General features: G+C 41.2%; 42 protein-coding genes, 1 tRNA gene, 1 other RNA gene, 1 pseudogene and 1 riboswitch. Of the genes and pseudogenes, 32 read left to right on the top strand and 13 right to left on the bottom strand.

Annotation, left to right across the window (positions count from 1 at the left end):
- Positions 1-786, top strand: a 786-nt coding sequence (locus tag Q0K03_RS02175; protein WP_297237244.1) for a Cna B-type domain-containing protein, incomplete at its 5' end; no start/stop codon positions are given.
- 192 nt (positions 787-978) lie between these two features.
- Here the strand turns inward: Q0K03_RS02175 and Q0K03_RS02170 are convergent.
- Positions 979-2,673: a putative glycoside hydrolase gene (locus tag Q0K03_RS02170; RefSeq protein WP_297237242.1), complete on the bottom strand. Its 1,695-nt coding sequence runs from the start codon at positions 2,671-2,673 to the stop codon at positions 979-981.
- Between the two features lie 81 nt (positions 2,674-2,754).
- Positions 2,755-3,279: an HAD domain-containing protein gene (locus Q0K03_RS02165; protein WP_297237241.1), complete on the bottom strand. Its 525-nt coding sequence runs from the start codon at positions 3,277-3,279 to the stop codon at positions 2,755-2,757.
- A gap of 72 nt (positions 3,280-3,351) precedes the next feature.
- Here Q0K03_RS02165 and rapZ point away from each other — a divergent pair, with 72 nt between their 5' ends.
- The 13 genes from rapZ to Q0K03_RS02100 all read left to right on the top strand — a co-directional run bounded on the left by rapZ (position 3,352) and on the right by Q0K03_RS02100 (position 15,595).
- A complete protein-coding gene (gene rapZ, locus Q0K03_RS02160) occupies positions 3,352-4,209 on the top strand; it encodes an RNase adapter RapZ (RefSeq protein ID WP_297237239.1) in 858 nt (285 codons plus the stop codon).
- On the top strand, positions 4,206-5,153 hold the full coding sequence (locus Q0K03_RS02155) for a gluconeogenesis factor YvcK family protein (protein WP_297237238.1): 948 nt from the start codon (positions 4,206-4,208) through the stop codon (positions 5,151-5,153). Before rapZ ends, Q0K03_RS02155 begins: the two co-directional genes overlap by 4 nt.
- 50 nt (positions 5,154-5,203) lie before the next feature.
- Positions 5,204-6,151: a DNA-binding protein WhiA gene (gene whiA / locus Q0K03_RS02150; RefSeq protein WP_297237236.1), complete on the top strand. Its 948-nt coding sequence runs from the start codon at positions 5,204-5,206 to the stop codon at positions 6,149-6,151.
- Complete coding sequence (locus Q0K03_RS02145; RefSeq protein WP_297237234.1) at positions 6,144-6,677, top strand: hypothetical protein; 534 nt, start codon at positions 6,144-6,146, stop codon at positions 6,675-6,677. The genes whiA and Q0K03_RS02145 overlap by 8 nt, the downstream gene beginning before the upstream one ends.
- A complete protein-coding gene (locus Q0K03_RS02140; RefSeq protein ID WP_297237233.1) occupies positions 6,674-7,036 on the top strand; it encodes a NusG domain II-containing protein in 363 nt (120 codons plus the stop codon). Before Q0K03_RS02145 ends, Q0K03_RS02140 begins: the two co-directional genes overlap by 4 nt.
- On the top strand, positions 7,033-7,533 hold the full coding sequence (locus Q0K03_RS02135) for a Gx transporter family protein (RefSeq protein WP_297237230.1): 501 nt from the start codon (positions 7,033-7,035) through the stop codon (positions 7,531-7,533). Before Q0K03_RS02140 ends, Q0K03_RS02135 begins: the two co-directional genes overlap by 4 nt.
- Positions 7,530-7,784, top strand: coding sequence for a TIGR03905 family TSCPD domain-containing protein (locus Q0K03_RS02130; protein ID WP_297237228.1), 255 nt, complete (start codon positions 7,530-7,532; stop codon positions 7,782-7,784). Before Q0K03_RS02135 ends, Q0K03_RS02130 begins: the two co-directional genes overlap by 4 nt.
- Complete coding sequence (locus Q0K03_RS02125; protein WP_297237226.1) at positions 7,777-8,400, top strand: hypothetical protein; 624 nt, start codon at positions 7,777-7,779, stop codon at positions 8,398-8,400. The genes Q0K03_RS02130 and Q0K03_RS02125 overlap by 8 nt, the downstream gene beginning before the upstream one ends.
- 54 nt (positions 8,401-8,454) lie before the next feature.
- Entirely contained in the window at positions 8,455-9,093 is a 639-nt protein-coding gene (locus tag Q0K03_RS02120; RefSeq protein ID WP_297237224.1) for a redox-sensing transcriptional repressor Rex, read from the top strand.
- Positions 9,094-9,310: 217 nt separating this feature from the next.
- Positions 9,311-10,669 (top strand): asparagine--tRNA ligase, encoded by a 1,359-nt coding sequence (gene asnS / locus Q0K03_RS02115; protein ID WP_297237223.1) that lies wholly within the window; start codon positions 9,311-9,313, stop codon positions 10,667-10,669.
- 40 nt (positions 10,670-10,709) lie between these two features.
- Positions 10,710-12,020 carry an N-acetylmuramoyl-L-alanine amidase gene (locus Q0K03_RS02110; protein ID WP_297237221.1) on the top strand — a complete coding sequence of 437 codons (1,311 nt, stop codon included), beginning with the start codon at positions 10,710-10,712 and terminating at the stop codon, positions 12,018-12,020.
- Positions 12,001-13,869 carry an ABC-F family ATP-binding cassette domain-containing protein gene (locus Q0K03_RS02105; RefSeq protein ID WP_297237246.1) on the top strand — a complete coding sequence of 623 codons (1,869 nt, stop codon included), beginning with the start codon at positions 12,001-12,003 and terminating at the stop codon, positions 13,867-13,869. Before Q0K03_RS02110 ends, Q0K03_RS02105 begins: the two co-directional genes overlap by 20 nt.
- Before the next feature lie 67 nt (positions 13,870-13,936).
- Complete coding sequence (locus Q0K03_RS02100) at positions 13,937-15,595, top strand: diphosphate--fructose-6-phosphate 1-phosphotransferase (protein ID WP_297237219.1); 1,659 nt, start codon at positions 13,937-13,939, stop codon at positions 15,593-15,595.
- Positions 15,596-15,629: 34 nt separating this feature from the next.
- Here Q0K03_RS02100 and Q0K03_RS02095 read toward each other — a convergent pair whose 3' ends face one another.
- Positions 15,630-16,220, bottom strand: coding sequence for a LexA family transcriptional regulator (locus Q0K03_RS02095; RefSeq protein WP_297237217.1), 591 nt, complete (start codon positions 16,218-16,220; stop codon positions 15,630-15,632).
- Positions 16,221-16,291: 71 nt separating this feature from the next.
- Here Q0K03_RS02095 and Q0K03_RS02090 point away from each other — a divergent pair, with 71 nt between their 5' ends.
- The 7 genes from Q0K03_RS02090 to Q0K03_RS02060 are packed head-to-tail and all read left to right on the top strand — an operon-like array spanning position 16,292 to position 19,749.
- Positions 16,292-17,347: an ATPase, T2SS/T4P/T4SS family gene (locus tag Q0K03_RS02090; protein WP_297237215.1), complete on the top strand. Its 1,056-nt coding sequence runs from the start codon at positions 16,292-16,294 to the stop codon at positions 17,345-17,347.
- Positions 17,292-18,209, top strand: coding sequence for a type II secretion system F family protein (locus Q0K03_RS02085; RefSeq protein ID WP_297237213.1), 918 nt, complete (start codon positions 17,292-17,294; stop codon positions 18,207-18,209). Before Q0K03_RS02090 ends, Q0K03_RS02085 begins: the two co-directional genes overlap by 56 nt.
- 15 nt (positions 18,210-18,224) lie before the next feature.
- A complete protein-coding gene (gene comGC, locus Q0K03_RS02080; RefSeq protein WP_297237211.1) occupies positions 18,225-18,521 on the top strand; it encodes a competence type IV pilus major pilin ComGC in 297 nt (98 codons plus the stop codon).
- Positions 18,499-18,885: a competence type IV pilus minor pilin ComGD gene (gene comGD / locus Q0K03_RS02075; protein ID WP_297237209.1), complete on the top strand. Its 387-nt coding sequence runs from the start codon at positions 18,499-18,501 to the stop codon at positions 18,883-18,885. The genes comGC and comGD overlap by 23 nt, the downstream gene beginning before the upstream one ends.
- Positions 18,869-19,048 carry a hypothetical protein gene (locus tag Q0K03_RS02070; RefSeq protein WP_297237207.1) on the top strand — a complete coding sequence of 60 codons (180 nt, stop codon included), beginning with the start codon at positions 18,869-18,871 and terminating at the stop codon, positions 19,046-19,048. Before comGD ends, Q0K03_RS02070 begins: the two co-directional genes overlap by 17 nt.
- 4 nt (positions 19,049-19,052) lie before the next feature.
- Positions 19,053-19,391 carry a hypothetical protein gene (locus Q0K03_RS02065; RefSeq protein WP_297237205.1) on the top strand — a complete coding sequence of 113 codons (339 nt, stop codon included), beginning with the start codon at positions 19,053-19,055 and terminating at the stop codon, positions 19,389-19,391.
- Positions 19,333-19,749, top strand: a complete 417-nt coding sequence (locus Q0K03_RS02060) for a hypothetical protein (RefSeq protein ID WP_297237203.1) — start codon at positions 19,333-19,335, stop codon at positions 19,747-19,749. The genes Q0K03_RS02065 and Q0K03_RS02060 overlap by 59 nt, the downstream gene beginning before the upstream one ends.
- On the opposite strand, the gene Q0K03_RS02055 is transcribed toward Q0K03_RS02060, so the two are convergent.
- Positions 19,746-20,357, bottom strand: coding sequence for an MBL fold metallo-hydrolase (locus Q0K03_RS02055; protein ID WP_297237201.1), 612 nt, complete (start codon positions 20,355-20,357; stop codon positions 19,746-19,748). The genes Q0K03_RS02060 and Q0K03_RS02055 overlap by 4 nt on opposite strands.
- Positions 20,358-20,396: 39 nt before the next feature.
- Positions 20,397-20,546 carry a 50S ribosomal protein L33 gene (gene rpmG / locus Q0K03_RS02050; protein WP_022355275.1) on the bottom strand — a complete coding sequence of 50 codons (150 nt, stop codon included), beginning with the start codon at positions 20,544-20,546 and terminating at the stop codon, positions 20,397-20,399.
- Positions 20,547-20,687: 141 nt separating this feature from the next.
- On the opposite strand from rpmG, the gene Q0K03_RS02045 reads away from it, so the two are divergent.
- Positions 20,688-21,947: a DNA repair protein gene (locus tag Q0K03_RS02045; RefSeq protein WP_297237198.1), complete on the top strand. Its 1,260-nt coding sequence runs from the start codon at positions 20,688-20,690 to the stop codon at positions 21,945-21,947.
- Positions 21,944-22,270, top strand: coding sequence for a hypothetical protein (locus tag Q0K03_RS02040; protein WP_297237196.1), 327 nt, complete (start codon positions 21,944-21,946; stop codon positions 22,268-22,270). The genes Q0K03_RS02045 and Q0K03_RS02040 overlap by 4 nt, the downstream gene beginning before the upstream one ends.
- A gap of 29 nt (positions 22,271-22,299) precedes the next feature.
- Here the strand turns inward: Q0K03_RS02040 and Q0K03_RS02035 are convergent, their stop codons facing one another.
- Together Q0K03_RS02035 and Q0K03_RS02030 are read right to left on the bottom strand one after the other, a co-directional pair.
- On the bottom strand, positions 22,300-22,614 hold the full coding sequence (locus Q0K03_RS02035; protein WP_297237194.1) for a hypothetical protein: 315 nt from the start codon (positions 22,612-22,614) through the stop codon (positions 22,300-22,302).
- Positions 22,615-23,017: 403 nt separating this feature from the next.
- On the bottom strand, positions 23,018-23,398 hold the full coding sequence (locus Q0K03_RS02030; protein ID WP_156352251.1) for a mannose-1-phosphate guanylyltransferase: 381 nt from the start codon (positions 23,396-23,398) through the stop codon (positions 23,018-23,020).
- A 267-nt stretch (positions 23,399-23,665) separates the two neighbouring features.
- Between Q0K03_RS02030 and Q0K03_RS02025 the strand changes: the two genes are divergently transcribed.
- Positions 23,666-26,122, top strand: coding sequence for a bifunctional UDP-sugar hydrolase/5'-nucleotidase (locus Q0K03_RS02025; RefSeq protein WP_297237193.1), 2,457 nt, complete (start codon positions 23,666-23,668; stop codon positions 26,120-26,122).
- Positions 26,123-26,169: 47 nt separating this feature from the next.
- Entirely contained in the window at positions 26,170-26,781 is a 612-nt protein-coding gene (locus tag Q0K03_RS02020; RefSeq protein WP_297237192.1) for a hypothetical protein, read from the top strand.
- 296 nt (positions 26,782-27,077) lie between these two features.
- On the opposite strand, the gene Q0K03_RS02015 is transcribed toward Q0K03_RS02020, so the two are convergent.
- From Q0K03_RS02015 to Q0K03_RS02000, 4 genes are all read right to left on the bottom strand, one after another.
- Positions 27,078-27,650: a hypothetical protein gene (locus tag Q0K03_RS02015; protein WP_297237191.1), complete on the bottom strand. Its 573-nt coding sequence runs from the start codon at positions 27,648-27,650 to the stop codon at positions 27,078-27,080.
- Positions 27,619-27,789: a hypothetical protein gene (locus tag Q0K03_RS02010; RefSeq protein ID WP_297237190.1), complete on the bottom strand. Its 171-nt coding sequence runs from the start codon at positions 27,787-27,789 to the stop codon at positions 27,619-27,621. Before Q0K03_RS02010 ends, Q0K03_RS02015 begins: the two co-directional genes overlap by 32 nt.
- A gap of 401 nt (positions 27,790-28,190) precedes the next feature.
- Positions 28,191-29,495, bottom strand: a complete 1,305-nt coding sequence (locus Q0K03_RS02005; RefSeq protein WP_297237189.1) for an RNA-binding domain-containing protein — start codon at positions 29,493-29,495, stop codon at positions 28,191-28,193.
- A 263-nt stretch (positions 29,496-29,758) separates the two neighbouring features.
- Positions 29,759-29,834: transfer RNA gene (locus Q0K03_RS02000), tRNA-Asn, on the bottom strand.
- 103 nt (positions 29,835-29,937) lie between these two features.
- Between Q0K03_RS02000 and Q0K03_RS01995 the strand changes: the two genes are divergently transcribed.
- The 4 genes from Q0K03_RS01995 to pflA all read left to right on the top strand — a co-directional run bounded on the left by Q0K03_RS01995 (position 29,938) and on the right by pflA (position 35,467).
- Positions 29,938-30,816, top strand: a complete 879-nt coding sequence (locus Q0K03_RS01995) for a Cof-type HAD-IIB family hydrolase (protein ID WP_297237188.1) — start codon at positions 29,938-29,940, stop codon at positions 30,814-30,816.
- 53 nt (positions 30,817-30,869) lie between these two features.
- Positions 30,870-32,279: an LTA synthase family protein gene (locus Q0K03_RS01990; protein WP_297237187.1), complete on the top strand. Its 1,410-nt coding sequence runs from the start codon at positions 30,870-30,872 to the stop codon at positions 32,277-32,279.
- Between the two features lie 61 nt (positions 32,280-32,340).
- A riboswitch (ZMP/ZTP riboswitch) is annotated at positions 32,341-32,424 on the top strand.
- 46 nt (positions 32,425-32,470) lie between these two features.
- The gene (gene pflB, locus Q0K03_RS01985; RefSeq protein ID WP_297237186.1) at positions 32,471-34,717 is read left to right on the top strand and encodes a formate C-acetyltransferase; all 2,247 of its coding nucleotides are present in this window, start codon (positions 32,471-32,473) and stop codon (positions 34,715-34,717) included.
- 3 nt (positions 34,718-34,720) lie between these two features.
- Positions 34,721-35,467 (top strand): pyruvate formate-lyase-activating protein, encoded by a 747-nt coding sequence (gene pflA, locus Q0K03_RS01980; protein ID WP_297237184.1) that lies wholly within the window; start codon positions 34,721-34,723, stop codon positions 35,465-35,467.
- Positions 35,468-35,953: 486 nt separating this feature from the next.
- Here the strand turns inward: pflA and Q0K03_RS01975 are convergent, their stop codons facing one another.
- Positions 35,954-38,404, bottom strand: coding sequence for a transglycosylase domain-containing protein (locus tag Q0K03_RS01975; protein WP_297237182.1), 2,451 nt, complete (start codon positions 38,402-38,404; stop codon positions 35,954-35,956).
- On the bottom strand, positions 38,401-38,991 hold the full coding sequence (recU, locus tag Q0K03_RS01970; protein WP_297237179.1) for a Holliday junction resolvase RecU: 591 nt from the start codon (positions 38,989-38,991) through the stop codon (positions 38,401-38,403). The genes Q0K03_RS01975 and recU overlap by 4 nt, the downstream gene beginning before the upstream one ends.
- A 98-nt stretch (positions 38,992-39,089) precedes the next feature.
- On the opposite strand from recU, the gene Q0K03_RS01965 reads away from it, so the two are divergent.
- The 3 genes and pseudogenes from Q0K03_RS01965 to Q0K03_RS01955 form a co-directional block, all read left to right on the top strand.
- Positions 39,090-39,452, top strand: coding sequence for a DivIVA domain-containing protein (locus Q0K03_RS01965; RefSeq protein ID WP_297237178.1), 363 nt, complete (start codon positions 39,090-39,092; stop codon positions 39,450-39,452).
- Positions 39,453-39,463: 11 nt separating this feature from the next.
- Positions 39,464-39,794: RNase P RNA component class B (gene rnpB / locus Q0K03_RS01960), an RNA gene on the top strand.
- Between the two features lie 216 nt (positions 39,795-40,010).
- Positions 40,011-40,393: pseudogene (locus Q0K03_RS01955) on the top strand (magnesium transporter CorA family protein); the annotation flags it as partial.

Below are 40,393 nucleotides of genomic sequence, written 5' to 3'. Positions count from 1 at the left end.
GGATTCTCTACGGCCGTTAACGATGCCATTGATTATGCTTATACTTCCTATACGATCACCGATGTGATCGATCCTGGATTTGTTCTGGATGAAGCTTCCATCACCGCATCGGAAGGAACAACATATACAGTAGGTACCAATGGCGAAGGAAATCAGGTCATTACCTGGACCATCAGTAACCAACCGTTTAAACTGGTAAACTTACAATACCAGCTGAATCTGATTCCGAATCAGAATGGAACGTATCCGATTGGACAATTTGATACCAATGAAGGATATGCGACGATGACAACAGGTTCAACGCAGGTTAACCAGGTTCAGACTCCGGTTCTTCCTAGGGATGGTGTAAACGTAACCGTTGATAAAAAATGGGAGAAGGATAATGAATCGGTTCGTCCGGATAGTATTGAAGTCAATCTGTTAAAAGATGGTGAAGTATTTGATACTGTGACAATTGCTGAAGAAGACAACTGGACATATACTTGGAGCGATCTAGACTTCATCAATAACTGGACGGTTGAGGAAGTTGCGGTAGCTGATTACAACGGCAAGGTTGATGACAAGTCTCAGGATGCCTTGAACAAGGAATATGTGATTACCAATACATACACAAAGGAAATCACTCCGGAAAAGGATCCAGGGCAGGAAGATAAACCAAAAGAAGATGAGAAATCAGAAGGTACAAAGACGGCAACGCAAACCTATATTGGATTGTTCAGTGCCCTTGCTTCGATTTCCTTGATCTTAGTTCTTTTAATGGCTGTGTTAAAGAAAAAAATGGCATAACCATTTCAAGCGTGTAGCGTAAGCTGCACGCTTTTTTAAAGAATAAGAAATTTCAAAGAATTCTTTGGATCTATGGTTTTAAGGGGAAATAAAAAGAGAAGAGAATAGTTTCTCCGTTTCAAATTGGAAAGGGATGAAATTGATCAAAAAAAAGAAGGTGTGCATGGTTTGTTGCACACCCTTGTAATGAGTCTATTGAATGGCGCTGTCTATGTAACCTTCTTTGTTCTGATCCAGATCATCCGGAACACCGAATCCAAACCAAACCATATAACCTTCAAAACCAGATTCATTGAGTCCTTTGATTTGTTCTTTGATTTCTTCGGGGCTCAAATTTCCGTATCCCTGGATCCAGGAACGATAAATTGGCGGTTCTTTTAGACTTTGCAGTTCCTTGTAAGCCAGCTTACTGTATTCTTCGATTACTTTCCCTGGTTCGCTGGAAGGATTATCGATTCCCATGGCCCCGTTGGAAAAATGATCTGAGTAAGGCATTGGTGAAATGATATCCACCGTGCTTGCCATGGCTAAGAAAAACTGTCCGATATCCTGATCGTCTTCTGCGACCATAGGCCAGGCAAATACATCGGCTGCGACATAGACCTTATAGGGATCCAGTTCTTCTTTCGCGTATTGCAGGAAACCTTGAAGAGCGGAAGCCTTGCTTTCATCGTAAGTGTTTTTTAAATCGATGGAATCCATTTTGGAGCTGAGTCCATCTGGGAAACGCACATAGTCAAACTGAATTTCATTGATGCCTAAAGCGGCAATCTCTTTGGCAACATCGACATTGTACATCCAGGCTTTGCGGGAATACGGGCTGGGCCAGTATTCATCGTTATGCATGATCAGATTGTCTTCTTTATCAGTAATCGATTCTTCCGGGTTCTGTAGGGCAAAGAGCTGATCCTTGAACGTAACGATACGTCCTATCATATAGTATCCGGCATCCTGGAACTCTTTGATCAAGTCTTCAAGCTCGTCTACGCTCGCGACCGAGTTCACAAACGCTTGGGAAGGATCGTCAAGATAATTCTCGACCACTTCGCTTTCATACCATAGATAGCCGATGTCTCCCTTCAATTCAACAACCAGGGCATTGATGTCGGTTTCTTTAGAAAGGCTTAAGAAATAGTCTTTGTACTTGACCAGGTTTTCTAACGAAACATGAACGGCGTTGCAATTTTCTAATATTGGATTGTCCTTGTAATTTTGGGTCACTGTCGGTTTATAATCTACCTGGTCAATGTAGGCATCTTCCGAGTAACCTTCTCCAAAATATTCATCCCAGTATGTAGAATAAGTGATGTCGTCATTCCAGTTTTTCGTGGCCAGTTTTTTCGTGGTCTCAATGTAGTATCCGCTGATCCAGTATTTTTTGTTTCCTTTTTCTACCTGATACCAGTTGATTTCGCCAGTTTTGGAATCAAGATCCTCTTCATCGATTCGAGTGACTTTCAGCTTTTCTCCTTTTTTGACTACGGTATCGGTTAAAGCGCCGCCTTTGGAATCTCTTAGATTGAGAAGGCGCCGGGGATAGATGGCTTCAATGTCCAGACAGTCGGCCAAAGAATCCTTGAGGTATCGGTTTTCCAAAGTGATTTCCATGCCTTCGTATACGAAAGTGGACTCCTGGGTTCCCTGGTCTTCCAAACGGATTCGGGTGCCGCGGGGAATCTCCATTTGTTTTTCGGCCGCTTCTCCATCAACGATATACGGAATGCTGACAGATAAGGTATTTTCCTGGGTATAAATGTATTTTTGCGGATGAATAGAATCGTAGATAAAATATCCGCCGGCTGCCAGAATGGTTAAGCCCAATACACCGCCTGCCAGGAAGACTCCCTTTTGAATAGGGCGAATTGTTTTCATTTTTTTCTTTTTCATCAATGAAACCATACCATAGTATACAAAAAAAAGTCAATTTTAGCTCAAAACTGACTTTAAATCCCCACTTTTACCCAAAAATCAAGATTCGGCTGTTTTTTCTTTTTGGAGCTTCAAAAGATTTTGAGCTCGGATGAAATCCTCGAGGGTAAAGGAATTGACGGTTTTTATTTGATGGAATCCGAAATGCTGACCAAGATCGGCATCGTCGATTACGATATAATCTGTGACCTTATGTTTTTGAATATAGTCTTCAATGGCTTTGTAGCGGGGGATGATATCTTCTGTAATATCCATAAAAGCACTTTCCATATGGAGGATCTTAAAGAGATAGTATAGATCCTTTTTGGAATAGAGAAGACGCCATGAGCTGGTCAATACGATCTTCGCATCGAACTCTTCAATCAGTTTCTTAATCAGAATACAGGCCGTTTTGTCAAAACCGTAATAGATTTGATTGGTAAAATAGATATTTAATTTTAAAAAACCGGGATCGTTTTTTTGATTAGCCAGCTTTTTATTGAGTTCGTAATCAACAGGTGCCGTATGTATCGGGCGATGAGGGTTTATGACCCCGTCAATATCGAGAAAAATAATTGGTTTCATGTTTATATTTTAAGGGAATGGAAAATAGAGGGCAATCAATTTATGATACAATATACAAAAGGGGGGATCTTTATGAATCAAAAGATTGTACTTGTGACCGGGATGTCTGGGGCTGGAAAATCCAGTGCCATGAATGCCCTTGAAGATATGGGATATTACTGTATCGACAATTTCCCAAAAGAGTTATTGCCTGAATTAGAAAAACTGCTGGAAAAAGAAACAAACTATCAGTACGTTGCTTTATCGGTCAGTGCTTTAGATTATTTAAACTTTGTCACTTATTTTAAAAATATGGCGGTACCGATTTCTATCGTGTTTTTAGATTGCAATGATGATGCACTTCTTTTACGTTATCGCTTTACACGCCGGCATCATCCTATGATCACGAGTCAGAAAGCTACGACCTTGGAAGAAGCCATTGAGATGGAACGGGATCTGTTTAATCAGCTCCAGGAAGGCGCACCGGATATGATCCATATCGATACGACCAAACTGACGCCTTCTGCCCTGGCTTCCAGAATCCGTCATCGTTTCAAAACACAGGAAGAAAGTCAGTTTACGATCACTTTTCAGTCTTTTGGCTTCAAACATGGGGTTCCTATGGATGCCGACATGGTCATTGATGTACGCTTTTTGCCCAATCCTTTTTATGAACCGGATCTAAGGGATAAAACCGGGAATCAGGAAGAGGTTTATTCCTATGTGATGGACAAAAAAGAAACTCAGGATTTTATCGCGCGATTAAAAAGTTACTTGGATTTTGTCTTTTTAAATTACGATGCCCAGAACAAGAACCATATGATCGTTGCCATCGGATGCACCGGCGGTCAGCACCGGTCGGTATCGATCTGCAACTGGGCTTATGATACATACAAGAAACAGTATCACTGTTTTAAATCGCATAGAGATATTGGGGTGGATGAAGTATGAAAAATATCGTTGTGATTGGCGGCGGGACGGGTTTGTCCAGCATGCTCATGGGGATGAAAAAGATTTCAGATGCCAATATTACCGCAATTGTGACCGTGGCCGACGATGGCGGAAGTACAGGACGTATCCGCGACATATATAATGTACCGGCGGTTGGAGATATTCGCCACGTGCTGTGTGCCATGGCTCAAGACGATGAGGATCATCTTTTCAGCGATCTGATGAATTATCGTTTTGAAGGAAAAAAAGATATTGGCGGCCACAATCTGGGAAACCTCATTTTCCTGGCTTTGATGAATATCACAGGATCTTTTATTGGCGCCATACAGGCAATCAGTAAGGTCTTGAATGTCAATGGAACGATCTTGCCAAGTACCTTGGACATTGTGACGCTTTATGCCATGATGAAAGATGGAACGCTGGTGCGGGGAGAAAAAAACATTCCGACTCTTTCAAACAGTATCGATCATGTTTTCTATCAAAAAGAGGTTACACCGTATCTGCCGGCGATTCAGGCCATCGAAAATGCCGATCTTCTGATTTATGGGATCGGGTCGCTATATACTTCGATCCTGCCCAATTTGATCATTGAAGAAATCTCCAGGGCGATAAAGCATACAACATGTCCGCATATCTATTTCTGCAATGCGATGTCACAGCCCGGGGAAACCGATGGATACAGTATGGAAGATCATATTCGGGCCCTGGAAAAACATTCTTTTTCTCATCCGGTCGATCTGGTGATCGTCGATCAGAGCTATATTCCTCAATCGATCCTGGACAACTATGCCAAGATGAATTCGTTCCCGACCAAAGTGCAGGAAAAGGAGCACGATTATCAGATTTGGGAAAGAAATATGATCTATTTTGATGAAAAAGGCCGAATTCGTCATAATGGAGATGCGGTAAAAGATGCGGTTGAAGAAATATTGAATACACTCTAAGATTTTTGAAGCAGTCATGATATAATATCAGACATTGAAGGAGGCGCGGCATGTCATTTACAAGTGAAGTCAAAAAACAGATCTGTGATGATGCTTTGGATGATTACAGTGCCAAGGCGCAGCTTTGTGCCTTGTTGCAGATGCGAGCCTCCTTGCATATGAACTGGCAGGGGATGTATCTTTCCTTTCAAGTGGAAAACGCAACCATTGCCAAACACGTTTTTCAGTTGATGAAGCAGCTATATCAAGTGGATCCACGACTTTCGGTCTTAAAAAAGATGCAGTTGAAAAAGAATAATGTATACCGGCTGCAGATCTATGAAAAAGCTTCGTTTATCCTTGAAGATCTGATGATCCTGACTGACAGCGGCCTGCATTTTGGCCCGCCGGCCAAATATACGCGCTCTGAAAAAAATGCCCGCAGTTATCTGCAGGGGTGTTTTCTGGCAGGAGGAAGCATCAACGATCCCAAAACGACGAATTATCATTGTGAGATCAGCACCCATGAACCGGAAATGGCCCAAAGCATTCAAAAGATGATGCAGCGGTTTTATCTGCCCGCAAAAGTCATTCAGCGAAAGAATGCCTATGTCGTATATTTGAAGGCCGGAGATAAGATTGCCGATTTTCTTAAGCTGTGCAATGCATCGCAGGCGCTTTTTGATTTTGAGGATTCCCGGATCCAGCGTGATTTCTATAACAATTTGAAGCGTCTGGATAATTGTGAACTGGCCAATGAAATGAAGGCGCTCAAGGCGGGCCATGAACAGCTGCGCTTTATTGAAATATTGGAAGAAAATGAAAAAAAACTACAGATTTCTCCCAAGATTCGCCACGTGATGGAGGTTCGAAAAAAGTTTCCGGATGCCAGTATGAACGAACTCTGTGAACATTGTTATTTGGAATATGGGGAAATCATTTCCAAGTCGGGAATGAAACATCGGTTAAGCAAGATCAAGGAACTCGCCAAACCGTTTTTGGAGGAAGAAAATGCGTAAATGGATCCCAATGCTTTTGTGTCTGCTTTTGATGAGCGGATGTTCCGGACCTCAGTTGGAACGCCAGACTTTTACCGTAGAACTGGGGCAGGATGTCTATGCCAATGCAGCTTTGTATATTAAAAACCCCGATCAATATCCGACAGATGACTGGAACGTGGAAGCCAAAACGTCGGGAGTTATAAAAAAGGAAAATCGGTTTATCTCAAAAAATTTGGACTATCTGGTGGTGGGACAATATGACTTTGAAATAGACACTGGAAAATCAAACATCGATTTTGCGATATCGATCAAAGATACGCAGGCGCCTACGATCGAATCCTATGAATCGAATGTCACGGTAAAACAAAATGAATCCATCGACTGGTCAAAATATATTGAAGCCAGCGATCTAAGCGGTGTCTCTTTTGCGATCACTTCCGATTTTGACAATTCGAAGTTAGGGATACAGGATGTAACGCTCCGTATCTCGGATCGCTTTGGGAACGCCGCTCAGCGAACGATTCATGTGACGGTGATCGTATGACGTTGAAGAAAGCGGATAAGATATTGATCTTGTTTCTTATGGCTCTTTCGCTGTTTCTGATTTTTCCGCTTTTAAAAAATGCCCCGGAAGCCGATGTGGCCAGTGTTTATGTGAAGAATGAAAAAGTGTTGAGCATCGATCTTGGCCGGGATGATACCTATGAGGTGGAAGGAACCAACGGCGCGGTGGTCATTGAAGTGCAAGATCATAAGATTCGGGTCACGCAGGAAAACAGTCCGCACCATCTGTGTTCCCGGCAGGGCTTTGTCTCCAGCCCGAATACACCTATCGTCTGTCTGCCCAATGAGACCGTTGTTCAAATCGAAGGTGACACGCAAGAGGATACGGTGATACAATGAAAACATCCAAAATGATCGAGATGGCCTTTCTGGTGGCCTGCGGCATCGTTTTACAGATCGTTGAGAGTTTCTTGCCGACATCCTGGATCCTTCCGGGATTTAAGCTGGGATTTGCGAACATAGTTGGATTGTTTGCCTGGAAACGATATGGTGTTGGTTCCATGTGGACCGTGAACTTGACGCGGGTGTTTCTGGCCAGCCTGTTACAGGGGACTTTATTTTCGGTGGCCTTCTGGCTTTCGCTCAGCGGTTCTCTGTGTTCCATGCTTATGATGTCCATCGGGATCCGGACGCGATGGTTTTCAATCTTTGGTATCAGCATTCTTGGGGCAGCGTTCCATAGCGTCGGCCAGGTCTTGATGGTGACATGGATCTATCAACAATACTTTATGCAGCTGTTTTTGCCGATACTTTTGGCGCTGTCGATTGTCAGCGGTCTGCTGATCGGGCTTTTGACACAGCTGTTGATACAACGATGGAAAGGAAGAACAGTATGACATTTATTTATCAGCCTCACGGCGTATGTTCACGTGAGTTTCACTTTGAAATCGAAGAGGGAATCGTCCAATCCTTTGAGGCAATCGGAGGATGTAATGGAAATCTAAAGGGAATCGGACGTCTTTTAAAAGGACAACCTGTATCCGATGTGATCCAGCGACTGGAAGGGGTAACCTGCGGATTTAAAGAGACGTCATGCCCGGATCAGATCGCGTCAGCTTTAAAGGAATATCTGAAGAACAATGGCTGATCGTTTTCTAGGAGCGCTAAAGGGTCTGGAACGTCGTTCAAAAGATAATGTCCTGATTTTTTCCGACGTTTTGACCGAAAGACTGGACGCTTTGATCGAAACGATGATTGGCGCCAAACTCACGGACAATGACTATTTGAAAACACTGGAATTGTATTATAAGAAATACCAGCGGTTTGAAAATCACGAAGGAATGTACTTCTGTATTTTACGCATGCAGCAGATCCTCAAATATAAAAATGAAAAACGATTCCAGAATCAATTCGGGCGGCTGGAGTTTACCAAAGATCCGCTGAACGATGCTTTGGTATTTGTGGAACAGCATAAAGATTATTATCAAAAAGTGCAGGAAGAGTATCTTCGTGTCTATCTTTTGATCATTTTACTGGTGGCAATCGGGATCCTTGTATTTGGGGTCCTGGTCTTAGATGTTCCTTTCTTTGCCTGTTGGATCTTTACGATGTTGATATATGCGGTTCTTTGGGGTCTTGGAAAAAAAGTAGGGATCGAGCGGCTGATGGAGAAACAGATCGTAAAACTGTATCCAAAACTGGATGAACTTTGTGTGAAACTGGATCAGTCGGCGATGAAAAGAAAGTCAAAGAAATCTTATTAAAATAATTTGTTAAGAACTTCACAAAGTGATACAATGAGTTTGGGAGCTGATATCATGACAGTAAAAAAAGTGCCCAAGGCTACTTTACAAAGATATCCATTGTATTTGAAAGCGTTACGACGCCTAAAGAAGAACGGTGTTCAGCGCATCATGTCGAAAGAATTGTCTTCGTTTGTCGATATTGAATCGACCACGATTCGAAGAGATTTCTCTTTTTTGGGAAATCTGGGCAAACAAGGTTACGGCTATGATGTGGATCGTTTGATTGAGATTTTCAATGCGCAGCTGGGGGTTGATTTTGATGAAAAGATCATCCTGGTTGGAGCCGGAAACCTGGGACGGGCCTTGATGAACTATAATAAGTGGGACCATGTCGTAGGGGAAATTGCCTGTGCTTTTGATATGGATGAATCCAAAGCTGGTGTACAGTTTGGGGTTCAAATTTATCCGATGACCATGCTGGAAGAAAAAATTCCGGAAGGTTGTCATATTGCGATTCTTACTATTTCTAACAATATTCAGGAAACAGTGGATCGACTCGTTGCTTGTGGAATCACAGGTTTAGTTGATTTTACCCATGAACATTTTCTTGTCCCGAAAGGGGTTGCCGTAAAAGTTGTAGATGTGGTATCATCAATTCAAGAATTGGTGTTTATCACAAATTCTATGGATTCAAAGGCAAAGAAACAGTAGTCTTTTTAAGTGATTCGCAAAAGAGAGTTCTTGTTTGGTGAAAGAGAACCGATAACTTATTATAGCCAACAACTGGGGAGCCGGACTGGAGAAAGATCAGTAGACAGTCTCGTAGGAGTGCGTTAAGCTCGAGAGTGCAGTATTGAAAAAGGATGGTACCGCGGTTATACATCGTTCCTGTCAGGGGACGATTTTTTTTATTATATGGGAGGAAAATATGCTTGTAAAAAAACTAAAAGAAGAGTTTCAATCGTTGGATCAGCAAATCATTACGCTGCAGGGATGGGTTCGAACCAATCGTAACTCAAAGGCCCTGGGATTCATTGAATTAAACGATGGATCTACCTTTGGGAATGTTCAGGTCGTTTATTATCAGGAAAGTACAGCGAACTACGATGAAGTCAGTAAGATCACTTTAGGTTCTGCCATTGAAGTGACGGGAAAATGTGTCTGTACACCAGGATCCAAACAACCGTTTGAGATCCAGGCCCAGAACGTTCAGATCTTAGGAGCCAGTGAGCACGATTATCCGCTGCAGAAAAAACGTCACAGTTTTGAATATATGCGTGAGATCCCGCATGTTCGTCCACGTGCCAATACTTATTATGCGGTATTCCGTCTTCGCAGTGTGCTGTCCATGGCCATTCACACGTTCTTTCAGGAACGAGGCTTTGTCTATGTGCACACGCCGGTGATTACTGGGAACGATGCCGAAGGAGCTGGAGAATGCTTTACCGTAACAACACGTCAGGATGATAAATACGAAGAGGATTTCTTTGGAAAGCATGCACAGTTAACGGTATCCGGCCAGCTGCACGTTGAACCGTTTGCCTTGACGTATCGAAATGTTTATACGTTTGGACCCACTTTCCGTGCGGAGAATTCCAATACGACACGTCATGCCAGTGAGTTCTGGATGATCGAGCCGGAACTTGCCTTTGCCGATCTTTCGGACAATATGGACTGCATCGAAGAAATGATCAAGTTCTGTATCAATTATTGTCTGGAACACGCTTCTGAAGAAATGGCATTCTTCGAAAGAGTGATTGATAAAGAATGTATTCAGCGTATCAAAGCGGTGGCGGCTTCCAATTTTAAACGAATGACGTATACAGAAGCCATTGAGCACCTGGAAAAGGCGAAGGATCGTTTTGAGAACAAGGATATTTACTGGGGAATGGATCTTCAAAGTGAACATGAACGATACATCTGTGAACAAGTGGTCAAAGGTCCGGTGTTCCTGATCGATTATCCAAAGGAAATCAAAGCCTTCTATATGCGTGTCAATGAAGACAACAAGACAGTCGCCGCCTGCGACTTGCTGGTGCCTTATGTTGGAGAACTGGTCGGCGGATCTCAGCGAGAAGAACGCTACGATGTGTTGGTTGACAAGCTCAAGGAGCTGAACATTTCACAGGAGCCACTCCAGTGGTATCTTGATCTTCGCCGGTTTGGAGGCTGTAAACACAGTGGATTTGGTTTAGGATTTGACAGAATGCTGATGTATTTAAGCGGTATCCAGAACATCCGCGATGTACAGCCATATCCTAGAACTCCAAGAAATCTGATTTTTTAGAGCGTTGACGCGCTCTTTTCTTTTGGTCTATACTAAAGCCATGAAAAAAAAGACCAGAAGATGGAAACATCCCCGTTTTATTATTTTATTCGTTATTGCCGTTGCCATATCCTCGGTGGGTATCTTCCTGTATTTGAATCGAACCACGGAAATCGATCATCTTCAGATGAGCGTTATGGACACTTTGGAAAAAAAGGATATCACAGACCATGTGGATACCCGGTTCAAACAGGATTATCAGATCCAGGATTATGGGATCTATGGCCAGACGTTATCTTTATACCGTAAAGATTACGGAAAAAAAGAAACCGATGCTCTAGTCGGGCAGATGGTTGTTTTGCGTAATGTCCAGACGGAAGAAGAAACCAGTTATATTTTAGGAGAAAGCATTGATTCAGGCATCCAGCTGGGATCTTTGGAAGAAGGCTTATATGAACTTTATCTGTATGATAACTACGATCGAAAGCGGATCTATTTTGATGATGCCTTTGATTCAGAATCTTTGAGTACGATACGGAGTCAAAAAAACGTAAAAGATGTGATTCTTCATGCGGACAAAGACTATCTGCAAGATTATGGGATCACATATGAAAAAAATTATGCCTTTCTGGAAGTAATGGAAAACATTCCGCAGGTCAAAGTGGCGGATGTTGTACTGGATCCAGGCGGAAATGTTTATAACGAACAGACCATGGTCAATGAAGAGGGGATCGTTACCAACTGGATCCATGAACCCCAGACGACATGGGAATTTGCTCAGCTGGTCAAAAAAGAATTGGAAGACAAAGGTCTTCGTGTCGTTTTTACGCGGGATAAAGAAACCAGCGACAGCTATTATGGCACTTCTTCAAGAGTGGGCAAAGGCTATGAGGCCCAAGCCAAGGTGTATTTAAGTTTTGAAGTTTATGAAGATGAAGATCTTTATCGTCCTTATTTTTTGACATCCCGTTATGCAAGCGGCTTTTTGGCCAACGAAATGGCCTATGCCTTTGATCAAAAAGAATTGGAGTTGTCTTCAATCAGCCACAGAGATTATCAGGCGTCTTCCGTCGGTTATGATATCGGGCTTGAACCCGAAGATTCAAAACGCATGTATGATGCTTATCCTCAGTTAAGAGAAACCGGAGGCAAACTGACCTTTACCGGTACGCTGGAACGGTCCAAAGCCAATCGTTCATTTGGGGAGAGTTATGGTATGGAAAGTGTTCTTTTCATGCTGGCAAACGCAACCAAAGAAGAAAGTGTAAATTATTATCAGGAACATAAGGAAGAAATGGCCAAGCAGATCGCCGAAGCCATTTGTTCTTATTATGGAGTACAGGGTGAGAACAGTGAAACTGCAAGTCAGTAATATATCAAAAAGTTATGGAGCACAAGATGTCTTAAAGAAAGCTTCCTTGACCATCAAGGACAAAGAAAAGGTTGCCCTGGTCGGGAAAAACGGCTGTGGAAAGACGACATTACTAAAAATTATATGTGATAAGGAAAAACCGGACAAAGGCTCCCGGGTCGTATCCAATGGGGTCAAGATCGGATACCTGGCCCAGATCACGTTTTCGGATATCGAACATACGGTGTATCAGGAACTATCGGAAGCGTTTTCCAATGTTCGATCATTGGAAAAACAACTTCAGGAACAGGCTTTGATCTTAGAGAGAGATCCAAGTGAAAAACAGCTGGAAAAATATGCTTCTTTACAGGCCCGGTTTGAAGCTTTGAACGGGTATCAGTATGAAGTGGAACTGAAAAATGTCTTTTTTCATTTTGGATTTGGGGAAGAAGATCTGTATAAAGAACTTTCCCAGTTTTCCTCCGGGCAAAGAACACGAATCGCATTGGTCAAACTGCTGTTGTCAAAGCCCGATGTATTGTTGTTGGATGAACCGACCAACCATTTGGATGTCGAAAGCATTGAATGGCTGGAAAACTATGTTCGGCATTATCCTAGCGCAGTGATCCTGGTCAGTCATGACCGTACTTTCCTGGATCATGTGGTGGATGAGATCGTTGAGATCGAATATGGCGTGACCACAAGATATGTGGGCAATTATTCACATTATGTCAAGGCGAAGGAAGAGTTTCTGAAAAAGAATCATGAAGCTTATCTTCGTCAGCAGGCGCACATTCATCGCCTGGAAGAACTTATTGAAAAATTTCGGTATAAGAAAAACAAGGCGGCTTTTGCCCAGAGTAAGATCAAATATCTGGAACGTATGGATCGTATCGAAGACTTAAAGGCAGATACTTCGACGATGCACGCCTCTTTTCAGTGTGCCCGAAAAGGGGGAAAGGACGTATTGGAAGTCAAAGATCTTGTTCTTGGCTATGATCAGCCTTTAAGCACAGTGTCTTTTACTTTGCGAAAAGGAGACCGCATGGCAATCATAGGACCTAACGGCATTGGGAAAAGTACATTGATCAAGACACTGATGCATAAAGTCCCGGCTCTTTCCGGAGAGTATCATTTTGGCTACCAGATCGACATTGGTTATTTTGATCAGGACAGTGCCCATCGTAAATCGGAAAAAACGGTGATCGATACTTTATGGGATGTATCGCCGGATTTGAATCAGACGCAGATCCGTAATACGCTGGCCGGCTTTTTGTTTACACAGGATGAGGTCTTTAAAGAGGTCAATTCGCTTTCCGGCGGTGAAAAGGTTCGCCTTTCCCTGGCCGAACTGATGTTGATGGAAGATAATCTTCTTTTACTGGATGAACCGACCAATCACCTGGATATTCCGACCAAGGAGGCCCTTGAAAAAGCGCTGGAACACTACGACGGAACGATTTTGTTTGTATCGCATGACCGTATGTTTCTGTCAAAAATGGCCAGCCGTGTTCTGGAAATGGATGAAAAATGTAAGGTGTACGACTGTACATATGATGAGTATATCGAAAAGAAAGCTTCCAACTCCCTGGTGGAAGAAGTGGAGATCCAAAGAACATCGAACGATAATGTCCAGAGCTTTAAAGACCGGAAAGCTTTGAAAAACCGGGTCGACCGGCTGGAGCAGCTTTTAGAACAGGCACAGGAAGACCTGGAATCTTTGCGGGAACTGCGTTATGAACCAGAGTATTATCAGGATTATCAAAAGATGGAAGAGCTCGATCAGATGATCGATGAAAAGCACAATGAGATCGCGCATTATACCCAGGAATGGGAGGAGAAGATGATGGCTTTGGAATCTCTTCAATAGGGCTTTTGATATTTACTTTTCAAAGAGTATATTTTATAATTGAGGCGGTAAAAAAAGGAGTGCTATTATGAAAATTTCATCATTACAACAAGCAAGATATGAGTATTCTCCAAAGCTTCCTGGAATGTTGAGACATGGGATTTCTGAAATCTCTGTTCTGGAAGGCGAAGAGACGCAGAGTGTTGCGGATCAGGAAAAAATCAAAGAATTGTTCCCTAACACATATGGAAAGAAAGAAATCACTTTCCAGAAAGGAAAAAATACATCACCAGCCAAGAAACAGGTAGTTGGTGTGATTTTGTCGGGAGGACAGGCGCCTGGAGGGCATAATGTCATCTGTGGATTGTATGACGCTTTAAAGGCTACCAATTCAGAGAATGAACTGTATGGCTTCAAAAATGGTCCTAGCGGACTGATCGACGATGACTATCTGATCTTTGATGATGCATATATTGATGAATACCGCAATACAGGCGGATTTGATATTATCGGTTCAGGAAGAACAAAACTGGAAACGGAAGAACAGTTTGCGATCGCAGCCGAAGTTTGTAAGAAACACGGAATCACCGCAATCGTAATCATCGGTGGAGACGATTCCAATACCAATGCCGCAGTATTGGCTGAGTATTTCGCAGCTCATGATACAGGTGTACAGGTAATCGGATGTCCTAAGACGATCGATGGCGATTTGAAAAATGAAGACATCGAATGTTCATTTGGATTTGATACCGCAACGAAAACATATTCGGAACTGATCGGAAACATCGAACGTGACGCCAACTCCGCAAAGAAATACTGGCACTTTATCAAGGTTATGGGACGTTCTGCTTCTCATGTAGCTTTGGAATGCGCTTTGGAAACACAGCCAAACATCTGTCTGGTATCTGAAGAAGTCGCCGCTAAAAAGATGTCTTTATCTCAGATTGCCGATTACATTGCGGATTCTGTAGAAAAACGTGCCGCCAAGGGAATGAACTTTGGTGTTGCGATCATCCCGGAAGGAGTTGTGGAATTCGTTCCTGAATTCTCTAAACTGATTGCCGAAATCAATGAATTGCTGGCTGGATCAAAGGCCGACGAATTCAATGCCATTGAAACATGGGAAGAAAAATATGCCTTTATCGAAAAAGGTTTGACGAAAGAATCCATGGAAGTATTTGCGATTCTTCCAGTAGGAATCCAGCAGCAGCTGTTCCTGGAACGTGACCCTCATGGAAACGTACAGGTATCTTTGATCGAATCTGAAAAATTATTCTCGGCTTTGGTTGCCGATAAACTGGAACAAAGAAGAGAAGCGGGTACATACAAAGGAAAATTCAATGCCCTGCATCATTTCTTCGGATATGAAGGACGTTGCGCTTTCCCATCAAACTTTGATTCCGACTATTGTTATTCTTTGGGATACAATGCCTTCATGCTGATTCAGTATGGTTATAACGGATATCTTTCTAAGATCTCCAACCTGTCTAAACCAGCCAATGAATGGGTAGCCGGCGGTATGCCGATCACTAAGATGATGAATATCGAAAGACGTCATGGGGAAGATAAACCAGTTATCAAAAAGGCACTGGTTGAATTGGATGGCAAACCATTCAAATACTTCGAAGCACATCGTGGTGAATGGGCTGAAAATACTTGCTTCGTATATCCAGGTGCGATTCAGTATTATGGACCAGCTGAAGTTTGCGACATCACGACAAAAACTCTGGCTTTGGAACAAGAATAAAAACAATGAGCAGATTGAATCTGCTCATTTATTTTTATACAAAATCAGTTCGTACAAAACGAACTTGTCCCAGGATCTTGACCGGGAGTTTTTCGATTTCTTCCGGGCCAAAAGATCTCGTTTTGTATTTTGGATTGGCGGCCTCCAGGATCAGGAGGTCGTTTTTATAATGCACTCTTTTGATCGTGGCTTCCTCTCCAATTAGTACGATCGCAATACTTCCTGAAGGAACATAGTCGCATTGCCGGACATAGACAAGATCTCCTGCGTATATATGAGCGCCTTCCATGGAGTCGCCTTCGACACGGAGAAAATAATCTCCCTGGGAAGCATCCTTTTTTGTGACTTTGATATAGTCTTCGATTTCTTCCTGTGCTGGGAAGTCATAGCCGGCCTTCGTTTTTCCCAGGACCGGTTTATACATCTCACTTTCTTCCAGTATCTCATCAATGTCGTCGATTCCCAATACCTGGGCCACATTTTGTTTGGTTCTTGTCCTTAGTTTGGTGTTTCCCTGGAGCCATCGAAAATAGGTGGCCCGGGAGATTCCAAGTTTTTTTGCCATTTCTTCATGGGTCAGCTGGTGTTCGATTTCATATTGTACTAACAGTTTTCTAAAGATCATGCGTATCACCGGTATAAACGTAACATATTTTTTCCAAAAAAACGATTGTTTTACGTATTTATATATGGGTGATGCACATGAGAGAAAAACTGGAGCAGTTGATGCATTATGCGCTGTCGCGAAAGGCCAGCGATATCCATTTGACCATACAGGATCATCAGCTCTTTATTCAGCTTCGAATCGAAGAAAAGATCGTTCCCCTGGTTCAGGATATATGGGATCCCAAGCTGTTTGAATATATCAAGTTTCTTTCGGGTTTTGATTTGACAAACCCCTTTCTTCCTCAAAGCGGACAGTTTACCTGGGATACAAAAGATAAAAAAGTGTTTTGCCGATTTAGTGTGATTCCCAATACGGAGCTGCAAACCGGGGTGATTCGAATCTTGAATACAGGGGTCAATTTTGAAATTGAACAATTGACAGAAAAGAAGGATCATCAGGACTTTTTAAAAAGTCTGGTCCACGCCCGTCAGGGACTTGTGATCACATGCGGTCCGACAAACTCAGGAAAGACGACCACCCTGCATGCGATCGTTCATTCCATCGCAATACGCTCGCAACACAAGGTAGTGTCTTTGGAGGATCCTATTGAAATAGAAGATCCGAGTTATCTGCAGCTTCAGATCAACGAAGAAATCGGGTTTACCTATGAAAAGGGAATCGAGGAACTGCTCCGACACGATCCGGATGTGATCCTGATTGGTGAGACCCGTAACGCCTATACCGCCAAAATGGTGATTCGAACGGCTTTGACCGGGGCGCTGGCTTTTACCACCTTGCATGCTTCCAACACATTGGAAGCCATTGGCCGATTAAAAGATTTGGGAATCAGTGAATATGATTTGAAAAATACATTGACGGCACTAATTTCCCAGCGATTATATACGACAGGAAAAGGAAAGGAGTGTATTTATGAAATTCTGGCAGGAAAAGATCTGCAGTTTGTCCTCAATCATCAGCGATATCCCGAAGGCTTTAACACATTGGCGGATGAAATCAAGGAAGCTCTTGTTTCCAAACGAATCCAGGATGCACAGGCAATCCATGACCTCGAGGATTTCCAAAGAGGAAATGGAACAGTTCACGATGTTGATGGAAAAAGGATTGGATACACATTTCATGATTGAAATGACATTTCGGGCCTCGGATCTGATTTTGGAGCGTCTTGAACAAGGCGATTCACTGATTGAGGCTCTGAGTTTGGATCAAAGTTCATTTTTTAAAAGGATCCGGGCATTCAACCATGTCCTTTCTTTAAAAAAATCCATTCAATGTGCTCTGGAGCTGGAAAAGATCACAAAGGGAAATTTAATTGATTTTGTCAAAAAAATGATCTATCCCTTTTTCCTTTTGAGCTTTACTTACTTGATGATCTTGTTTTTTGATGCCTATATCCTTCCGGGAATGATGAGCTTTACCCAAGAATCCAACTTTTCGATTCTCAGCGTCCTAAAGATTCTTTACACTCTTTTTTTTCTCGTACTTGGATGCACAGTGTTTCTGTGTGTCTTCCTCTGGAAAAAGAAAGAACGCCGTACGATCTTGTATCGATATGGTTTATTCAAAATCGCCCTTTTCAAAAAGATCCTGACGCTCCAGTTTTCTGTTGCGTTTTGTATCTTGCTGGGGCAGGGGCTCTCGACTTCAAAAGCCCTTCATACTTTATTTGAAATGGATGATCAATCGTTGATCTCAATCTATGCCAGAGAAATCTATTCTTCGCTAGAACAGGGGAACCGCATTGAAAAGGCAATTTCTGTCCTTCCTTTTGATACAGATTTTATCCGCTATTTTCAGATGGGCCTTCATACCTCAAATCTGGAATCCATGCTGAGTCTTTATAACGATAAGCTGAAACAAAAAGTCAACAAGGAAATCCAAAGAATGTCTTTGGTCATGCAGTGCATCAGCTATTTGAGTGTGGGTATCGTTGTGCTGGTCATTTATCAGCTTCTCTTGATGCCTTTGAATCTATTGAATTCGTTTTGAGAAAGGAGAGAAAAAATGGAAAAGAAGAATGCGTTTACTTTACTGGAGATGATGATCGTTCTTTTGATCATTACGGTGATTTTGCTGATTACTTTACCGAATATCGCTCAAAAAGAAAAGGTGATCCGTGATAAAGGCTGCAAGTCGTTGTTGACAGTTGTGGATTCTCAGATCCTTCTTTATGAAATCGAGCATGATGCCATGCCGACGATCGATGATTTGATCCAGGAAGGATATTTGAAAAAGGAACAGGCAAAGTGCCCGGATGGCACAAGTGTGGTGATCGTAGATGGACAGGCCGCCAGTCAATAATGCGTTCACGATGCTTGAGACGATGTTTGTTCTTTTGATACTGACGGTTTTTACGTGGCTGTCGATTCCGCCTTCCTTCTCATCGGTGCATCTGTTTGCCAAAAGAGTGATGGCGTATTCGGTTTTGACACAGGAAAAAGCCTTTGTGGAAAAAAGCGAAAAAGAAGTGCGAATAGAAACACATAAAGCGGTTTTTGATACTATCGAACTGGAGTATCCTTCGAGGATCACATGCGATCCCTATACTTTTCATTACAATGCAAAGGGAAATATTTCTCGAGCCAATACCATAAAATGTTATGAAGGGGAAAGAACGATCTCTTTGATTTTTCAGCTGGGAAGCGGGCGTGTCCGCATTGAATAAAAATGCCTACTTCCTTGTAGAAGCCCTGTTTGTGCTGTTCTTATTGATGTTGTGTACCTTGTTGCTGTATGAAGCGGTATTCATGTTTTCAAGAAATGGAGGATGGGTGATTGAAGAAACGATCCAGAAGGAATGGTTTTACCATGATGGAGGCTCTTCTTAGTCTTATGATCACATCGATCATTTTGATGTGTTTTGTGATCTTTGCGCAAACTTGTTTGAAAATGACACAGTTTGATGCGATGCATCAGGAGCAGATGGCCATTATTCAGCTGCGCCAGATTCTGGCCTTGTCAAAGGATATTGAGGTTCGTTCGGATTGCCTGGAAATGATCTATCGTCATGAAAAGATATCGATCGTACAGGATAAAAACCGCCTGGTCAAAAAGAATGGATATGAAATACTGATGGAAAATATAAATCATGTTTCATTTCAGGAGATAGAGAATGAAATTTTTATGGAATGGGAAAAAGAAGGACAGACGTTCTTTATGCAGGTCTATTAATGGATATATCAGTACACTGGGATTGATTTGTTTCTTTTTACTGATCCAGGTGCTGGGGTTGTTGAGCGTCTATATTTTGAACAACGCTTATCTGATCAAAGTCAATCATCAAAGCATTTTGGATCTTAGCTGTATTTCGCAAGCGGAGGCGATTGCTTTGCACAATACGCAGATTCGCGTATGCCAGAAAGATCCAAGTCAGCTGATACTAAGAAAGGAAATACAGATCCAGGATATTTTAGTTATGTTTCAAGATCAAGAAACGTATATGGAATGCTGTTATGAAAAAGACAATAAAAAAGTCCAGATGATCTTGTACTACGATGATACAGGAATCGTGGATCTGGACTATCGTTAAAGGTTTCTAAGTTCGTAATTCCATCGCTTTTCCTGAGCAATGCTGGTATTGGGGCCGTGACCGGGATAAACGGCGATGGAGTCCTCCAGCTGGCTGAGTTTTTTTAAGGATTCTTTCATCTGGATTACGCTGCCTGTAGGAAGGTCCATACGGCCTATGGATCCCTGGAAAAGGGTATCGCCTGAAAAGAGATTGCCTTCGATCATAAAGCAGCAGGATCCGCAGGAATGGCCGGGCGTATGAAGAATTTCGATTTCAAAAGGTCCGATGTGCAGTTCTTTTGGCGGTAAAGGGATCGCTGTATGGCGGCAAACGATTTCCTGATAAAAACTCATAGAGGCGTTTTGGGAAGGATCGTTTAAAAACGTGAGCTCGCTTTCATGGATATAAAGGGGCACGTTATGTTTTTCTAAAATCGCATCGACCCCGCCGATGTGATCAAAATGAGCATGTGTCAGTAAGATCGCATCCAGGCTAAGAGACTGGCTTTCTAAAAAGGAATCGATATCGAACCGGTCACCGGGATCGATCACCAGGCAGTGTTTCTCTTTGACAAGCAGGTAACAATTGGCTTGCACAGGGCCTAAGGGAAGGGTATAGATTTTCATGGTATCACCTTATAAAAAAGACCGATCGATCGGCCTTTTTTATTTCTTCTCCTTATGATCCGTTTTCTGATTACATTTTGGACAATACTTTTTGATTGTCATACGTTCAGGATGTTTCTTTTTATTACGAGTTCCAATATAATTTTCTTCTCCACAAACAGAGCATTTAAATGTAATACGATCTCTCATGGTCTGTCCTCCTTAGAATATGCGAATGAATTGTATCATAGAAAGGTTTTGGGCGCAAGAAGATTATTGCGAACTTGAAAAAAAAGAAAATAGTCTCATAACTTCATTGATAATGATACATTTCCTTTATAAGATACAGCTATGGAAACCAAAGATGTGTATCTCTGCATTGATTTAAAATCGTTTTATGCTTCGGTAGAATGCGTAGAAAGAAATCTGGATCCTTTTCAGGTCAATCTGGTTGTAGCGGATCCAACACGGGGGTCTGGAGCCATTACGCTGGCGGCCACACCGCATATTAAAAATCAAGGAGTAAAAAGCCGGGGAAGGATCTATGAAATTCCTGAAGATATTGAATATGTGATTGCACCGCCGCGAATGCATCTCTATATGGAATATTCTGCCCGGGTCTATGAAGTCTTATTAAAGTATATTGCACCGGCGGATATTCATGTGTATTCGATCGATGAGGCCTTTCTTTATATCCGGCCGTATTTGAAACTGTATCAGATGAATGCCAGAAAGCTGGCCCAAAAGATCATGGAAGATATTTATCAAAGTGTAAAGATCACCGCAACGGCCGGCGTGGGGACCAACTTATTTTTGGCCAAGGTGGCGCTGGATATCATGGCAAAACATGTGCCGGACAATATAGGGTATCTGAATGAATCGATGTTTAGGCAAAAACTATGGAGACATCAGCCGATCACAGATTTCTGGATGATTGGCAAAGGAATTGAAAAAAGGCTGAAAAAGTATGGGATCCAGGATCTTTATGCGATTGCGATGTGTCCGCCTTCTCTTTTGTATCAAGAATTTGGTGTGAATGCCGAGATCTTGATCGATCATGCCTGGGGCAAAGAACCGGTAAGGATCCAGGATATCAAAGCTTATCGGCCCAAAGGCAATTCGATCTCCAATTCACAGATCTTATTTGAAGATTATACGTATGAAGACGCGTTTTTGATCTTGAAGGAAATGGTCGATCTGAATGTATTGACATTGACGGAGAAACATCTGGTGACCAATCATATTTCTTTATATATAGGATATTCTAAAGAAGTTCGAAAACCCAGCCGCGGCTCTTGTACGATCACGAACCGCACCAATTCTTTTAAGATCCTGATGGAAGAATTTGGCTTGCTTTATAAACGAATCGCAGATGTTCATTACCCCATTCGTCAGATTGGTATATCGTTTGGACAAATCAAACCGGAATGTTATGAAGAGTATGATTTGTTTACCGATTTTAAAGAGGTGAAAAAGGAAAGAGACCTTCAGAGAACTCTTGTTCAAATTCGAAGGAAATATGGAAAAAATGCGGTCTTGAAGGGAATGAATTTTCTGGAAAAATCCACGGCGCGATACCGCAATGAAACAATAGGAGGGCATAAGGCATGAATCGGACACAACGAGCGCATATTTTTCAATCTTTTGATGCCTTGAAAGGGTATCGGGAATTGCTCTGTCAAAAAGAGAAGATCAAGGTGGAAGAGCGGATCCTTTCAGAAGATGATTGTGAGATCTTAAACCGGAAAGTCAAGAGGATACAAAAGGGGATGATCCTTACCGTTGTATATCACGATAAAACAGAGTACATCCAAATGACAGGCATGGTTGCCAAGATCGATTTTGAGAACGGGTTTGTACAAATCGTAAAAAAGAAGATTTGGCTTAAAGACATCGTCGATATGCAGGCCGATGAGCTGGATGTTCTTGTCTAAAAACAAAAAAACTTTGTCAATCGACAAAGTTAGAGAAACCATCCCACCGGACGCGTATAGACATATTGCCAGGTGTCAAATTCAGGATCATATTCTTCATAGGTTGCCTCCGAGACAATATGCAGAGTATGTCCGTTTAAAATAAGATCTTCGTAAATGAAGTTATGGCCGCAATCGCGTTCATCCAGCTTGATACCGGAGAGATCGGTCATCTCATTGGAAAGCTCCATTTTAGAAAGAAGTGCAATGATCTCTTCTTCCTTCATTCCTTCTTTCAGTGGTGTATCGATCTGGTTTTGTGACAGGTATTCTGGAAGTTCGATCAATTTGTTGTAACGTAGCATAATCATTCCTCATTTCACTTTTGTAATGGTAAACTAAGCAGGTGCAAAATGTCAATAAACAGACAAGACAGAGACGATATTTTTCGCAATAATGTTCTATACTAAAAACAAAGGGAGATAGAGGTACATATTGTTGACTCTGACATAATTCAACTTTACGTTTATATTGGATGAAAACAGTACTTTCTAGATATTGAAAAGCGACCAATCATAAAGACTGACCGCTTTGTATAATACTGGATATGAAATTGTTAAATTAGGATTTATCTTTTTCTATAATATACGACTGTAAACTTTGCTTTATTTAACACGTTGATAAACTGAAATTTAGCATAGAAAAAGCAGCCAATCTTAAAGACTAACTGCTTTGTGTGTAGGGATATGAAATTGCCAAACTGGAATTTTACTCTTTGTCGTTCAAAAGTTTATTTACTCTTTCAACCGGAAATCTGTCTTCAATGTCAATTATTTCAAACAAATTTAGGGGTAATTCTTTCTCTCCAATCAGAGTAAGATATTCATTAACAGCTCTGCGGTCAATCATAATTTTCCCATGACCGTCCCAATGACGATTGCTCTCTCTCTTTTTCAAGCCAGAAATCCAATATTCATCGCCGTTTTCAATATCTACATAGTTAGAATAACCACCATTATATTTTTGAAAAGCATGGTCATTAAAGTAAATGGTTTTCTTGGTTTTTGAAGTTTTTACATATCCAATCCATGCTGGACCATCATCAGAATATCCTGTTTTTAGTTCAATATACATTAAATCTTTAATCATTTATATCACTCCTGAATTCTAATTTATAGAAATATTATACCTTTATTTCTCACTAATTACAGTATAGAAGTGTTCTTTATGTACCTCTATCTCCCTTTGTTTTCAGTATAGAACTAAATTCTGAAGAATAATCTATACTTCAATGAATAAAGGACAACACAATACTTTTAAAAAGTTATCACCTGATTTTTTCAGTATAGAACAATAATGGTGGAATTCAACGACAATCCACTGTAATATAAAGATACACGAAAAAGGAGGAATGGAATGAAAAAACTGATGTCGCTGATATTGTCATTGGCTTTGTTTATGAATCCAATGATGGTGTTTGCTCAGGAACAGGAAGACAGTATAACGATCTATCATACAAACGATCTGCACGGATATGTAACATCTTCAGACAGTACAATTGGTCTAGGAAAAATTGCGAGTTTAAAAGAAATGAAGGCCGATTCGATTTTAGTGGATGCCGGCGATGCGACCCAGGGACTGCCGATTGCATCTTTGTCCAAAGGCGCTGACATCATTTCCTTGATGAATACAGCAGGATACGATGTGATGGCGGTAGGAAACCATGAATTTGATTTTGGCATCGATAACCTTTTGAAAAACAAGAGTCTGGCCACGTTCCCGATGTTAGGGGCCAATGTGTCTTATAATGGAGATTCTGTCTTAGAATCTTCTACGGTCGTAGAACGGGGAGAATATAAGATTGGATTCTTTGGTCTTGTGACAAAGGATACGGCGACAAGCACCAATCCTTCCGGGATCCAGGGCGTTGCGTTTGCCGATGAGATTGAAACCGCCAGGGAACAGGTGGAATATTTAGAATCCCAGGATGTCGATGCGATTGTTGGGGTCGTTCATTGCGGTGAACAAAGCGGCGGCGCCTCCACCACAGCGCAGGATATTGCCCAGGATGTGGCAGGAATCGATGTGTTGATCGATGGACACTCGCATAAAGAAGAAAATGAGGCCGTGACCAATAAAGAGACAGGCGAAACAACATTGATCGTTCAAACAGGAAGCAACGGCGCAAAAGTCGGGGAATTGACATTGACCTTCGAAGAAAATGGAAAGGTCAATGCGGCCGAAACTTTATTGGGTGTTGAAAATGTTGCGAATATTGAAGAGAATGCAGCAGTCAAAGCTCAGCTTGAAGAAATCAATGCTTCATTGTCGGAAAAACTGAGTGTGGAAATCGCACAAAGTGATACGACCTTATGGGCCGGTTCTTTAGGTGATGGAATCGCCATCACACGCGTTGTGGAAACCAATCTGGGCGATCTGGTGGCCGATGCCTTTAAGGCAAAGGCTCAGGAGATCGCGGGGAATTCTTTACCGGTGGTTGCCGTAGAAAACGGCGGAGGGGTCCGTGAAAAGTTCTCCAATGGATCCATTACCCAAAAAGATCTGGTAACGGCATTCCCGTTCTCCAATACAGTGGTTTTAAAAACGGTAACTCCAAAAGATCTCTATGGAATCATGCAGGAGGGGGCTTCGTATCTGGATGGCCAGGATCCAAAGACCGGAATGCTTTTACAGCTGGCCAATTCAGGAAGCTTTATGCAGGTCAGCGGTATGCAGGTTGTTTACAATTCACAAGCGGCATCGGTGGAGTCGATTACCTTAGATGGACAAACTACACCGTTAGATCCAGAGGATACGACGACAAAGATAATGCTTGCGACCAATAACTATGTTGCGGATTCAAAATTGCCGGGCATTGAAAAATACGCCGAAGCCGGCGGCGAACTGGAAACCATTCAGGAGTATCTTCAAAAGACAGATCTGTGTCAATACAATCAAACACAAGCACGAATCCAGTTTACCGGCAGTGAATATAAGCCGAAAGATTATCAGGCGACCGTGCAGATCTTAGATAAAGAAGGCCAGCCGTTTGCCAATCAGAGTGTGCAATTCATGGTTGATGGAACGGAATCGATGGAAGCCAGAACCGATGCCAAAGGCTATGCCTTACTGACTTTAGAAGATGGATCTCATAGTGTTCGTCTGAAATCAGGCACCGAGGAAGTCTATGTTGACAACTATTCAGGATTTGGAATCATTGAAGGAAACTATCGAGGTTCTTTCCCTGTTCTGATTACCAGCGCAACTCCAGAAGAAGAAACACCACCCGAAGAAGAGACAACAATACTTTCTAACGCTTCCGGGGTGAAGGTAGAGATCCCAGCTTCTGTTGCGGAAGGAATGGAACTGGTCGTAGCACGAATCTATGAAGGGTTGGATAACATCAAGGCCGCCATAACAAAACTGGTGAAGATCGATGGAGATAAAATAGCCGTTTATGATCTGGCTTTCACCAAAAATGGAAGTGATTATGATTTCAATAAGCAATTTGAAGCGAAAGTCATGATCCCTGTTCCTGAAGATTGGGATCCAGAATCGCTGGCTCTGTATTATTATAGTGATGAAACCAATACGGCAACAGAAATAGCTTGTCAGGTCAAGAATGGTTTTGTGGAGTTTAATACGGATCATTTCTCATACTATGTACTGGTTCAAAAAGACAATGGAAAAGAAGACCCGGATCAAACACAGAAACCAGAGTCATCGACAGAGGATAAAAAGGAAGATCCAAAAACCGAAGAAGGTTCTAAGACATCAGAACAAACCAATTCAACTCTGTATGTTCTTTTATTGGCAGTGAGTGGTGTTGTATTGATCTTGATTGGAAAATATTTGAATAAGAAAGATAAATAACCGTAAGAAGGCTTGAGATATCTCAAGCCTTTTAGAAAGAGGAAAATATGAAATTTAGTGATATTGATTTTTCGGCCATTTCCCGAATGATGGATTCCATGAGCGACGAGCAAAAAGAAAAGCTCAATGATATGGCACAGGGAATGATGGATACGATGAAAACAAATACAGAAGAAACAGAGGAAGTGGATTTCTATACCTATCTTCAAATTGACGAAGAAGAGTATATGGACCTGCCAGGAAATGTATTGGATCCAGTGGAAGCTGCCTGTGATTTGGAACAGTATTATGAAGAGGTACCAGAGAGTGATTTCAGTGCTTCGATCTTATTTTTGGCAAAAGCTGTTTTGAATATGGTTCGCCACTATCATGCACCTTTATATAAAAGCGTTCTTGAACTGGATAAATTTAGTAATCCGGCAACCACTACGCTTTATGATTATTTGTATCCATTGATGGATGAAAACAACATCCATAAGCTATGTGATGAAGGCTTTGGAGAATCCAGCTTGTGGGTGGAGCATAAAATGCTCTTGAATAAAGTGTATATGGCTCTGAATCGAGCAGAGTATGATTTTATCCATTATGAAACGTTGCAGGAAATCAAATCCATACTGTTTGATCAAAAAGGATTGATTCAAATCAAAAACTTGATATAGTATTTAGATACAGGAAGTGTTTTAGGCCCGTTATTTGGCCTTAGGCACTTCCTGTTTTACCATTTAAGGATCATAATGAAATGGATGATGGACTATAAAATAAAAACACCCTGTTTCCAGAGTGTTCATTTGCAATGGCGCCTGAAACATTACGAACAGAGCGAAAAATTTTAAAACATTACAGACAAGTATCCACCATTATAAGGGTATTTTTATTACTGTATAACCAATATAAGTGGTTATCGATTGATGTGAACCTAACTAAAAATTTGGCGAATTCTTGGCGAAAAAGGAGGCTAAGATCCTACAGAATAATCCTTTAGGTTATATACCATTAATTTGCAATTCTTTACTTCATAATAGCGAATATATTCTTCTATTTCTTGAGGCATAAGGTTAAATCCCATATCTTTATATGCCTGTATTACTTTATTGTTTGGTAAAGAAAACAAGGTTATATAACTAATCCCGATTTTTTTACTTATATTTATTATTGTAGGTAAAATAAAGTCAATGAAGATTTGTCTGCCTAACCCTATCCCGTGACCTTCAAACGTGGAAAAACTATCATTTAATGAAAAATAAGATAATTCAGCACAAGGATTATAGGTAGGATAGATGCTTTGCGTTATCCAAAAAACAGATGATGAAGACAGAGCGAAATATGCAACGATCTCTGGTTCTTTATCATCGTAGGTTATGACTACCAAATATATGGCGTATCTTAATTCATCATCCAAATAGCATGAGCATTCTTTTAAAAAAGATTCTCCAGAAGAGAATCTCTTAGACTTAAATTCCAAAATACAGGATGCATAATCTGGATAATTGTCTTTATTAAATTTTACTAACTGAAGTTTTTCTTCCATGTTTTGAATTTAATTGAATAGATTTGGCAATGAGCTCTCGTTGCTGAGCAGAAAGCTTTTTACCAACACTAGGTTTATTCAAGACACGTTCAAAAGTATTAGCAGCTTTTCCAGTCACTGGCATCAAAACAGCTTTCATTTTCATTCCTCCTCATCTTTCTGTGTATTTATTATAACATTTTGATTACTATTTTTCATAATTTTTGCTATTTAGAAAATTAAAGTAAATAGCTAAAAATGCTTTTTGGCGAATTTTTGGAAAAATAAAACACTTTCTTAATTTGCCTTTATTTAAAGCATTTCAAGAAAGTGTTCATATGCAATGGCGCCTGAAACACAACGAACGATAAATATTAAAACAGATTGATATACGCCGATAACAGCTATTTAAAAGGACTTTTTGAATTTCATTGTGCTTATAAATCGATACAAATTGATACGAATCTGACTAAAAATGTGGTGAGTTTGTGGTGAAAAATTTTAATGGATTCGGCTTTCGTAAAGTATATTTAAAGTATAATTAAAGTCTACTTTTAAAGTCTACTTTGTTATCCATTGACCTTTCTTCCGTGATCCCACTCTTTTCAGAATTCCGAGATTTTGAAGTTTAGCACAAATCTTTTTTGTTGCTCCAAGACTAATTCCTACTTTATCCGCAACGTTCTGGAGCGATAAATTACCATCATGGCTTAAAGCGTCATATACTTTTTTCTGATTTTCAGTTAATCCATTTTTATATAAAACTATATTTTTTCTAGTTGCAACATCGGGTCTATCAAAAGCCAATGGAATTGTTACCTTCAACATCCCATCATCAAAAGAAAATACTTCTTTGCCATATTTTTCAACGATAGTTGGAATTCCATGGCCGCTTTGTTCGGCATATTTGGCTGCCATGAAAATCGTTAACAAGCTTTTATTGACTGGAACGCTAGTCCCTTGATAAAATCCCTCTTTTGATAAAGAAAAGGGAAGACCACCATATGAAACTATTTCGATACGATCATCAAATAAGTAAATGGAAGGTGCTACTTCGTTTTTCCAATCATTGTGTAAGCAGGCATTAATCCAAGCTTCTCGAAAACTAGGAAAATCAAATAAAGGAAGTTCTTCTCTTATTGTATTATTTAGATTCACTTTCATTATATTTATAGTTTCAAAAAATTGCATAACTTCCGAGATAGAAATAAGCAGACATTTTCCTCCATATTCAGTTCTTTTAGACATTACGCTCTTATCAGTTCCTTCAAAGGTAATAACTTTTAAAGAAATAGAATTCCTATCGGATAATAAGTAGGCATTCATGTTGAATTTACCATTTCTGTTTATCAAACCGTAATTTGAGTAAAATTCTCTTGTAGCACTTGGATGGATTCCGTTGCCTGCTAATATGGCGAAAAGTGAATTAAAAGTAGGGTTTTGATTAGGAGATGACTTTTGACGCAAAATATCAGAATCTGAAGTAGAAAGCATTCTTCTCAAAATCTCATTTGATGCATGTTCGTCTGCTGAAACATTACGGATATAATATCTTCCATCAAATGAATATGGTATATCATATCCTCTAGCAAAAACTTTAATATATTTTCTATTAGTTTCATCTATCAATTCTTGAATATCTGCATAAATTCGAGGTTCAATCTTATCTCTTATTCTATTTCGTATATCCATTAAAGTGTTTTTGCCTATAGAAATTCCACATACATTTCCATCATCTTTTACACCATAATATACAGTGCCTTGACCATGCTTATTAAGCATGGCTACAATTGATTTCAAGCCTTTATCAAGCTGGCCTAACCCTTCTTTAAATTCTTGATATTCATTCTCGATACCGAGATTCATAACGTTCACCTCATTTCATTTAAAGTATACCTTATAAAGTATACCTTAAGTCTATTTTAAAGTCTACTTTTAAAGTCTACCACAATATTGTTACTTCTATATAAATATGATTGTGTCGATTTAAAATGTAGATTATTATAACTACTAATAACATTCAGAAACAAATGGTTCTGTGGTGAAAATGTGGCGAATGTGCATAAAAATAAAAACACTTTCTCAATTTGCCTTTATTTAAAGCATTTCAAGAAAGTGTTCATATGCAATGGCGCCTGAAACAAGACTCGAACTTGTGACCTGCCGGTTAACAGCCGGATGCTCTACCGACTGAGCTATTCAGGCAATTGCTTAATTATATTATCATAAGGTCATGCAGGATGCAATATGAAAAATTAAAAAAATTGAAAAATTGTGATACACTTTATTTGGCAAAGAAGGTGAGTCTATGATCAAAGCGATCGTAATGGATATGGATGGAACCTTATTGGATCCAAATAATAAAATCATGCCTAGCACGAAACGTGCCTTGATGCAGCTTCAGGAAAGAGGTATACAACTCATTTTGGCCAGTGGCCGAAGCTATACCCGCTTGATGCCTTACGCAAAGGAACTTTCCATGGAACGCCATCATGGTTTTCTTTTGGAGGTGGATGGTGTTGCGGTATATGACCTGTATCACAATAAAAGAAATGTGCTTCGACGTCTGACTCTTGATGAGGTCAAAAAAGCTTTTTCGGTACTGATTCAGCTGGAATGTGAGAGTATGGCCTGTTTTGATGATGGCCTGTATGATTATTTTCCCGATTCGATTCGTAAGATCAAAGAAAGGTTGCGTGAAGAAGAAAAAGTTCCTTCTGATTTTCCCTGGACTGCCGGTCCATGGGGATGGCTTTCGGATATGCGAAAAGGATATCCTAACATCACCTATATTAAAAATGTGGATGAGATTTGTCCGCCCATTAATAAACTTCAAGTGATGCAGGAGGAAAAGCCGCTGGCAGACCTGTTTACATATTTGATTAAAGAACTCCCGGACTATAACATTTTCCGTACGGCCCCCAGACAGCTTGAAATTTTGCCCAAAGGTGTATCCAAAGGGGAGACACTGCGCAAGATCATGGAAGCTGAAAATTGGAGTAAGGATGAAGTCATAGCCTTTGGAGATGGAGAAAACGACGTCAGTCTTTTCAAGGCCGTAAATACTAGTTTTGCGATGGGGCAGGCCAAAGATTATGTCAAGAAGGAAGCTAAATTCATTACTTTATCCAATGATCAGGAAGGAATATGGCATGCCTTGAAGACAATGGGTTTGATAGAAGAATAGAATGACTATTCTTCTTTTTTTCGAGTATAATACCTTAGGAAAGGGATGAGTGTGTGTCTTCGTTTTTCTTGATTTTGTTTGCATCTGTTCTGGCAAGAACCGTATCCTGGGCATTTTCCTATTTTGGACTTTCTTCTTTTGAACAGTTGATCTTTCATATCAAAGTGCCTTTGGAAGGAACCAACAAACGATTTCTTTTTGACTGGTTGATCCTGTGTCTGTTATACGGCTTGATTCTTTCTGTGCCGGTCTATCTTATCTTGGTCGTTCTATTGAAAATAACTTGGGTTAGCCTGGTCTGGTTTGGCCTTTGTCTGATTTATGCGGCGGGAAAAGTGGGATTGTTTACCTATATTATTCATCAGTTTCAAAGAAGTGATCTGTATGAAAAAGACTATATCTTTTGTGATGACACTGCGGTAAAACCGCCGAAGGAAAAAAAGAATTTGATCCACATTTATCTGGAGTCCATGGAAACGACCTATGCGTTAAAGAAGGATGGAGGGAATGCACAGGAAGAAATTCTTCCCTATTTGACATCATTGACGAAAGCCAATATTTCTTTTTCTCATCAGGAAAAAATAGGCGGAGCCAAAGTTCTGACAGGAATGGGGTGGACCACGGGAGGTATGGTTGCTTCCAGTGCCGGTGTACCATTGAATTTTCCTTTTTATCATCCTTTCTGTAAAGATTCAAGAGCGTTTATGAAAGGATTGGTTTCTTTAGGAGACATTCTTGAAAGAGAAGGGTATTCAAATACCTTGATGATCGGTTCGGATGCGGTTTTTGGAGGACGAAAGTTTTATTACGATCAACATGGGCATTATGACATTCAGGATATCAAAAAAGTAAAAGACGAAGGATGGCTTCCCAAAGATTATCATGTGTTTTGGGGCTATGAGGATGAGAAGCTTTTTGAATTTGCGAAAAAGAAGATCACGCTTCTGGCCAAAGAAGACAGACCATTTAATTTTGAGATGCTGACGGTGGATACGCATCACCCTTACGGGTATCAAAAAGAAGGGGAAGATCATCCATTCAAAGAGGGAATTTCAAATTCGATTTATCATACCGATTGTCTTTTAAAAGATTTTATGAGCTGGCTGGAAAAACAGCCTTTTTACAAGGATACCGTTGTGGTGATCCAGGGCGACCATACCAGTATGGCTGCCCAATATATTCACCATAATTATGAGAAAAGCTTCGACCGCAGGATCTGGAATTGTTTTGTGCATAGTGTGAAGCAACCGCTTAGTACAAACCATCGTGAGTTTTCAACCCTGGATCTTTTTCCAACGATTCTATCGTCAATGGGTTTTGAATTGCCTAAAGGCGGTCTGGGTCTGGGCAGAGACCTTTTTGGGGCTGAAAAAACGCTGTTGGAAAAGTATGGAGAAAAGGATCTGAATCTGAAAATAAAGCGTCAATCAAAGCTGTATAAAAAGAAAATTTTGGGGTTATAAAATTGAAAATTGTTTCATGAACATATTCGTTGACACTTCAACTAAACTTCGATATGATGAAATCACCTTATATGACTGACGGGACCAGTGGAATAGACCACGTGAAGTATAAGTGTAATTTGAGCCGACCGTCTGGGCCCGACAAAGCCTGGGGTTGGCTTTTTTGTATACGTTCAAGAGGAGGATAAGACATGTTTGAACAGTGGAATGGATTTACCGGAACCAAATGGAAAGAAGAGGTCAACGTAAGAGATTTTATTCAGAATAACTATGTTCCTTACGATGGCGATGAAGCCTTTTTGGCAGAACCGACCGAAGCGACCAACCGTTTATGGGACGCTTTACAGAAGCTCCAGAAAGAAGAACGCGCCAAGGGCGGTGTTCTTGATATGGAAACGGAAGTTGTTTCCAGTCTTACGGCGTATGGTCCAGGCTATATTGATGAAAACCTGAAAGATCTGGAACAGATCGTTGGATTACAGACTGATAAACCGTTAAAACGAGCGTTTATGCCTTACGGCGGAATTCGTATGAGCATGGAAGCTTGTGAAACCTATGGATATCATCCAAGTGAAAAGATCACTGAGATCTTCACCAAATACCATAAAACGCATAACGATGCCGTATTCAGCGCCTATACTCCGGAAATGCGTATGGCTCGTAAAAACAAGATCATTACCGGACTTCCGGATACTTATGGACGTGGACGAATCGTAGGAGATTACCGCCGTGTTGCCTTGTACGGAATCGACTTTTTGATCGAAGAAAAACAAAAGGATCTTTCCCTGTGCGGGGATGGAACGATGACGGACGATGTGATTCGTTTAAGAGAAGAGATTGCGGATCAGATCCAGGCATTAAAGGATATGAAAGAAATGGCAGCCATTTATGGTTATGATATTTCTCAGCCGGCTAAAAATGCCAAAGAAGCGGTTCAATGGGTATATTTTGGATACCTGGCAGCCATTAAGACACAAAATGGGGCGGCCATGTCTGTTGGACGTATCTCAACGTTCCTGGATATCTATATGGAACGCGATTTGAAGAATGGAACTTTGACGGAAGAAAAGGCCCAGGAGCTGGTTGATCACATGGTCATGAAATTCCGTATGGTCAAGTTTGCCCGTATTCCTTCTTATAATCAGTTGTTCTCTGGAGACCCTGTATGGGCTACACTGGATGTTGCCGGTTTAGGTATGGATGGCCGTCATATGGTCACCAAGACATGTTTTAGATTCCTTCATACACTGGAGAACATGGGACCTAGTCCAGAACCAAATCTAACGGTACTTTATTCCAGCCGTCTTCCAGAACCATTTAAAAAATACGCAGCGAAAGTCAGCGTGGCTACATCTTCTTTACAGTATGAAAGTGATGACGTGATGCGTCCGGAATGGGGCGACGATTATTCGGTTTGCTGCTGCGTCAGTGCTACCCAGACGGGAAAAGAGATGCAGTTCTTTGGAGCCCGCGCCAACCTGGCAAAATGTCTGCTGTATGCCATCAACGGCGGTGTGGATGAAAGAACCAAAATGCAGGTAGGACCGGAATACAAGCCGATCACCAGCGAAGTGTTGGATTTTGATGAAGTCATGCATAAATACGATCTTATGATGGACTGGTTAAGCGGCTTGTATGTCAATACATTGAATCTGATTCAGTACATGCACGATAAATACTATTATGAATCGGCTTTGATGGCATTGATCGATACAGACGTAAGACGTACTTTCGCAACCGGTATTGCCGGATTCTCTCATGTAGTAGACAGCTTGTGCGCCATCAAATATGCCAAGGTGACTCCGATTCGTGATGAAGATGGAATTGCGGTAGATTATAAGATCGAAGGCGACTTCCCACGTTATGGAAATGATGATGACCGTGCCGATGATATCGCGGTATGGCTATTGAAGACATTTATGAATAAGATTCGTAAACATCATACATACCGCAACAGTGAACCGACCACTTCGATTTTGACCATCACCAGCAACGTGGTTTATGGAAAAGCGACAGGAACTTTACCGGATGGAAGAAAGGCGGGAGAACCGCTTTCTCCAGGGGCCAATCCTTCCTATGGAGCTGAGAAAAACGGATTGTTGGCTTCTTTGAATTCCGTCGCAAAATTGCCATATGAATATGCATTGGATGGAATTTCTAATACACAGACGATCAATCCAGGTGCTTTAGGACACAATGATGAAGAGCGCGCAGAGAATCTTGTTCATGTTATGGACGGATATTTTGATCAGGGAGCTCATCATTTGAATGTGAATGTATTTGGCGTTGAAAAATTGAAAGATGCCATGGAACATCCGGAAAAAGAGGAATACCAGAACTTTACGATTCGTGTCAGTGGATACGCGGTAAAATTCATCGACCTGACTCGCGAACAGCAGCTGGATGTCATTGCCAGAACTTGCCACGATCATCTATAAGATATGAAGGGAAGTATTCATTCGATTGAAACATTCGGCTCGGTTGACGGGCCGGGTGTTCGTTATGTGATCTTTTTACAAGGATGCCGTATGCGTTGTCAGTTTTGCCACAATGCGGATACCTGGAAGATCAAAGAACCGGACCAGGAAGCCAGTGAAGTTTTAAAGAAGGCTTTGCGGTATCGCTCTTATTGGAAAGATAAAGGCGGAATCACGGTTTCTGGCGGAGAACCTCTTTTACAGATGGACTTTTTGATCGAGCTGTTTGGTCTGGCCAAAGAACAAGGAATTCATACGACCTTGGATACCTCTGGGCAACCCTTTTCTAAAGATCCTTCTTTTTTGGAAAAATTTGATCGATTGATGGAAGTGACCGATCTTATTCTTTTAGATATCAAACATATAGGACCCAAAAAACATAAAGAGCTGACGGGATGGGACAATCAAAACATTCTGGAAATGGCTCAATATCTCGATTCCATTCATAAGCCTGTCTGGATACGCCATGTTTTGGTTCCATATCGAACGGACGAAGATAAAGCTTTGAAAGAGCTAGATGCGTTTTTGTCCCGGCTGGAAAATGTGGAACGGGTCGAGGTTTTGCCTTATCACACTTTGGGAGCTTATAAGTGGAAGGAACTGGGATTGGATTATCCGTTGGAAGGAATTGATCCACCGTCTCAGGATCGTATTCAGAATGCCAATTCATTACTTCATACAGATCGGTATCAACAATATTTAAATTGCTGAGGGCACAAGACTTGTGTCCTCATTTTTATAAAAAAGAATGGATAACCAAAGCTAAACGGGGGTTTACCAAACTAGTTGGGGTCTTCAACTGGGGGATGTCGATTATCCAAACTTAACCGGGGTCAACAAACGGGGTTTGATAAAAAATTACCTCTGGATCGATACCATTAAATCGTGATATCTTCCAGAGGTTTTTTATTACCGGCTCTTTTTAGCTTTCCTATAGCCGCCCCTTTTCTTTCCTGGTTTGTGAATCTCTTTATCCGGTGGGAATCTTCCGTATGGAAGCATCATCTCTATGTGTCCATAAGATCCTATTTCGATTAAATTGAAAGTTTGATATTCCATGGGATTGAGCGCTATCTTATGAACGATTCTTTTTGATTTCGATTGAAGATTTGTCAGGCTCCAATTAACTAGACTCCTTTAAACTTTGGATATCCAAAAGAATTAAAAAGAACTGAGCGCGCTCAGTTCTTTTTGTCGTTATAACCATCGGAAGATGTTGTATAGAAAGTTTTTTGGAAGAGTGAATAACCCTTGTGTGGTTGGAGTATCTGGATCGGTAGTGCCCGTTCCCCCAAAGATACAGGCTCCATTTTGCCATGTACCTCCCTGGCTGATACATTGTTGCTGCTGATCTAAACTAGGGTCGGTCGGCTGGCTTGGATCGGTGCCGGTACCAGGATCTGTGCCTGGATCGGTCGGCTGGCTTGGGTCGGTTCCCGGGTCGGTGCCAGGGTCAACAGGGGATGGATTTTCTTCCTCAATATCTTCTTCCTCTTCTTTGTCTTCTTCGTCATCTTTATCCTCTGTGTCATCTGTATAATCCTGAATTTTTCCTCCACCGGTGATCTTTGTGTCGCCTTGGGATAAGAATTCCGTTTTGATATAGCCGCTTCCATAGTGAGAAACTCCGTTTGGCTGCTCTATATCTTTATAGTTATAGAATTTCTGACAATAATCCAGAATATAATCCGAGATATGGAACGCCGTCGCATCAAATAAAAGACTATTGGTGAAGTAATAACCTAATGCTTCATTTTCTTTGCTGAATCCTGTCCATACAGCTACAGTCACACAATCGGTATAGCCAATCGACCATTCATCACGGGCGGCTCCTTCTGGAATTCCCTGACTCACACCAGCGTCTGCCCAGTCGGATGTACCAGATTTGGCATACACCGTGTAGTTTGGATTGTAAAGAATCTCGTTGAAGTTTTGATAATTTCCGGTCACGACACCCGCTAACAGATAGGATGTCATAAAGGCCGCTTCTTCACTGACTAATTCGTACTTGGTTGTATCGCCTTTGATTTCCTGTTTATCTGAACGGCGCACAATACGGCGGACAGTATGGTCGTTGATTCGAGTCCCGCCATTGGCAAGCATCGAGTAAGCGCTGGCCTGTTCACGAGGAGATGCATACATCGAAGAACCACCAATGGAATACTGTTCGTTGAAGTTGGAATAAGTATCTTCCCGATACCCCAGTTTTTTACAGAACTCAACCCAATAATCGTAGCCGGTTTCTTTGATCAGTTCTTCCATAGCCTGGGCTGCCGGGGTATTCAAAGACAGACCTAAAGCTGTTTGAAGATTGACAACGCCTCGATAGGTCCTGTCGGAGTTCTGCAGGTCCTGACCTGTATGGAAGTAGTCATCTCCGTGGTCGTTGATCTTATGCTCTGTGGACCATCCTAACAAATCAAAGGTGGAAGAATATGCCACAAGCGGTTTCATGGAAGATCCCGGCTGTCTTTCATAAGTGGAACGGTCCGTTTTGACTGCTTCATTGTAATAATTACGACCAGCCCCCACAGCGAGAACTTCACCGGTCTTATTGTCGATGACTGAGAATCCGGTATCCAGCTGTTCGATTGGGAAATCAATGATATTTCCAGCACAGATATCGTAGGCCACTTGCTGTAGTTCAGTATTTAAGGTGGTGTAGATATCCATTGGAACAACGGCAGGGTCCTGTCCGGTCAATTCGATAACTTCCTGCGTCACCTGATAAATAAATGGAGCGTTAGGATCGTTTCCCGATACATTGGTATACTTTAAGGCAAATTCCAATCGGGTGTTTTTGGCCAGGTTATATTCTGTTTCGGTAATGTAGCCGTGCTGATACATCAGCTGAAGTGTCGTGTTTCGTCTTTCGGTCGCATTGGCCAGATAATCTTGAGAAGAATCTGTCAAATTGTTCAGCGGGTTGTATGTGGCAGGGGCATTGATACATCCTGCCAGGAAAGCCGCTTCACTTAAATTCAGCTGACTCACATCTTTATTGAAGAAATAATTGGCCGCTTTCTGGATGCCTCGGGTGTTGTCGCCAGAACCAAACCAGATACGGTTTACGTAGTATTCAAAGATCTCTTCTTTATCTAAAGTCTGTTCGGCAATCAGTGAAAGGTAGATTTCCTGTATCTTAAGCTTGATGCTTTCGAAGGTGGAAAGGCCGCCTTTTTCTGCCTGGATCTTTTCTTTCTGCTTGGAAGTAAAAGTGTTATCGATCAGCTGCATGGTCAAGGTGGATCCTCCCTGAGCCAAAGAGCCCGATCGTAAGTTGGTCATGGCACTGGCGATAAAACGAGGAAGGTCAAATCCGTTATGATCGAAATAACGGCTGTCTTCAATACTTAAGAAAGCATCAATAACATCTTGCGGAATCTGATCAAAAGTGATATTTTCCCGAATCTCTGGGCCCATTTCGGAAATGACATTTCCATCCCGGTCATAGATCCGGGAGCTGGACATCGTGGTCAGATCTCCTTCGACAAACTGCATGCCTTCTGGATCGTTGATGATATTGACCAGAATAAAGAAGACAGAGATGCATCCAACTAAAAATATAGAAAGAACACCAATCGCTAATTTGTTCCAAATATCGAGTTTTCTTCGCTTTTTTGGTTTGGTTTTATTTTCCTGTGTCATTTCTTATCCTCCTTAAAATATAGGGCGTCTACGATTTTCAAATAATCCAGGCGGGGAATGTATCCTTCCTGGATCTGGTGCCCGTTTTCCTTAAACCAGGAATAAGGGATCGAGCTTTTGGAAATCGTTTCAATTTCATGAATCAATAAAGGAGCATCAACCAGATAGGTTTCGTTGTATGAAGTAAAACGAATCACAAAGAAACCTATGCCTCCATGTTTTTCCACTTTCTTTAAATGCTTGATTTGATGAGAATGAATGATCCCGATGGGAAACTGGACTTTATTTTTGGTTTCTTTGGCCTCAAAGTCTATATATCGCCCCCGATAAAGGCCGTTGTAGTCCGTAGTCGAAGGCGTTTTATAATAAGCTTCCGTGATCTTGGCCTTGTTTCGGGCCGGGTAATCCACATGAACGACTTGAACGGGTGTCGGCTTTTTATAAATCAAAGCTTTGTCGGCTTCTCGATAATAAGCGTTTGAATCGTTTAAATCGCTTTCTAAGCGCATTCCACGGTGCGTATGGAGATCTTGAGCTCCTGTCGATCGGACCGTAGAAATGGCGGTTGGATACTTCACTATACTCATCGTTCTCATTATATATGAAAACATTTCAACATTCAAATATGGTTGATTTTTCAGGCTAAAAACGGCATAATAATGAGTAGTGTTCAGGAGGAATCAAAATGGCAAAAGGAATGAATTTGACCGCTCAGGAAATCTTTGAAAAAGAGTTCCATGTTGATATCAAAGGGTATGCTCCGGCAGAAGTTGATGAATTTTTAGATTTGGTTATCGAAGATTATCAGTCTTATGACGAAAAAATGGAAGAATTAGCGCAGGCTTTGACACGCTATGAAGAAAAAATCAAAGAACTTCAGCAGGAAATCAATTCTTTAAAGAATGAAAATCAGAATTTAAATGACAAAGTCAATGCCGACTTTGTGAATGGAAATACAGATATGGTCGATATCTTAAAACGTATTGCCCGTTTGGAAAATGCGGTATTCCATACAACGAACAGCGCTCCTGTAAAAGAACAGGAATAAAAGATCATATACGATTTCGACAGTCGCTGGCGTAAGCTAGAGGAAAGTCCATGCTCGCACAGTCTGTGATGACTGTAGTGTTTGTGCTGGATGAAGTCATAAATCCAGGCAGGTTTGATCCTGACGGCTGAGTCTTTTCCTAAGGGATTTCTATGGAAAAGAATCTTTAAAAGTGCCACAGAGACGAGCTGTTCAGGAAACTGAACAGGTGGAACGGGTAAACCCCGCAAGCGAGAAACCCAAATTTGGTAGGGGAACCAGTCGGAATGAAACGAAAGGAAGACTGGATAGTATATTTACTATAGATAAATGACTGTCTAATACAGAACATGGCTTATGAAATCGAACATAACGGGAGAGATCCCGTTATTTTTTTGTCAAAAATGTAAAATCTTGATCAAAGAGTCCTTCTCGCTTTTATTTTTTGTGATACAATGTTTAGGCATGAAAGTAGGTGAAATTATGTCTCCGGACCCGTTAAGTAATAATGTACGAATACGAATCATGATGGAAAACGGAGGCATGCAGTAATGTCTCCGTCATAGAGGAGGGATTGCTGTGTTAGAATTCTACAAAACTTTTGATGATGGAACCCGCCGTATCGATGCCCCGGAAAAAGGGTGCTGGATCAATGCGGTGGCCCCTACAGAAGAAGAACGAAACTTTTTGATTGAACATATCGGTGTGCTGCCTGAATTTGTAAAATCATCTTTGGATGATGAAGAAAGTTCCCACATCGATTATGATGATGACTTTGATCAGACTTTAGTGATCATCGACTATCCGGATTCCGATGAGAGTGAAGCCAATAAAAACGAAGATTATACAACGCTTCAATATAAGACCAATCCAATGGGTATTGTTATCCTTAAAGGATATGTTGTGACGATCAGTTTATATGAAAGCTGGTCTTTACAAGATATGGCGCAGGGAAGGATCCG

Source organism: uncultured Faecalicoccus sp., assembly GCF_944327125.1.
Lineage (GTDB): Bacteria > Bacillota_I > Bacilli_A > Erysipelotrichales > Erysipelotrichaceae > Faecalicoccus.
Note: the sequence above shows the minus strand (reverse complement) of the source record. Positions and strands in the feature narration are given on the sequence as shown.

Bases quoted from the DNA above. Each gene is read 5' to 3' on its own strand.
- rpmG (WP_022355275.1), bottom strand. From the start codon at position 20,546: ATGAGAGATCGTATTACATTTAAATGCTCTGTTTGTGGAGAAGAAAAT.
- Q0K03_RS01965 (WP_297237178.1), top strand. From the start codon at position 39,090: ATGGCAAAAGGAATGAATTTGACCGCTCAGGAAATCTTTGAAAAAGAG.
- Q0K03_RS02025 (WP_297237193.1), top strand. From the start codon at position 23,666: ATGAAAAAACTGATGTCGCTGATATTGTCATTGGCTTTGTTTATGAAT.
- whiA (WP_297237236.1), top strand. From the start codon at position 5,204: ATGTCATTTACAAGTGAAGTCAAAAAACAGATCTGTGATGATGCTTTG.
- Q0K03_RS02090 (WP_297237215.1), top strand. From the start codon at position 16,292: ATGCACATGAGAGAAAAACTGGAGCAGTTGATGCATTATGCGCTGTCG.
- recU (WP_297237179.1), bottom strand. From the start codon at position 38,991: ATGAGTATAGTGAAGTATCCAACCGCCATTTCTACGGTCCGATCGACA.
- Q0K03_RS02155 (WP_297237238.1), top strand. From the start codon at position 4,206: ATGAAAAATATCGTTGTGATTGGCGGCGGGACGGGTTTGTCCAGCATG.
- comGD (WP_297237209.1), top strand. From the start codon at position 18,499: ATGGACAGGCCGCCAGTCAATAATGCGTTCACGATGCTTGAGACGATG.
- Q0K03_RS02040 (WP_297237196.1), top strand. From the start codon at position 21,944: ATGAATCGGACACAACGAGCGCATATTTTTCAATCTTTTGATGCCTTG.
- Q0K03_RS02120 (WP_297237224.1), top strand. From the start codon at position 8,455: ATGACAGTAAAAAAAGTGCCCAAGGCTACTTTACAAAGATATCCATTG.
- asnS (WP_297237223.1), top strand. From the start codon at position 9,311: ATGCTTGTAAAAAAACTAAAAGAAGAGTTTCAATCGTTGGATCAGCAA.
- Q0K03_RS01995 (WP_297237188.1), top strand. From the start codon at position 29,938: ATGATCAAAGCGATCGTAATGGATATGGATGGAACCTTATTGGATCCA.
- Q0K03_RS02110 (WP_297237221.1), top strand. From the start codon at position 10,710: ATGAAAAAAAAGACCAGAAGATGGAAACATCCCCGTTTTATTATTTTA.
- pflA (WP_297237184.1), top strand. From the start codon at position 34,721: ATGAAGGGAAGTATTCATTCGATTGAAACATTCGGCTCGGTTGACGGG.
- Q0K03_RS02065 (WP_297237205.1), top strand. From the start codon at position 19,053: ATGATCACATCGATCATTTTGATGTGTTTTGTGATCTTTGCGCAAACT.
- Q0K03_RS02135 (WP_297237230.1), top strand. From the start codon at position 7,033: ATGAAAACATCCAAAATGATCGAGATGGCCTTTCTGGTGGCCTGCGGC.
- pflB (WP_297237186.1), top strand. From the start codon at position 32,471: ATGTTTGAACAGTGGAATGGATTTACCGGAACCAAATGGAAAGAAGAG.
- Q0K03_RS02005 (WP_297237189.1), bottom strand. From the start codon at position 29,495: ATGAATCTCGGTATCGAGAATGAATATCAAGAATTTAAAGAAGGGTTA.
- Q0K03_RS02010 (WP_297237190.1), bottom strand. From the start codon at position 27,789: ATGAAAGCTGTTTTGATGCCAGTGACTGGAAAAGCTGCTAATACTTTT.
- Q0K03_RS01975 (WP_297237182.1), bottom strand. From the start codon at position 38,404: ATGACACAGGAAAATAAAACCAAACCAAAAAAGCGAAGAAAACTCGAT.
- Q0K03_RS02055 (WP_297237201.1), bottom strand. From the start codon at position 20,357: ATGAAAATCTATACCCTTCCCTTAGGCCCTGTGCAAGCCAATTGTTAC.
- Q0K03_RS02085 (WP_297237213.1), top strand. From the start codon at position 17,292: ATGGAACAGTTCACGATGTTGATGGAAAAAGGATTGGATACACATTTC.
- Q0K03_RS02170 (WP_297237242.1), bottom strand. From the start codon at position 2,673: ATGAAAAAGAAAAAAATGAAAACAATTCGCCCTATTCAAAAGGGAGTC.
- Q0K03_RS02030 (WP_156352251.1), bottom strand. From the start codon at position 23,398: ATGATTAAAGATTTAATGTATATTGAACTAAAAACAGGATATTCTGAT.
- Q0K03_RS02060 (WP_297237203.1), top strand. From the start codon at position 19,333: ATGAAATTTTTATGGAATGGGAAAAAGAAGGACAGACGTTCTTTATGC.
- comGC (WP_297237211.1), top strand. From the start codon at position 18,225: ATGGAAAAGAAGAATGCGTTTACTTTACTGGAGATGATGATCGTTCTT.
- Q0K03_RS02095 (WP_297237217.1), bottom strand. From the start codon at position 16,220: ATGATCTTTAGAAAACTGTTAGTACAATATGAAATCGAACACCAGCTG.
- Q0K03_RS02100 (WP_297237219.1), top strand. From the start codon at position 13,937: ATGAAAATTTCATCATTACAACAAGCAAGATATGAGTATTCTCCAAAG.
- Q0K03_RS02140 (WP_297237233.1), top strand. From the start codon at position 6,674: ATGACGTTGAAGAAAGCGGATAAGATATTGATCTTGTTTCTTATGGCT.
- Q0K03_RS02125 (WP_297237226.1), top strand. From the start codon at position 7,777: ATGGCTGATCGTTTTCTAGGAGCGCTAAAGGGTCTGGAACGTCGTTCA.
- Q0K03_RS02045 (WP_297237198.1), top strand. From the start codon at position 20,688: ATGGAAACCAAAGATGTGTATCTCTGCATTGATTTAAAATCGTTTTAT.
- Q0K03_RS02145 (WP_297237234.1), top strand. From the start codon at position 6,144: ATGCGTAAATGGATCCCAATGCTTTTGTGTCTGCTTTTGATGAGCGGA.
- rapZ (WP_297237239.1), top strand. From the start codon at position 3,352: ATGAATCAAAAGATTGTACTTGTGACCGGGATGTCTGGGGCTGGAAAA.
- Q0K03_RS02015 (WP_297237191.1), bottom strand. From the start codon at position 27,650: ATGGAAGAAAAACTTCAGTTAGTAAAATTTAATAAAGACAATTATCCA.
- Q0K03_RS02020 (WP_297237192.1), top strand. From the start codon at position 26,170: ATGAAATTTAGTGATATTGATTTTTCGGCCATTTCCCGAATGATGGAT.
- Q0K03_RS02165 (WP_297237241.1), bottom strand. From the start codon at position 3,279: ATGAAACCAATTATTTTTCTCGATATTGACGGGGTCATAAACCCTCAT.
- Q0K03_RS02035 (WP_297237194.1), bottom strand. From the start codon at position 22,614: ATGCTACGTTACAACAAATTGATCGAACTTCCAGAATACCTGTCACAA.
- Q0K03_RS02130 (WP_297237228.1), top strand. From the start codon at position 7,530: ATGACATTTATTTATCAGCCTCACGGCGTATGTTCACGTGAGTTTCAC.